At 62.1% G+C, this 57,523-nt stretch carries 48 protein-coding genes and 1 pseudogene; 28 read left to right on the forward strand and 21 right to left on the reverse strand.

Annotated elements, in window-relative coordinates; genetic code table 11:
• From M5G18_RS01670 to M5G18_RS01680, 3 genes and pseudogenes are all read left to right on the forward strand, one after another.
• Positions 1-209 (forward strand): annotated as a pseudogene (locus M5G18_RS01670) (hypothetical protein); the annotation flags it as partial.
• Positions 210-438: 229 nt separating this feature from the next.
• Entirely contained in the window at positions 439-1,326 is an 888-nt protein-coding gene (rhtA, locus tag M5G18_RS01675) for a threonine/homoserine exporter RhtA (RefSeq protein WP_273898398.1), read from the forward strand.
• A gap of 168 nt (positions 1,327-1,494) precedes the next feature.
• Positions 1,495-1,776: a hypothetical protein gene (locus M5G18_RS01680; RefSeq protein WP_007955851.1), complete on the forward strand. Its 282-nt coding sequence runs from the start codon at positions 1,495-1,497 to the stop codon at positions 1,774-1,776.
• Positions 1,777-1,786: 10 nt separating this feature from the next.
• Here M5G18_RS01680 and M5G18_RS01685 read toward each other — a convergent pair whose 3' ends face one another.
• A complete protein-coding gene (locus tag M5G18_RS01685) occupies positions 1,787-2,356 on the reverse strand; it encodes a TetR/AcrR family transcriptional regulator (protein ID WP_273898399.1) in 570 nt (189 codons plus the stop codon).
• Between the two features lie 91 nt (positions 2,357-2,447).
• On the opposite strand from M5G18_RS01685, the gene M5G18_RS01690 reads away from it, so the two are divergent.
• Positions 2,448-3,176 carry an SDR family oxidoreductase gene (locus tag M5G18_RS01690; RefSeq protein WP_273898400.1) on the forward strand — a complete coding sequence of 243 codons (729 nt, stop codon included), beginning with the start codon at positions 2,448-2,450 and terminating at the stop codon, positions 3,174-3,176.
• Positions 3,177-3,209: 33 nt separating this feature from the next.
• Entirely contained in the window at positions 3,210-3,800 is a 591-nt protein-coding gene (locus tag M5G18_RS01695) for a 2-hydroxychromene-2-carboxylate isomerase (RefSeq protein WP_273898401.1), read from the forward strand.
• Here M5G18_RS01695 and M5G18_RS01700 read toward each other — a convergent pair.
• Positions 3,797-4,795 carry a zinc-dependent alcohol dehydrogenase family protein gene (locus tag M5G18_RS01700; RefSeq protein ID WP_273898402.1) on the reverse strand — a complete coding sequence of 333 codons (999 nt, stop codon included), beginning with the start codon at positions 4,793-4,795 and terminating at the stop codon, positions 3,797-3,799. The genes M5G18_RS01695 and M5G18_RS01700 overlap by 4 nt on opposite strands.
• Before the next feature lie 112 nt (positions 4,796-4,907).
• Between M5G18_RS01700 and M5G18_RS01705 the strand changes: the two genes are divergently transcribed.
• Positions 4,908-5,816 (forward strand): LysR family transcriptional regulator, encoded by a 909-nt coding sequence (locus M5G18_RS01705; RefSeq protein WP_273898403.1) that lies wholly within the window; start codon positions 4,908-4,910, stop codon positions 5,814-5,816.
• Here the strand turns inward: M5G18_RS01705 and M5G18_RS01710 are convergent.
• The 4 genes from M5G18_RS01710 to M5G18_RS01725 form a co-directional block, all read right to left on the reverse strand.
• Positions 5,809-7,617 carry an aminopeptidase P family protein gene (locus M5G18_RS01710; protein ID WP_273898404.1) on the reverse strand — a complete coding sequence of 603 codons (1,809 nt, stop codon included), beginning with the start codon at positions 7,615-7,617 and terminating at the stop codon, positions 5,809-5,811. The genes M5G18_RS01705 and M5G18_RS01710 overlap by 8 nt on opposite strands.
• 57 nt (positions 7,618-7,674) lie before the next feature.
• Entirely contained in the window at positions 7,675-8,841 is a 1,167-nt protein-coding gene (locus tag M5G18_RS01715) for an aminotransferase class V-fold PLP-dependent enzyme (protein WP_273898405.1), read from the reverse strand.
• Between the two features lie 206 nt (positions 8,842-9,047).
• Positions 9,048-9,662 carry a LysE family translocator gene (locus tag M5G18_RS01720; protein ID WP_007955835.1) on the reverse strand — a complete coding sequence of 205 codons (615 nt, stop codon included), beginning with the start codon at positions 9,660-9,662 and terminating at the stop codon, positions 9,048-9,050.
• Between the two features lie 101 nt (positions 9,663-9,763).
• On the reverse strand, positions 9,764-10,033 hold the full coding sequence (locus M5G18_RS01725; RefSeq protein WP_273898406.1) for a hypothetical protein: 270 nt from the start codon (positions 10,031-10,033) through the stop codon (positions 9,764-9,766).
• Positions 10,034-10,422: 389 nt separating this feature from the next.
• Here M5G18_RS01725 and msuE point away from each other — a divergent pair, with 389 nt between their 5' ends.
• The 4 genes from msuE to M5G18_RS01745 are packed head-to-tail and all read left to right on the forward strand — an operon-like array spanning position 10,423 to position 14,467.
• Positions 10,423-10,986 (forward strand): FMN reductase, encoded by a 564-nt coding sequence (gene msuE, locus M5G18_RS01730; RefSeq protein ID WP_273898581.1) that lies wholly within the window; start codon positions 10,423-10,425, stop codon positions 10,984-10,986.
• 10 nt (positions 10,987-10,996) lie between these two features.
• Positions 10,997-12,142, forward strand: coding sequence for an FMNH2-dependent alkanesulfonate monooxygenase (gene ssuD, locus M5G18_RS01735; protein WP_007955828.1), 1,146 nt, complete (start codon positions 10,997-10,999; stop codon positions 12,140-12,142).
• 10 nt (positions 12,143-12,152) lie between these two features.
• Positions 12,153-13,340, forward strand: a complete 1,188-nt coding sequence (locus M5G18_RS01740) for an acyl-CoA dehydrogenase family protein (protein ID WP_007955826.1) — start codon at positions 12,153-12,155, stop codon at positions 13,338-13,340.
• 23 nt (positions 13,341-13,363) lie between these two features.
• Entirely contained in the window at positions 13,364-14,467 is a 1,104-nt protein-coding gene (locus M5G18_RS01745) for a sigma-54 interaction domain-containing protein (RefSeq protein WP_007955824.1), read from the forward strand.
• Here M5G18_RS01745 and M5G18_RS01750 read toward each other — a convergent pair.
• Positions 14,464-14,829, reverse strand: a complete 366-nt coding sequence (locus M5G18_RS01750) for an antibiotic biosynthesis monooxygenase (protein ID WP_007955823.1) — start codon at positions 14,827-14,829, stop codon at positions 14,464-14,466. The two genes, M5G18_RS01745 and M5G18_RS01750, sit on opposite strands and share 4 nt — an antisense overlap.
• Before the next feature lie 90 nt (positions 14,830-14,919).
• On the opposite strand from M5G18_RS01750, the gene soxR reads away from it, so the two are divergent.
• Positions 14,920-15,378, forward strand: coding sequence for a redox-sensitive transcriptional activator SoxR (soxR, locus tag M5G18_RS01755; RefSeq protein WP_273898407.1), 459 nt, complete (start codon positions 14,920-14,922; stop codon positions 15,376-15,378).
• A 36-nt stretch (positions 15,379-15,414) separates the two neighbouring features.
• Here soxR and M5G18_RS01760 read toward each other — a convergent pair whose 3' ends face one another.
• The 3 genes from M5G18_RS01760 to M5G18_RS01770 all read right to left on the reverse strand — a co-directional run bounded on the left by M5G18_RS01760 (position 15,415) and on the right by M5G18_RS01770 (position 18,141).
• Entirely contained in the window at positions 15,415-16,185 is a 771-nt protein-coding gene (locus M5G18_RS01760) for a MetQ/NlpA family ABC transporter substrate-binding protein (protein WP_039770347.1), read from the reverse strand.
• Between the two features lie 73 nt (positions 16,186-16,258).
• The gene (locus M5G18_RS01765; protein WP_007955819.1) at positions 16,259-16,924 is read right to left on the reverse strand and encodes a methionine ABC transporter permease; all 666 of its coding nucleotides are present in this window, start codon (positions 16,922-16,924) and stop codon (positions 16,259-16,261) included.
• A 2-nt stretch (positions 16,925-16,926) separates the two neighbouring features.
• Complete coding sequence (locus M5G18_RS01770) at positions 16,927-18,141, reverse strand: SfnB family sulfur acquisition oxidoreductase (protein WP_273898408.1); 1,215 nt, start codon at positions 18,139-18,141, stop codon at positions 16,927-16,929.
• A gap of 283 nt (positions 18,142-18,424) precedes the next feature.
• Between M5G18_RS01770 and M5G18_RS01775 the strand changes: the two genes are divergently transcribed.
• From M5G18_RS01775 to M5G18_RS01820, 10 genes are all read left to right on the forward strand, one after another.
• The gene (locus M5G18_RS01775) at positions 18,425-18,883 is read left to right on the forward strand and encodes a VOC family protein (RefSeq protein WP_273898409.1); all 459 of its coding nucleotides are present in this window, start codon (positions 18,425-18,427) and stop codon (positions 18,881-18,883) included.
• Between the two features lie 141 nt (positions 18,884-19,024).
• Positions 19,025-19,900: an alpha/beta fold hydrolase gene (locus M5G18_RS01780; RefSeq protein ID WP_273898410.1), complete on the forward strand. Its 876-nt coding sequence runs from the start codon at positions 19,025-19,027 to the stop codon at positions 19,898-19,900.
• A 252-nt stretch (positions 19,901-20,152) separates the two neighbouring features.
• A complete protein-coding gene (locus M5G18_RS01785) occupies positions 20,153-21,352 on the forward strand; it encodes a PepSY-associated TM helix domain-containing protein (RefSeq protein ID WP_273898411.1) in 1,200 nt (399 codons plus the stop codon).
• A complete protein-coding gene (locus M5G18_RS01790; protein ID WP_273898412.1) occupies positions 21,349-21,891 on the forward strand; it encodes a thiamine pyrophosphate-binding protein in 543 nt (180 codons plus the stop codon). Before M5G18_RS01785 ends, M5G18_RS01790 begins: the two co-directional genes overlap by 4 nt.
• A complete protein-coding gene (locus M5G18_RS01795) occupies positions 21,888-22,220 on the forward strand; it encodes a hypothetical protein (RefSeq protein ID WP_273898413.1) in 333 nt (110 codons plus the stop codon). Before M5G18_RS01790 ends, M5G18_RS01795 begins: the two co-directional genes overlap by 4 nt.
• Positions 22,217-22,792, forward strand: coding sequence for a DUF6162 family protein (locus tag M5G18_RS01800; protein WP_273898414.1), 576 nt, complete (start codon positions 22,217-22,219; stop codon positions 22,790-22,792). The genes M5G18_RS01795 and M5G18_RS01800 overlap by 4 nt, the downstream gene beginning before the upstream one ends.
• A 35-nt stretch (positions 22,793-22,827) precedes the next feature.
• A complete protein-coding gene (locus tag M5G18_RS01805) occupies positions 22,828-23,757 on the forward strand; it encodes a metal ABC transporter substrate-binding protein (RefSeq protein ID WP_064598220.1) in 930 nt (309 codons plus the stop codon).
• Entirely contained in the window at positions 23,754-24,497 is a 744-nt protein-coding gene (locus tag M5G18_RS01810) for a metal ABC transporter ATP-binding protein (RefSeq protein WP_221535628.1), read from the forward strand. Before M5G18_RS01805 ends, M5G18_RS01810 begins: the two co-directional genes overlap by 4 nt.
• Positions 24,497-25,396, forward strand: coding sequence for a metal ABC transporter permease (locus M5G18_RS01815; protein ID WP_007917717.1), 900 nt, complete (start codon positions 24,497-24,499; stop codon positions 25,394-25,396). Before M5G18_RS01810 ends, M5G18_RS01815 begins: the two co-directional genes overlap by 1 nt.
• Positions 25,397-26,296 (forward strand): metal ABC transporter substrate-binding protein, encoded by a 900-nt coding sequence (locus M5G18_RS01820; protein ID WP_273898415.1) that lies wholly within the window; start codon positions 25,397-25,399, stop codon positions 26,294-26,296.
• A gap of 71 nt (positions 26,297-26,367) precedes the next feature.
• Here the strand turns inward: M5G18_RS01820 and M5G18_RS01825 are convergent, their stop codons facing one another.
• From M5G18_RS01825 to M5G18_RS01845, 5 genes are all read right to left on the reverse strand, one after another.
• Positions 26,368-26,592, reverse strand: coding sequence for an MbtH family protein (locus M5G18_RS01825; RefSeq protein ID WP_007917715.1), 225 nt, complete (start codon positions 26,590-26,592; stop codon positions 26,368-26,370).
• An 83-nt stretch (positions 26,593-26,675) separates the two neighbouring features.
• Entirely contained in the window at positions 26,676-28,088 is a 1,413-nt protein-coding gene (locus M5G18_RS01830; protein ID WP_273898416.1) for an aspartate aminotransferase family protein, read from the reverse strand.
• A gap of 142 nt (positions 28,089-28,230) precedes the next feature.
• Positions 28,231-28,716 carry a GNAT family N-acetyltransferase gene (locus tag M5G18_RS01835; RefSeq protein WP_273898417.1) on the reverse strand — a complete coding sequence of 162 codons (486 nt, stop codon included), beginning with the start codon at positions 28,714-28,716 and terminating at the stop codon, positions 28,231-28,233.
• Positions 28,717-28,823: 107 nt separating this feature from the next.
• Positions 28,824-30,146 carry an ATP-binding protein gene (locus tag M5G18_RS01840; RefSeq protein WP_273898418.1) on the reverse strand — a complete coding sequence of 441 codons (1,323 nt, stop codon included), beginning with the start codon at positions 30,144-30,146 and terminating at the stop codon, positions 28,824-28,826.
• Entirely contained in the window at positions 30,146-30,826 is a 681-nt protein-coding gene (locus M5G18_RS01845; protein ID WP_085607085.1) for a response regulator, read from the reverse strand. The genes M5G18_RS01840 and M5G18_RS01845 overlap by 1 nt, the downstream gene beginning before the upstream one ends.
• Before the next feature lie 153 nt (positions 30,827-30,979).
• Here M5G18_RS01845 and dsbD point away from each other — a divergent pair, with 153 nt between their 5' ends.
• From dsbD to dsbG, 3 genes are read left to right on the forward strand one after another with little or no spacing between them, the layout of a single operon-like run.
• Positions 30,980-32,710, forward strand: a complete 1,731-nt coding sequence (dsbD, locus tag M5G18_RS01850) for a protein-disulfide reductase DsbD (RefSeq protein WP_273898419.1) — start codon at positions 30,980-30,982, stop codon at positions 32,708-32,710.
• Positions 32,710-33,582 (forward strand): TlpA disulfide reductase family protein, encoded by an 873-nt coding sequence (locus tag M5G18_RS01855; RefSeq protein WP_179694213.1) that lies wholly within the window; start codon positions 32,710-32,712, stop codon positions 33,580-33,582. The genes dsbD and M5G18_RS01855 overlap by 1 nt, the downstream gene beginning before the upstream one ends.
• On the forward strand, positions 33,558-34,328 hold the full coding sequence (dsbG, locus tag M5G18_RS01860) for a thiol:disulfide interchange protein DsbG (RefSeq protein ID WP_007955786.1): 771 nt from the start codon (positions 33,558-33,560) through the stop codon (positions 34,326-34,328). Before M5G18_RS01855 ends, dsbG begins: the two co-directional genes overlap by 25 nt.
• A 34-nt stretch (positions 34,329-34,362) precedes the next feature.
• Here dsbG and M5G18_RS01865 read toward each other — a convergent pair whose 3' ends face one another.
• The 3 genes from M5G18_RS01865 to M5G18_RS01875 all read right to left on the reverse strand — a co-directional run bounded on the left by M5G18_RS01865 (position 34,363) and on the right by M5G18_RS01875 (position 49,407).
• Complete coding sequence (locus M5G18_RS01865) at positions 34,363-35,400, reverse strand: hypothetical protein (RefSeq protein WP_273898420.1); 1,038 nt, start codon at positions 35,398-35,400, stop codon at positions 34,363-34,365.
• A gap of 31 nt (positions 35,401-35,431) precedes the next feature.
• Positions 35,432-36,256, reverse strand: coding sequence for an alpha/beta fold hydrolase (locus tag M5G18_RS01870; RefSeq protein ID WP_273898421.1), 825 nt, complete (start codon positions 36,254-36,256; stop codon positions 35,432-35,434).
• 149 nt (positions 36,257-36,405) lie between these two features.
• Positions 36,406-49,407: a non-ribosomal peptide synthetase gene (locus M5G18_RS01875; protein WP_273898422.1), complete on the reverse strand. Its 13,002-nt coding sequence runs from the start codon at positions 49,405-49,407 to the stop codon at positions 36,406-36,408.
• A gap of 380 nt (positions 49,408-49,787) precedes the next feature.
• Between M5G18_RS01875 and M5G18_RS01880 the strand changes: the two genes are divergently transcribed.
• Positions 49,788-50,342 carry an RNA polymerase factor sigma-70 gene (locus tag M5G18_RS01880; RefSeq protein WP_007955779.1) on the forward strand — a complete coding sequence of 185 codons (555 nt, stop codon included), beginning with the start codon at positions 49,788-49,790 and terminating at the stop codon, positions 50,340-50,342.
• A gap of 71 nt (positions 50,343-50,413) precedes the next feature.
• Here the strand turns inward: M5G18_RS01880 and M5G18_RS01885 are convergent, their stop codons facing one another.
• The 3 genes from M5G18_RS01885 to M5G18_RS01895 form a co-directional block, all read right to left on the reverse strand.
• Complete coding sequence (locus tag M5G18_RS01885) at positions 50,414-51,427, reverse strand: GNAT family N-acetyltransferase (RefSeq protein ID WP_273898423.1); 1,014 nt, start codon at positions 51,425-51,427, stop codon at positions 50,414-50,416.
• Positions 51,428-51,514: 87 nt separating this feature from the next.
• Entirely contained in the window at positions 51,515-52,312 is a 798-nt protein-coding gene (locus M5G18_RS01890) for a substrate-binding periplasmic protein (protein WP_273898424.1), read from the reverse strand.
• A gap of 91 nt (positions 52,313-52,403) precedes the next feature.
• Entirely contained in the window at positions 52,404-53,027 is a 624-nt protein-coding gene (locus M5G18_RS01895) for a TetR/AcrR family transcriptional regulator (protein ID WP_007955773.1), read from the reverse strand.
• 194 nt (positions 53,028-53,221) lie between these two features.
• Here M5G18_RS01895 and M5G18_RS01900 point away from each other — a divergent pair, with 194 nt between their 5' ends.
• Genes M5G18_RS01900 through atuC form a run of 3 tightly spaced genes read left to right on the forward strand, consistent with a single transcriptional unit; the run spans position 53,222 to position 57,514 of the window.
• Positions 53,222-55,012 carry an acyclic terpene utilization AtuA family protein gene (locus tag M5G18_RS01900; RefSeq protein WP_273898425.1) on the forward strand — a complete coding sequence of 597 codons (1,791 nt, stop codon included), beginning with the start codon at positions 53,222-53,224 and terminating at the stop codon, positions 55,010-55,012.
• Between the two features lie 12 nt (positions 55,013-55,024).
• A complete protein-coding gene (locus M5G18_RS01905; protein ID WP_273898426.1) occupies positions 55,025-55,894 on the forward strand; it encodes an SDR family oxidoreductase in 870 nt (289 codons plus the stop codon).
• Between the two features lie 3 nt (positions 55,895-55,897).
• Positions 55,898-57,514 carry a geranyl-CoA carboxylase subunit beta gene (gene atuC, locus M5G18_RS01910; protein WP_273898427.1) on the forward strand — a complete coding sequence of 539 codons (1,617 nt, stop codon included), beginning with the start codon at positions 55,898-55,900 and terminating at the stop codon, positions 57,512-57,514.
• Positions 57,515-57,523 lie beyond the last annotated feature (9 nt).

A 57,523-nucleotide genomic window follows, 5' to 3' on the forward strand; every position in this document is an offset into this window, starting at 1 on the left:
CAAGTGATTATTTTCAGAAGCTTTCGAAGATTTCTTCAACAACTTCAACCACTTGCGCTTCCGATCTCTCGTTAGCGGGAGGCGAATTCTACAGCGTTACACGCTGCTGTCAACACCTCTTTTTCTCCGCTTTCGACCGAGAAGATCGAACCGTTGAAAGCGCCGAACAAACCGGCATTTCCAACTCCTTCCAGGCTTCGATGAACTGAAGCGACCCGCCTTCGAAACCTACTTAACTCATTGAATCTCAAGGAGTTTTCCGTTTCGACTGCGCCGGAAGTGGGGCGAATTATAGAGACTCAAAATCTGCCGTCAACCCTTAATTTGCGTTTTCTATCAAGAGAGGGAAAAAGGTCCCTCCTATATAGACGCGAACGTAGCGAGTGCGCACTATATTGCCCAACACACCTCACCTCCTTCCCCGGATGATGCCACGCAATGAACGACCAGCCTCGCAGCCTTGCCTCAACCCTGTTCCCGGTTGGCCTTCTATTAATAGCCATGGCATCGATCCAGTCCGGCGCATCGCTGGCCAAAAGCATGTTCCCCATCGTTGGCGCTCAAGGCACGACAACGCTGCGCCTGATCTTCGCCAGCGTGATCATGCTGTTACTGCTCAAACCCTGGAGAGCGAAGCTGACAGCCAAGTCGCTACGCACAGTGATTGTCTACGGGATGGCGCTGGGCGGCATGAACTTCCTCTTCTATATGTCGTTACGCACTGTTCCGCTCGGCATCGCAGTCGCCCTCGAATTCACCGGACCGCTGGCAGTCGCCATCTATGCCTCACGTCGCGCGATCGACTTTGTCTGGATTGCCCTGGCAGCAATCGGCTTGTTGCTATTGATACCGACCGGCGCTACGTCCGCGGGCATCGATCTGGTCGGTGCGGGGTATGCGCTGGGAGCCGGTGTGTGCTGGGCGCTATACATTCTGTTCGGCCAGAAGGCCGGCGCAGATAACGGCGTGACCACCGCAGCGCTTGGCGTGATGATCGCTGCCCTGTTCGTCGCCCCCATCGGTATCGTCCATGCCGGCAGCGCATTGCTGACTCCCGCACTGATCCCGATCGCTATCGGCGTCGCGATTCTGTCTACCGCCCTCCCCTACACACTGGAAATGGTCGCACTCACCCGCATGCCCGCCCGCACGTTCGGCACGCTGATGAGCATCGAACCGGCCTTCGGCGCGCTGTCGGGCCTGCTATTCCTTCAGGAATACCTTTCTTTGTCACAATGGATGGCGATCCTGTGCATTATTCTGGCCTCCGTCGGTGCAACCATGACCATGGGCAGCGCTGCCAAACCCGCCATCGCGGCGGATTGAAAGGGGATTGAACGAAGGTCTGGCATTTGGCGCTCATTTAGGCCATGTTTAGCCTCGCAACCCAATGCCAGACATGGATTTTTTCGGATAGGGACATCGGAACGCGTCAAGCGAGAGCGCAAACAGGCAGACCCGAGCGCCAGACTCGAGGCCGCCATAAGGACGGTAATGAAACGAATTTTGATACTGATCGCCATACTCGCCGTTGCGGGCTGCGCGGCGACGTCGAAGACCCAGGTCAAGCATGGCAAGAAAGGGCTGCACATCAACTGTTCGGGGTTGTCCTCCTCTTGGGACAAGTGCTACGCCAGCGCTGCAAACTCTTGCGCACCGAAGGGCTACAAGGTCATCGCAAAATCAGGCGATACCGTGGAAGAACCGGGTGATTACCCCTTCGGTCTCAACCCCGCCGGCTATACCAGCCGCAGCATGATCGTCATCTGCAAATAAACCATCGCCGCTACTGCACTCGCGAAGCGGCGAGCTGTTGTCCGATCTCCTCATGACAGGAGTTCAGCACCCGCTGCTGAATCTTCGGTGACGCCAACATACGCGCCACCACTAGTGCCCCGACACATTGCGACAGAATCGCCCAGGCCAGACTGTCGCTTTCCAGAATCTGCGCCCAGCTTTCCTGAAGCTTACAAATCCACAGCTCGGCCTGCTCCCGCACAACAATATCCGACCGCGCTATCTCGGCGCCCAACGCAGGCAATGCGCAGCCCAGTTCAGGTTGCTCGACATGGGCCATGTTCAGATACAGCTTCAGGCACCGCTCCAGCCGTTCGCGATCCTGCTTACCCTGCCCGCCCAAGCGCTCCAGACTCTGGCACAGCTCACGCTCGACGATAGCCGCGAACAAGTCGTCCTTGGACGAGAAATGGCTGTAGAACGCCGCCCCGCTCAAGCCGATTGCCTTCATCAGGCCATCGACGCCCATTGATGAAAACCCGGTCTTTTTCGCAGACAGCGAGCTGCTTTGCAGGAGCTTTTCTTTGGTTTCCAGCTTGTGACCGGCGGAATACCGCATGTAATTGTCCTCACATTGAGTGTCTTGACGCTGAGCAAATCCTAGCATAACGTTCGTTCACTTAACGATCGTTTACTAAAGGGATCCACCCATGAATAACAAGAAGGTCGTATTGGTTGTCGGTGCAGGTGATGCCACGGGCGGCGCCATCGCCAAGCGGTTCGCCAGGGAAGGATTCATCGCGTGCGTCACGCGGCGCAGCGCCGACAAATTGCAGCCATTGGTGGAAGCCATTCAGGCGGACGGCGGTGAAGCCCACGGTTTTGCCTGCGATGCGCGCAAGGAAGAAGATGTAATTGCCCTGATCGAAGACATCGAAACCCGCCTCGGTCCGATTGAAGCATTCGTTTTCAACATCGGCGCCAACGTGCCCTGCAGCATTCTCGAAGAAACCGCCCGCAAGTATTTCAAGATCTGGGAAATGGCCTGTTTCTCCGGTTTTCTCAATGCCCGGGAAGTCGCCAAACGGATGGTGACCCGTAGCCGCGGCACTATCCTGTTCACCGGCGCGACTGCCGGATTGCGCGGTGCCTCAGGCTTTGCCGCATTCGCCGGAGCCAAGCATGGTATCCGGGCTCTGGCACAGAGCATGGCCAGAGAGCTTGGCCCGATGAACATCCACGTTGCTCACGTTGTGGTCGACGGCGCCATCGATACCGACTTTATCCGCGACAATTTCCCTGACAAATATGCCACCAAGGATCAGGACGGCATTCTCAATCCCGAACACATCGCCGAGAACTACTGGTATCTGCATAGCCAGCCACGGGACGCCTGGACGTTCGAACTGGATCTGCGTCCGTGGAACGAGCGCTGGTAATCCCCCCAATAACAAAAACAGAGTGCAGCGAACATGAGCAAAACCGTGGAGTTCTATTTTGATCTCGGCAGCCCCGCCACCTACCTGGCGTATACCCAACTGCCGAAAATCTGCGATGAAACCGGCAGCCAGTTGATCTACATTCCGATGTTGCTGGGCGGCGTCTTCAAAGCCACCGGCAACGCGTCTCCGGCAATGATCCCGGCCAAGGGTCGTTACATGTTTCAGGACCTGGACCGCTACGCCAAACGCTACGGCGTGCCCCTGAAATTCAACCCGCATTTCCCGATCAACACCCTGATGTTGATGCGTGCGGTCACCGGCATTCAACTGCGTCATCCGGATCGCTTTCAGGCGTTCATCGATTGCCTGTTCAAAGCGATGTGGGTTGAAGGCCGGGCCCTTGATGAACCGTCAACAGTTGCCGCCGTGCTCACCGAACATGGCTTCAATCCTGAAGAAGTACTGGCATTGACCAACGATGAAGCAGTCAAAGCTGCGCTCAAGGACAACACCGAAACCGCTGTGAAACGCGGCGTCTTCGGTGCGCCGAGCATGTTCATCGACAACCAGTTGTTCTTCGGTCAGGACCGGCTCGACTTCGTGGTGGAAGCCCTTCGTTAAATCTCCACGACCACACGCCCCTGAGCTGCTTTCGTTGCCAGCAGCTCATGGGCCTCCCCGGCGGTTTCCAGCGTGAACCGATGCGGATCAAGCAGAGGTCGCAGCTGGCCGGACTCAATCAGGGCGGCAGCCTGTCGCAAAATCTCGCCATGATGCTCGCAGCCCTTGCCGGTCAGTAACGGCAACAAGGTGAACACGCCCGAATACGTCGCCCCACGAAACGATAACGGCGCAAGACTGTGCTGCCCCCAGCCCAGACAACTCAGTACATGTCCGCTGTAGGTCCGTGCAGCTTTGAAGGAAGCGTCCAGCGTCTCACCGCCGACCGTGTCATAGACAATGTCGAACCCCTCCCCCGCCGTGAACTCCGCAACATAGTCCTCCACCGCGCCCTCTCGATAATCAATGAACGTCGCACCGTAACCCTCGATGATCGAGCGTTGCCCCGCAGAACCTGTTGCATACACTTCAGCGCCGAACGCACGGGCCAGTTGCACAGCCACATGCCCGACGCCGCCCGCTCCACCGTGAATCAACACTTTTTGCCCCACTCTCACCCGAGCGCGATCCACCAGGCCCTCCCACGCCGTGATCAATATCAATGGCAGGCTCGCGGCTTCGCGCGGGCTCAGGTTCAAAGGCTTACGCGCCAGCAGTCGCGCGTCCGCAACTGCAAACTCGGCCAACGAACCTTGTGCGCCACCAATGCCCGTGGCCAACGCATACACCTCATCGCCCGGCGCCCAATCCTGCACACCCTCACCCACCGTTTCGACCACACCCGCCAGGTCCAGCCCCAACACCGCCGGCAACGGTTGCCGAGCATGGGCAGCCTGCCCTGCACGGATTTTCAGATCCAGCGGATTCACACCGCTGGCCTTGATCCGCACCAATACCTGCCCGGCCCCAGCAACGGGGCGCTCGAGGGAAACCAAGCGTAACGGCCCGTTGGCGGTGTCCACTATCAGGGCATTCATGTGCAGTGAGTCAGTCATTTCGGTCATTCCTGTGGGAGAAAGTGAAGCCATGTTCCCGCAGCAGATCCATGCCGATAAGACGTCAAATGACTATAGTAAGCATGCCAAATCGGCATGAATGAGGCGCTTCATGGACAAGCTAAACGCAATGGCCATCTTCGTCCGGGTGGTCGAACGCGGCAGTTTTTCCGCCGTTGCCCGGGAACTGCACACTACCCAGCCGACCATCAGCAAAGTCCTGCGCGCCCTTGAGAATCAATTGGGCGGCAAGCTGATTGCCCGCAGCACACGCAAGCTCTCCCTGACCGATGAAGGTCAGCGGTACTACAACGAATGTCGAAATATCCTCGCCGCTGTGGACGCTGCCGAGCACAGTTTCCAGTCCGGCAGGGAAACCGTCGCCGGACCTTTGCGGATCGGCTCCTCCGTCAGTTTCGGCCGTTTGCAGATCGCTTCGCGACTGGCGGAATTTCTGCAGCGCTACCCGCAGGTGCAGATCGACCTGCAACTCAGCGATCAGAATCTGGATCTGGTCAGCGAAGGCCTGGACGTCAGCCTGCGCATCGGCGAGTTGAACGACAGCGGCATGATCGCCCGACGCATCGGCACCACCCACCGGCTCACGGTGGCGACGCCCGACTACCTGCAACGCCACGGTCACCCACAATCACCTCAGGATCTTGCGCAGCACAATTGCCTGCGATTCAACCTGCTCAGCACTCAGAATCTGTGGACTTACGAGAAGGATGGCCAACACCACGACGTACGCATCCAGGGCAACGCCCAGAGCAACAACTCCGAAGCGATCCGCGAAATGGTCTTGGGAGGACTGGGGATTTCGCTGTCACCGGTCTGGTTGTTCAGCGAGGAATTGAAGATGGGTCGAGTGATCGCCCTGTTGCAGGACTATCAGACCCGATCATTGCCGATTCACGCCGTGTCCCCGGCGAACCGTCGCCAGTCCGCCAGGGTTAACGCGTTTGTCGACTTCATGACCCAGGCGCTGGCGGCAGCGCCCGAGCTTCAACCGATCAGATAGCGGCAGTACGCGTGTTCAGCCATTCCAGTGCCGCGCCCTCAAGCAACGGGCTCAGACGCTCGCGCACTTCGGCGTGATAAGCGTTGAACCATTGTTTCTCTTCCAGCGTCAGCAACGACGGCTCTAGGCAACGGGTGTCGATCGGGCAGAGGGTCAGCGTTTCGAACTTGAGGAACTCGCCGAACTCGCTGCTTCCCGCTTCAACGTTCATCGCCAGGTTCTCGATCCGCACACCCCAGCGGCCCGGACGATACGTGCCCGGTTCAATGGAAGTGATCATCCCTGGTTGCATGGCAGTTTGCGGCGCCGGCGCCGCCTGATAGGCGATCACCTGCGGACCTTCGTGAACGTTGAGGAAGTAACCCACGCCGTGACCGGTGCCGTGACCGTAATCCACGTTTTCAGCCCAGATCGGCGCACGGGCAATCGCGTCCAGCAGCGGCGAAAGAATGCCTTTCGGGAAATGTGCGCGGGACAACGCAATCACACCCTTCAACACCCGGGTGCAGTCACGTTTCTGTTCTTCGCTCGGCGTACCAACAGCCACCATGCGCGTGATGTCGGTAGTGCCGCCCAGGTATTGACCACCAGAGTCGATCAGCAACAAGCCATCACCCTCGATCACGGCGTGCTCTTCCGGGGTGGCGTGGTAATGCGGCATCGCGCCGTTGGCGTTGTACGCAGCGATGGTGTTGAAACTCAGCGACACATAATCCGGACGACGCTCACGAGCAGCAGTGAGTTTCTCGTCAATGGTCAGCTCAGTAATGCGCTCACGACCCCAAGCCGACTCCAGCCAGGTGAAAAACTCGCACAGCGCCGCACCATCCTGCTCCATCGCCTGACGAATGTGCCCGGCATCCGCGAGGCTCTTCTGCGACTTGGCCAGTGTGGTCGGGTTCAGACCTTCGACCAGCTTCACGCCAGTGTCGAGGTTATCCAGCAGACCGCTGGTGACCCGTGCCGGATCCACCAGCAGGCTCGCGCCATTCGGAATCGCACGCAAGGCGTCGGCGACTTCGCTGTAATCACGCAGGGTCACGCCGTCTTTTTCCAGCACGGCGCGCAGCTCGGCATCGACCTTGCTCAAAGCCACAAACAGCGTGGCTTGCTGCTGGCTGATCAGGGCGAAGGAAACGAATACCGGGTTGAACGACACATCGCCGCCGCGCAGGTTGAACAGCCAGGCGATGTCGTCGAGGGTGGCAATGAAATGCCAATCGGCGCCACGCTCCTGCAAGGTCTCGCGCAATTTGCCGATTTTTTCGCCACGGCTGACAGTCGCCTGCGGCGGCAGGTGCTGGTAGATCGGCGCGTTCGGCAACGCCGGGCGATCGCTCCAGACTTCTTTCAACAAGTCGATGTCGGTACGCAGACTGGCGCCCCGCGCTTCAAGCTTGCTGCCCAGCGTACGCGCCGATGCGACGGCCATCACTGCGCCGTCGACTGCGACCACGCCACCTTCCGGCGTCTGCTCGGCCAGCCAGTCCAACGGGCTCGGCTGGCCCGGTTGCAACTTGACCAGCTCGATGCCGCTACCCTTGAGTTCCTTGGTCGCCTGTTCCCAGTAACGACTGTCGGCCCAGACCCCGGCGAAATCGGTGGTCACAATCAATGTGCCCACCGAGCCATGGAAACCCGACAACCATTGCCGCCCCTGCCAGTAACCCGGCAGATATTCCGACAAGTGCGGGTCTGCGGACGGCACCAGCAGTGCGTGGATGCCTTCGCGACGCATCAGTTCGCGGGTGTGCGCCAAGCGCTGGGGAACCGTTCCTTCGGTCAAAGTCTGGGTACTCATCATGTCTCCTGCCAATCACTTCATCGTTATTGTTCGGTGCCGTTCGAAGCCGGCTCGTTAAAGCCCTGTCGCCCAGAATGCCGGAGCACTGGCGCAGGCGGTCTTGATCAGATCTACAGCCTTGTCGATGTCTTCGGCGGTGGTGAAACGACCGAGGCTCAGGCGAATCGTACGACCGGCCAAATGCGCATCGTGCCCCAATGCCAGCAGCACGTGGGAAGGCGTATTGCTCGCGGAATTGCAGGCCGAGGTCGCGGAAAACGCGATCGAATGGCTCAGCGCCGCCGGGTTGAACTCGCCTTCGCTGAACGTCAGGCTCAAGGTGTGCGGGATCCGTTGGGTGGAGCTGCCGTTGAGGCGCACGCCGGGCAGGCTCAAGAGTTGTTCGAGCAGGCGCTCGCGCAGGGCGACAATGGTTTTCTTCTCGTCATCAAAAGACTCGGCAGCCAGGGCAAAAGCCGAACCCATGGCAGCGATCTGGTGAGTGGCCAGCGTACCGGAACGCAAGCCGCCCTCGTGGCCACCACCGTGAATCTGCGCCTGCAAACGCTGTTGCGCACGCGGGCCGACGTACAGCGCGCCGATGCCTTTGGGGCCGTAGAGCTTGTGCGCCGAGAACGACATCAGGTCCACCGGCCATTGCGCCAGATCGATCGCGACCTTACCGGCGCCCTGGGCCGCATCGACATGGAACAACGCCCCACGCCCACGCACCACTTCGCCGATGGCCGGGATGTCGTTGACGGTGCCGAGTTCGTTGTTGACCAGCATCAGAGACACCAGAAAGGTGTCATCGCGCATCGCTTCGCTGACCGCTTGCGGGGTAATCAGGCCTTCGGCATCCGGCACCAGATAAGTCACGGCGACACCGGCGTCCTGCAATTGCCGGGCGGTGTCGAGGATGGCCTTGTGTTCGATCTGACTGGTGATGATGTGGCCGCCGGACACACCACGAGCCTGGGCCACGCCTTTGAGGGCGAGGTTGTTGGATTCTGTAGCGCCGGAGGTCCAGACGATCTGCTGCGCCTGGGCGCCGACCAGTTCGGCGACTTGCCGGCGAGCGTTCTCGACCGTTTGCCGGGCCTGCTGGCCGAAGGCGTGGGAACTGGAGGCCGGGTTGCCGAAGTTACCGTTGAAACCCAGACACTCGATCATCACCTGGATGACCCGCTCGTCCACCGGGGTGGTGGCGGCGTAATCGAAATACAGCGGACGTGTGTTCATAAAAAGACTCGCAGAGCGTGTTCCGGGATCAGGAAGCTCGTGTCTACAAACGGCACGACGCAGCCTTGTGAGCTGCGTCCGGGTTCGAGAGCGTCATCAATACCTGATCGGATGCCGTTAAAGAAGAACAACTTCATTTAAAAGTGCGTAGGAACGCTCCTGAACGCGACTTTAACAGGCATCGGGCCGGCGGTTGTAGCACTGCGTCAGCTAAAGCTTTCAAGGAGTAACGGATACAGCGAAATCACCAGCAGCGCCGCCATGCCCCAGTTGAACACCCGCAGCCACCGACGATCCTTGAGCACGTTACGCAGCAAGGTCCCACACGCCGCCCAGACGCCGACGCTCGGCAGGTTGATGATGGCGAACACCGCCGCAATCACGATCACATTGGTGAAATAACCCTGCATCGGCGTGTACGTGCTGATGGCACCGATAGCCATAATCCACGCCTTTGGATTAACCCATTGGAAGGCCGCCGCGCCGAGATAGCTGATCGGTTTTGCCTCGCCCTGCTCGCTGTCGCCGACCGGGCCCGAATGCGCGATTTTCCACGCCAGGTACAGCAAGTACGCCGCGCCGACGTAACGCAGGACCGTATAAAGCAGCGGATAAGTCTGGAACACCGCGCCCAGGCCAAAACCCACCGCCACCACCAGCACGAAGAAACCGCAGGTAATGCCGAGCATATGGGGGATGGTGCGGTTAAAGCCGAAGTTCACGCCCGATGCCAGCAACATGGTGTTGTTCGGCCCCGGTGTGATCGAGGTGACAAGGGCAAACAGGGCAAAGCCCAGCAGCAGGTCGAGCGAGAGGGTCATGGCAGGCAGTCCGTCAGGGTCATTCAGGTGTTGACCCTATCCCACGGCGCCGCGCAAACCCACGGACAGTTGGGTAAAACTTCGAGCAGTACAGTTACGGATCAGCTAGGACGACCGTGCAGCTGTACGGCCCGCTCGGCGCTCATTTCACCCTTGCTGTCGAAACCGAAAGTCTTCTGTGGCTGACCAAGCAGTTGGGCTTTCTTCGCGTGGTATTCCTCGAACGACAGGCCGCTGCGGTTCAGGGTTTCCAACGCCAGTTCACGGGTTTCTTCCGCCGTGTAAGGGCGCAGTTCCGGGGAAACATGGCTCGCGCAACCAGCGAGAACGGAGACAGCGAGCATCAGCGAAACAGTCAGTAAACGATTCATGGGAGCGTCCTGGCGAGCAGTGTGGGTCGATGGAGAAAGGCTACGCCCGGGCACGCTCTGGCAGAAATCAACGCTCTCAATAGTGGCTATCAGAATTCGGGCAGAGTTCGCCCTTAATATTTCCAAAAGACCTATCAATATCAATTAACAGTCTTTTACGGAATAACAGTCAGCCTTTATAAATCTTTCATCGCGTTCGGCACTGTTGCTCCAGCAACTGTTTCCCAGGCAACAGCGGTTCAACAAACCGGCCTGAAAGTCACATGAGCACAGTCACCGCCAACGCTCAAAGCCCCGGAATACGGGCCTTACAGGAATTGGTACAGCGCTTGCTCTGCTCCAGTGACTACTCACTGCTCGCCGAGCAACTGTTGAAAAAGGAACTGACCATGTCGCGTCCACTGAAAGTCGTCGCCCTGTCCGGCGGAACCTGGCGTCCATCCCGCACCCTGGTGTTGACCCAGGCCCTGCTGGCCGAGTTGTCCGGGCACCTGCCGGTCGAGAGTCACCTGATCGAACTCGGCGACATCGCCCGCCCGCTCGGCGCCGCACTGTCCCGTCAGGAACTGCCGCCCGAGATCGAAGCCGAGCTGCAAGCCATCGAACAGGCTGACTTGCTGATCGTTGCCGCGCCGGTCTATCGCGGTTCGTATCCGGGTTTGCTCAAGCATCTGTTCGACCTGATCGACCTGAATGCGTTGATCGACACCCCGGTCCTGCTCGCGGCAACCGGTGGCAGCGAACGCCATGCACTGGTCCTCGATCACCAGTTGCGCCCGCTATTCAGCTTCTTCCAGGCCGTGACCCTGCCGATCGGCGTATACGCCACCGAAGCCGATTTCGCCGACTACCAGATCACCAGCGAACCGCTCAAAGCGCGTATCCGCCTGGCCGCCGAACGTGCCGCGCCGCTGTTCGGTACTCACATCAAACCGTTGCTGAAAATCGCTTAAGGAGCTGTTCATGGATGTTTTCTGGTTCCTGCCGACCCACGGCGACGGTCACTATCTGGGCACCACCCAAGGCGCGCGCCCGGTCACCCTCAATTACCTGAAACAAGTGGCGCAAGCCGCTGACAGCCTCGGTTACCACGGCGTGCTGATTCCCACCGGGCGTTCCTGCGAGGACTCGTGGGTGATCGCCTCGGCGCTGGTGCCGCTGACCGAACGCCTGCGTTATCTGGTGGCGATCCGTCCGGGGATCATTTCACCGACGGTCTCGGCGCGCATGGCCGCGACCCTGGATCGACTGTCCAACGGTCGCTTGCTGATCAACGTCGTGACCGGCGGTGACCCCGACGAAAACCGTGGCGACGGCAGCTTCCTCAGCCACAGCGAGCGCTACGAAGTCACCGACGAATTCCTCAAGATCTGGCGCCGGGTGTTGCAAGGCGAAGCGGTGGATTTCGAAGGCAAACACCTGAAGGTGCAGAACGCCAAGGCGCTGTATCCGCCGGTGCAGAAACCCTATCCGCCGCTGTACTTCGGTGGTTCCTCCGACGCGGCCCATGATCTGGCCGCCGAGCAGGTCGACGTGTACCTGACCTGGGGCGAACCACCGGCCGCCGTCGCCGAAAAACTCGCCGATGTACGCGAACGCGCTGCCCGTCACGGGCGCAAAGTGAAGTTCGGTATTCGCCTGCACGTGATCGTGCGCGAGACCGCCGAAGAAGCCTGGAAAGCCGCCGACAAACTGATCGAACACATCAGCGACGAAACCATCGAGGCCGCGCAGAAATCCTTTTCGCGTTTCGACTCCGAGGGCCAGCGGCGCATGGCTGCTTTGCACGACGGACGCCGCGACAACCTGGAAATCGCCCCCAACCTGTGGGCCGGCGTCGGCCTGGTGCGCGGCGGTGCCGGCACCGCACTGGTCGGCGATCCGCAGCAAGTGGCGGCGCGAATCAAGGAGTACGCGGATCTGGGTATCGAGAGTTTCATCTTCTCCGGCTACCCGCATCTCGAAGAGGCCTACCGCTTTGCCGAGCTGGTCTTCCCGCTGCTGCCCGAGCCGTACGCGAGCCTGGCCGGACGCGGCGTCACCAACCTCACCGGGCCGTTCGGCGAAATGATCGCCAACGATGTACTGCCCGCCAAAGCCAACGCCTGAGGAAGACCGAGTGACTGCCAAACCGCAAAGCACCCTGCTCTCCCCGTTGCAGACCGCCCGCCAACTGGCCGCCGAATTTGCCCTGACCGCCGTCGAGCGCGACGAACGCGGCGGCACGCCGAAAGCCGAACGCGACGCCCTGCGCGACAGCGGTCTGCTGGCCCTGAGCATTCCCACCCGTTACGGCGGCCTCGGCGCGCGCTGGAGCGAAACTCTGGAAGTCGTGCGCGAGTTCGCCAAGGTCGACAGCTCGATCGCCCACGTCTTCGGTTTCCATCATTTGATGCTCGCCACCGTCCGGTTGTTTTCCCGCCCGGAACAATGGCAACCGTGGTTCGAACAGACCGCGCGGCAGAACTGGTTCTGGGGCAACGCGCTCAATCCGCTGGACACCCGCACCGTGGTCAAGGATCTCGGCGGCTGGCGCGAGTTTTCCGGCAAGAAGAGCTTCTGCTCCGGCGCCAGCGATTCGCAGATGCTGATTGCCTCGGCCGTGGATGAAAGCAACGGCGGCAAACTGCTGATCGCGGCGATCCCCAGCGGTCGCAGCGGCATCACCCTGCACAACGACTGGAACAACATCGGCCAGCGCCAGACCGACAGCGGCAGCGCTACGTTCGAACGGGTTCGGGTCGAAGAATCGGAGCTGCTGCTGGATCCCGGTCCGCTGAGCACCCCGTTCGCCTGCTTGCGCCCGTTGATTGCACAACTGACGTTCACCCACATGTTCCTCGGCATTGCCGAAGGGGCCTTTGAAGAGGCGCGGCAATACACCCTCAGCGAAACCCGTGTCTGGCACAAGTCCTCGGTGCGCGAGGTGCGCGAAGACCCTTATGTGCTGGCGCATTACGGCGAGTTCTGGGTCGCCCTCGAAGGCATTCGTCTGCTGGTGGAACGCGCCGCCGCGCTGCTCGACGAGGCCTGGGCCAAAGGCCCGAACCTGAGCGCCGAAGAACGCGGCCATCTGGCCACGGCGATTGCCACCGCCAAGGTCGCCGCCAGTCGCCAGGGCCTGGAGATTTGTAGCCGATTGTTCGAAGTCACCGGCGCCCGGTCGACCCACGCGTCGCTACGCCTCGACCGACACTGGCGCAACCTGCGCACGCAAACCCTGCACGACCCGCTGGATTACAAACTCCACGAGCTGGGCGACTGGGCGCTGAACCAGTCCCTGCCGGTGCCGACGTTCTATTCCTGATTTCCTTTCGTGGAGCGAGACCCATGCAACTGCTGACCCTGCCGCCCTCACCCGCCCTGGCCACTTCGATTCGCGCCACTGCCCAGGTGTTCGAAGACCCGAAATCCCAGGCCCTGCTCGCGCATCTGCAACAAGTCGCGCCGAGCGAAGCCAGCGTGCTGATCATCGGCGAAACCGGCACCGGCAAAGAGTTGGTGGCGCGGCATATCCACAATCTGAGCAACCGGCGCAACCGGCCGTTCATTGCGGTGAACTGCGGCGCGTTTTCCGAATCGCTGGTGGAAGCCGAACTGTTCGGTCACGAAAAAGGCGCCTTCACCGGCGCACTCAGCGCCAAGGCCGGGTGGTTCGAAGAGGCGGATGGCGGCACTTTGTTCCTCGATGAAATCGGCGATCTGCCGATGGCGATCCAGGTCAAATTGCTGCGGGTGTTGCAGGAGCGCGAAGTGGTGCGCCTGGGTTCGCGCAAGAGCATTCCCATCGATGTGCGGGTGCTTGCTGCGACCAACGTGCAACTGGAGAAAGCCATCAACGCCGGGCATTTCCGCGAGGATCTGTACTACCGGCTGAACGTGGTCAATCTGGAACTGAGCCCGTTGCGCGATCGGCCCGGCGACATCCTGCCGCTGACCCGGCATTTCATCGAGGCCTACAGTCAGCGCCTGGGTTACGGGCGCATCACCATCAGCCCCGGCGCCGAGCACAAGCTGCGCGGCTACAGTTGGCCGGGCAACATCCGCGAACTGGAAAACGTCATCCATCACACGCTGTTGATCTGCCGTAACGGCGTGATCGAACGCGACGATCTGCGCCTGTCGAACCTGCGCATCGACCGTCCCGACGATCAGCACGCGACCGCCGATGACTCACCGGAAGCGCTGCTGGAACGCGCCTTCCAGAAACTTTTCGAGCAACAGGCCGGCGCCCTGCATGAGAAGGTCGAAGACGCGTTGCTGCGCGCGGCCTATCGCTTCTGCCATTACAACCAGGTGCACACCGCGTCCTTGCTCGGCCTGAGCCGCAACGTCACCCGCACGCGGCTGATCAAGATCGGTGAACTGGCGGTGAACAAGCGCCGGCCCACGGAAAACCTGCAAGGCGAGCGTTTGATCCAGCTGTCGATCTAACCCACCAGTTGGCAGTGCAAACCATCGTCATGACTGCGGGCGATGCTGCTCAGCACCTGGAATGAACCGAAGGTCACGGTTCGCGCCTGATGGGTGCGGATCAGTTGCCAGAAATCCTGCTCGCCGGTTTCGAAACTCTGGAACGCCGCCTCCCCCGCCTCGCGGGACTGCCATTGCAGAAAGCTCAACACTCGCCGGCCGTCGTCGCTGGCCTGGACGCTCGCGCTGACGAAGCCGGCGTAACGCTGGGCCAGACGTTCGGTCTGCACCGCCAGCGCCGAGACCAGCGCCGGTTGCTGGCCGGGTTCGATTTCAAATTCGATCAATTGGGTAAAGCTGCGGTTTTTCGCTGGTGCTTGCATGACATCCCCACTCTGTCAGACGAATCTTGCGATTCGAAGGCCTGCAGGGTAAAACCTCGACTTAACTAGAGGTCAAGGGGCAGTTTGCAAATGATCACTGCGGAAAATGTGCACAAGCAACTGACCGTCGGCGAAGTCGCGGCCCGCAGCGGCGTGGCGGTCACCGCCCTGCACTTTTATGAATCCAAAGGTTTGATCAAGAGCCAGCGCAATGCCGGCAACCAGCGGCGTTATCCACGGGAGGTGCTGCGGCGGGTTGCGTTGATCAAAGTGGCGCAACGGCTGGGCATTCCGCTGGCAGAAATCGGCGAGGCGTTGAAACAGCTACCGGACAACCGCGCACCAACGGCAGCGGACTGGAAAGTGTTGTCGGAGCAGTGGCGGCGTGAGCTGGACGAACGGATCAATCAGTTGATGCTGCTGCGGGACCGGCTGACCGGTTGCATCGGTTGCGGATGCCTGTCGATGGAGGCCTGCCCGCTGCGCAATCAGGGCGATGTGCTGGGCGAGCAAGGGCCAGGGGCGCACTTTCTCAATGTTCCCGACTGAGGGTTCCCGTGCCACGGAAACCCTCAGTTCGATCCATCAGAAGCCCGGCGCAATCTGCCCTTTGTAGCGGGTCAGAATGAACTGACGCACTTCATCGGAATTCAACGCCTTGGCCAGTTTCTGCAGGCCCGGGTCGTTGATGTTGTCGGGACGCGCGACCAGAAACTCGATGTACAGGCTCTTGCCCTTCTCGACGATCAGCGCGCTGTTGGTGTCGATCCCGGCTTCCAGCGCGTAGTTGGCAAATACGAACGCCAGATCCACCTGACTCACCGAACGAGCCAGCAACGCGCCCTCCAGTTCACGGATTTTCAGGTGCTTGGGGTTTTCGACGATGTCGCGCTGGGTGGCCAAGGTGTTGCTCGGATCCTTGAGCTTGATCAGCCCCGCCTCGTGCAACAGCACCAGCGCGCGACCGGTGTTCACCGGGTCGTTGGGGATCGACACGCTCGCGCCATCCTTCAGCTCCGAAATGTTCTTGATCTTGGTCGAGTAAGCCCCGAACGGTTCGATGTGCACGCCGACCACCGGCACCAGATCGGTGTGGCGAGTCTTGTTGAAATCATCGAGAAACGGCCGGTACTGGTAATAGTTGGCGTCGAGGTTTTTCAGCGCCAGTTGCTGGTTGGGCTGGATGAAGTCGGTGAAGACCTTGATGTCCAGATCAACGCCTTCCTTGGCCAGGGTCGGTTTGACGAATTCGAGGATTTCCGCGTGCGGCACCGGGGTGGCACCGACGATCAGTTTTTCATTGGCATGGGCGCCGAACGACAGAACGGCAGCCAGTACGGCCAGGGTCTTTTTCATGCTGTGCTCCAGGGCAGATTTGAGTGGCCGTCGTGGGGTGAACGTGGGGCCTTTATGGGTTGAACTTGTTTTTTCAGCGTCGGCTGTAGTGCGCCACCAGGCGGTCGCCGGTCATTTGCAGGGCCTGCACCAGAATCAGCAGCAACACCACGGTGACCACCATCACGTCGGTCTGAAAGCGCTGATAGCCGTAGCGGATCGCCAGATCACCGAGCCCGCCACCACCGATCACGCCGGCCATCGCCGTGTAATCCACCAGCACGATGGCGGTGACAGTCACCGCCGCCAGCAACCCGCCGCGGGCTTCCGGCAACAGGGTGTGGCGGATGATCTGCCAGGTGTTGGCGCCCATGGCCTGGGTCGCTTCGACCACGCCGCGATCGACTTCGCGCAACGCGGTTTCCACCAGCCGCGCAAAGAACGGTGTGCAGCCGACCACCAGCGGCGGAATCGTTCCGGGCACGCCCAGCGAGGTGCCCACCAGCAACGTGGTCAGCGGAATCAGCACGATCAGCAAAATGATGAACGGCAGCGAACGCAGCATGTTCACGATCACCGACAGCACCCGGTACAGGCCAACCGTTTCATGCAACTGGCGCTTGCCGGTGAGAAACAGCAGCAGCCCCAGCGGCAAGCCCAACAACACCGTGAACAGCAGCGCCGCGCCGAGCATGCTCAGGGTGTCGAGACAGGCCTGGGCGATGTCGGCCCAGTAAATGTGTTTGAACCACTCGGCCATGATCAGGACCAGTCGTGACGCGGCGGTTTGACGCCGTTGAGCAGCCAGTTGCCGACCACGTGATACTTCCAGCGCACCGGGTCATGCAGGGTATGGACCCGAGCGTTGCGCCAGTGACGGTCGAAATTGTGCTTCTTCAGGGTCGAGCGGGTACCGCCGAGTTCGAACAGTTTATTGCTGGCCTCGATGGCGATTTCGGTGGTCAGCACTTTGGCCTTGGCCACGGCCAGGGACGCCAGTGCGACGCTGTCTTCATCCGGTGCCGGACGTGCAGCGTCGAGCGCCCAACCCGCGCGTTCGAGCAAGGCTTCGGCGGCTTCAAGGCGGATTTCCAGCGCGCCGATCTGGATGATCGTCAGCGGATCTTCGCTAGCCTTTTCCACACCCGCATCGATCCACGGTCGGGCAAAGTGGCGGACGAACTCAACCGTGTCGCGCAAGGCTGCCCGGGCGATGCCGGCGTCGATGGCGGCGGTGGTCAACTGGGCGAACGGCCCGGCCAGGGTCGGGCTCTCGTAGGAACGGTACGTCGGAAACAGATTGAACGGTGCCACCTGTAAATCCTGCGCCAGCACCGTGCCGCTGGACGTGGTGCGCTGACCGATGCTGTCCCAATCATCAACGATCACCAGCCCTTTCGTACCGCGTTCGACAAAGGCCAACTGGCCCTTCTGTTCTTCATCCAGCGCCAGCACCGCCAGCCAGTGGGCGTAGAGCGAGCCGGTGCAGTAGCCCTTGCGACCGTTGATCACGAAACCGTCGCCATAACGGCGGATGGTCGCCTGAATGTCCTGCACGTTCTTGCCGCCGGTTTCCGACAGCGCGTTGGCGAAACGATGACCTTGCAGCGCCAGCTCAAAGAAATGCGCCTGTTGCGCCGGCGTGCCTTGCAGGCGGATGTCTTCGAGCAGGCAGTAATGGTTTTGCGGGATCTGCCCGAGGGAAGGATCGGCGGCGGAAATGATTGCGATCACCTGTGCCAGCACCGCGTAGGACACCTGCGCGCCGCCGTATTCCTTCGGCACGGTGATGCCCCACAGGCCACTGTTGGAAAACAGGTCGACGACCTCGGCGGGTACTTCGCGGCTGCGGTCACGTTCGGCGGCGTGTTCCTGCAAGACGGCGGCGACCTGTGCGGCCACGCGCAAGGCTTCGGCGTCGTCGGCGATCCGGTGGGCGGCCGGCGGGTTGATCGGATAAACGGCAGATTCAGACATGGATGACTCTCGGTATCGGTGTTGTACCGGGTCATTGCAGCTTCTGTGCCTGACTGACAGACCTTGTTTTTCGCGGGTTGCAGCGGATTTTCAGGGTTTCTGACGATGAAAACCCGCGCATTCTGTTGCTTCACTGTCGATGGCTGAACAGTGCGGTGGCTGCTCGTCGGCTACTCGGCCATGGCGGCGGCACGGATCTATAGTTGAGCGACCGGCAACCCCGGCGAAGGCACACCTTCAACCTCTAATAAAAACCAGGCAACAAAAAACAGGGAGTACCGCCATGAGCGTCAAACCCATTCCCGAGGGGTACCACAGCATTACCCCGTACCTCGGCATTCACAAAGCTGCCGAAGCCATCGACTTCTATAAAAAGGCGTTCGGTGCCACCGAAGTCATGCGCCTGAGCATGCCCGACGGCGGCATCGGCCACGCCGAACTGCGCATCGGCGACAGCGCGATCATGCTCGGCTCGCCATGCGATCAAGGGCCGTTGAGCAATCCGGACAAAGCGGTGTCCGTCGGTTTGCATCTGTACGTGACCGATGTCGACAAATCCTTCCAGCGCGCACTGGATGCCGGGGCGACAGCCGTGTCCGAGGTCAAGGATCAGTTCTACGGCGACCGCAGCGGGACATTGAAAGATCCGTACGGGCATCTGTGGTTCCTCGCCACGCGCAAGGAGGATCTGACGCAAGAGCAGATCGAGCAACGGGCGAAGGAGATGTTCCAGCAGGGTTAACAACGCCGGGTGTCCATTCCCGCGCAGCGCGCGGGGATGGGCGAACACGATTCATGAACCGTCGAACCACGCTTCACGTCTTGTCATGAACGCCCGGCGATTCCAGGATGCAGGCCACTCGCCTGAATAAAGGATCACCCGATGTTTGCCGGATTCGTCAAAGACCAGCGCCACGTCAACGGTGTGGACATCAGCTACCGCCTCAAAGGCAGCGGCCCGGGCCTGCTGCTGTTGCACGGGCACCCGCAGACCCACGTCATCTGGCACAAGATCGCCGAGCAACTGGCGGAGCATTTCACGGTGATCGCCGCCGACCTGCGCGGTTATGGCGACAGCAGTCGCCCGCCGGCCGATGAGGCTCATCTCAATTATTCCAAGCGCGAAATGGCCCGCGACGGCGTGCAGTTGATGAAGGCGTTGGGTTTCGAGCAGTTCTCGATCCTTGCCCACGACCGTGGCGCGCGAGTCGCCCATCGCCTGGCGCTCGATCATCCCGAGGTTGTGCAGCGCATGGTCCTGCTCGACATCGCGCCGACGCTGGCGATGTACAGCCAGACCAATGAAGCCTTTGCCCGCGCCTACTGGCACTGGTTCTTCCTGATCCGCCCGGCGCCGTTGCCGGAAACCCTGATCGAAGCCGATCCCGAAGGTTATCTGCGCAGCGTCATGGGCAGTCGCAGCGCCGGGCTTGCGCCCTTTACCGACGAGGCGTTCAGCGAATACCGACGTTGCCTGGAACGTCCCGGCAGTGCTCGGGGGATCTGCGAGGATTACCGCGCCAGTGCCGGCATCGATCTGGAACATGACCGCGCCGATCTCGCGGCCAGCCGTCACCTGACTCTGCCGTTGCTGGTGCTGTGGGGCGCCGAGGGCACCGTCGGTCGCTGCTTCGATCCGCTCAAGGAATGGCAACAGGTTGCCACCGACGTACGGGGCAAGGCTTTGCCTGCCGGGCATTACCTCGCCGAAGAAGTTCCTGAACTGTTGTTCGCTGAAGCACTCGACTTTCTCCGCTGATCCGCTCCCTCAATCCGGCGGCATGCGCCGTCGGACTACTTCGCTTCCCCCGCAGAAATCCGCCCGTGCGGCAGCCACCTGCAATCGCGAAACATTTACTTTCATATCGTTTATCGGGATTTGCTTCGGTCATCCGTCTTATAGAGATGCGGGCCGGTCGCGTAGGCAAAAGCCACGACCGGCCTTTCAGGGGACTCCCGTGCTGCGAAGCCCGTAGTACCGCTCCCTCTCACCGAATCAAGACCCGTCATCATGTCGAAGAAATCCCGCTCGAAACTGTGGTTCCTCGTACACAGCTGGCTGGCGTTGCCGATCTGGTTTTTCGTTCTGATCGTCTGCGTCACCGGCACCCTGGCGGTAGTCAGCCAGGAAATCGTCTGGCTGGCCAACCCGCAGATGCGCGCCAGCGCACCGTCGGATGATGCACCGCGCCTGAGTTACGACCAGATCCTCGCCGAAATCAAAAAAGCCGAACCCCAGACCCTGGTGCAAAGCATCAACCGCCCGGACGAGTCGCACTTTGCCCTCGACGTCGACGTCAGCTACCCCGACGGCCGTTCATTGACGGTCTACGTCAACCCGTACACCGGCGTGATCCAGGGCACGGCGCCGAGCTTCAACTTCAAGGCGTTCACCCGCGCGCTGCATGGCTGGTGGCTGGTGCCGTTCACCAACGGTTTCAGCTGGGGCTGGTATCTGGTGTCGTTCCTCGGCCTGCCGATGCTGGTTTCGCTGGTGACCGGGCTGGTGGTGTACAAGCGCTTCTGGAAAGGCTTTTTCCGCCCGACCCTGCGCTTCAATCACGGCGCACGGATCTTCTGGGGCGACTTCCACCGCTTGAGCGGCATCTGGTCGATCTGGTTCATCGCGGTGATTTCGATCACCGGCACCTGGTTCCTGATCCAGGCGCTGCTGTCGGACAACCAGATTTCCATTTCCAGCGAGCCGATCATTCCGGCCATGTCCCGCGAAGCCGTGCCATTGTCGAGCGACGGCTCGCCACCGCCGCGTATCAGCCTGGACCGTGCCATCGAAATCGCCCAGACAAAAATCCCCGGTCTGGAAGCCAGCTTCATCAGCCTGCCGGGCAATGCCTACGCGCACATGGATATCGGCGGACGCGGCTGGTATCCGCTGATGTACCAGACCGCCACGCTCAACCCGTACAGCGGTGACGTGGCGGCTTCGCGGCTGTTGTCCGATCGCACGTCGCTGGAGTTCGTCACCGAATCCATGCGTCCGCTGCACACCGGTGATTTCGGCGGTCTGTGGATCAAGCTGATCTGGTTCTTCTTCGGCCTGCTGCTGAGCATGATGGTCCTCAGCGGACTGTTGATCTGGACCAAGCGCACCGCGCTGGCCACCGCCAACGCCCTCAAGCGCGAGAGCAAAAAACAGCGCGTGCAGGCGCAACCGGCCCTGCACCGTGAAACGTCGGAGGCCAGCCTGTGAGCAAGTCCACCACCGTGGCTCGGCCTTCGCGGCTGAGCGTGTTCTGGCACAAATGGCGCTTCCACATCAACGTGCTGTTGCTGCTGATCCCCTTGGGCTTCATGCCCAAATACTTTGCCGACGCCGCGCTGTTCCGTGGCGACAGCGGCCTGGGCGAGCGCGAGATCGGCGAAATCCAGGTCGGGCCGTGGAGCCTGCGTCTGGCCGAATTGCGTGACGAGGCCCCGCGTTCCGATGGCCCGGCGGGCTATCTGAAAGGCTTCAATGCCGCGCTGTGCGAGGCCTGCATCGAGCCGGTCAAGGCCACGTATCTGCGCATCGGCAAGCCGCGCAGTCTGCGCGCCGCCGGTTCGATCTTCTTCGGCACGCCGTACCGCATGGGCACCCAGTTGCCGGTGCCGGAAAAAACCAAAGCCGACGCCGAACTGTGGATCACCATGGAAGGCTGGGACGGCAGCATGCATCAAGCCTCGATTCCGCTGAGCCAGGCCTCGCCCGCCACCGTTGCGTGGCTGAATAAACAAGGAGTCAAACCATGAGCCGTCCTTCCCGCCTGAGCATGAACGCTGCATTGCTGGCGCTGTGCGCCGGTTTCAGCGCCAGCGCCCTGGCCCACAACCCGATGTGCGAGTGCAAGGCCATCGACGCCGAGCAGATCAAATGCACCGGCGGATTCTCCGACGGCAGCGGCGCACCGGGGGTGACCCTCGATGTGATCGGCTACGACGAAACCATTCTGGTGCCGGGCAAGCTCGGCGCCGATTCGACCCTGACCTTCAAGAAACCCGGCGCCGAGTTCTACGTGCTGTTCGACGCCGGCCCCGGCCACGTGGTCGAAATCGACCAAGCGGATATCGAAGCCCCATGACCACGCCGACTACCCAGGTTGTACGCCCGGCCGGTGCCGGACATGAAACCCTCAACGTGCTGCTGATGTGCCTGTTGATCCTCGCGGTCTCCGGATCGGTAGTGGCATGGCGCGGCGTCTCCCACGAGCCGGAGCCGGTTTCCAGCCATCAGCTGGATGCTCGTCGCGATCTCGGCGCCAGCGAGCAAGGCATCTACGCAGATCTGCGCGTGACCCTCGACGAGATCCGTCTGCTGCGCGAAGAACAGCAAACGCTGCCGACCCCGCAGAACCTGGCAGATGAGGGTTTCGCCCCGTTTGCCCAGGACGCCAGTTCGGTCAGTCGTGGCGGTCATGTCTGGCAACTGCTGGCCGACCGCGCCTACTTCGGCCACAGCCAGGCACCGGCTGTGGCCGGTTCGTTTCTGATGCGCCTGAACGCAGCCGATGACGCCGCGCCGGACATCTGGCTCAACCGCGCCACCGACCTGCAAGCGCCGGCAGACCTGTCCGACGCAGCGCTGTCCGCCGCCGGCTGGAAACAGATCGTCGCGCAATTCGATGCCGGGGTGACCCGCGAACATCGTCATTGAACCCTCGCCTTCATTCGAGAGAAGACCGCTTGCCCATGCCTAGTTCATCTCAACGCCGTCCTTTCCTGCGCCTGCTGCTGATCGGCCTGTGCGCCTGCCTGCTGAGCCCGCTGGCCAGCGCCGATCAGGCCAAACGCCTGCGCATCGGCATCACCCTGCACCCGTATTACAGCTATGTGGCGAACATCGTCGGCGACAAGGCCGAGGTCGTGCCGCTGATTCCCGCCGGCTTCAACCCGCACGCCTACGAGCCGCGCGCCGAAGACATCAAGCGCATCAGCGGGCTGGATGTGATCGTGCTCAACGGCGTCGGCCATGACGACTTCGCCGACCGCATGATCGCCGCCAGCGAAACGCCGAACATCAAGACCATCGAAGCCAACGAAAACGTGCCGTTGCTGGCCGCCACCGGGGTGGCCGCGCGCGGTGCCGGCAAAGTGGTGAACCCGCACACGTTCCTGTCGATCAGCGCCTCGATTGCCCAGGTCAACAACATCGCCCGGGAACTGGGCAAGCTCGACCCGGACAACGCCAAGACCTACACCCAGAACGCCCGCGCCTACGGCAAACGCCTGCGCCAGATGCGCGCCGACGCCCTGGCCAAGCTGACCCAGGCGCCGAACGCCGAACTGCGGGTGGCCACGGTGCACGCCGCTTATGACTACCTGCTGCGCGAGTTCGGCCTGGAAGTGACGGCGGTGGTCGAGCCGGCCCACGGCATCGAGCCGAGCCCGAGCCAGTTGAAGAAAACCATCGACCAATTGCGCGAACTGGACGTGAAAGTGATCTTCTCCGAGATGGACTTCCCGTCCACCTACGTCGAAACCATCCAGCGCGAATCCGGTGTGAAGCTGTACCCGCTTTCGCACATTTCCTACGGCGAATACACCGCCGACAAGTACGAAAAGGAAATGACCGGCAACCTCAACACCGTGGTTCGGGCGATTCAGGAGTCCGGCGCATGACGGCTCAGGAAAACCTCTCAATCACCCATAACGGCCCGACCCTGGATTTCGCCGACGTCAGCCTGACCCTCGGCCGCACGACGATTCTGGACAAGGTGACCTTTCAGGTGCAGCCCGGCAGCGTGCATGCGCTGGTCGGCCCCAACGGTGGCGGCAAGAGCTCGCTGATCAAGACCCTGCTCGGGCAAATGCCCCATCAGGGCCGGCTCAGTCTGCAATGGCCCGGCGAGCCCGGCACCATCGGTTACGTGCCGCAGGCGCTGGAATTCGATCGGGGTCTGCCGATGACCGTCGATGATTTCATGGCCGCCATGTGTCAGCGTCGCCCGGCCTTCCTCGGCTTGAGCAAACGCTACGCCGGCGCTATCGGTGATGCGCTGGAGCGGGTCGGCATGCAGGACAAGCGCAAGCGCCGGATGGGTGCACTGTCCGGTGGCGAACGCCAGCGGGTTCTGCTTGCCCAGGGCCTGATTCCGGCGCCGCAATTGCTGGTGCTGGATGAACCGATGTCGGCCCTCGACGAAGCCGGGATTCAGGTGTTCGAGCGTTTGCTCGGTGACTGGCGTGCGGCGGGTATCACGGTGCTGTGGATCGAGCACGATCTGGAAGCGGTCGGGCGTCTGGCCAATCGCGTCACCGGCCTCAACCGCCGGGTGCTGTTCGACGCCACGCCACAACAGGCCCTGACCCCGGAACGCCTGCTGACCCTGTTCTCGACCCATCCACGGAGCGCTGCCTGATGAGTTACGAAGCCTTTCGTTTGATGGTGCAAGGCTGGGCCTCCTCCGGTTACCTGCCGGAAGCCCTGGCCTATGGGTTTGTGGTCAACGCCCTGCTCGCCGGTCTGCTGATCGGCCCGGTGCTCGGTGGCCTCGGCACGCTGGTGGTGGTCAAGCGCTTCGCGTTTTTCTCCGAAGCAGTCGGTCACGCGGCGTTGACCGGCGTGGCCATCGGCATTCTGCTCGGCGAACCCTACACCGGCCCGTACGGCAGCCTGTTCGGCTACTGCCTGCTGTTCGGCATTCTGCTCAATTACCTGCGCAACCGTACCGGCCTGGCACCCGACACATTGATTGGCGTGTTCCTGTCGGTGTCCCTCGCTTTGGGCGCCAGTCTGCTGCTGATTCTGGCGGGCAAGATCAACGTGCACATTCTGGAAAACGTGTTGTTCGGCTCGGTGCTGACCGTCAACGGTAATGACCTCGCAGTGCTGGCGATCGTCGGCTCGCTGGTGATGGCGCTGGCCCTGCCGCTGTACAACCGGATCATGCTCGCCAGCTTCAACCCACAGCTGGCGGCGGTGCGCGGCGTTGCGGTGAAGACCCTGGATTACCTGTTCGTGATTCTGGTGACGCTGATTACGGTTGCTGCAGTGAAAGTCATCGGTGCGATTCTGGTCGGTGCACTGCTGGTGATTCCGGCGGCGGCAGCGCGTCTGCTCAGCCAGTCACTAAAGGGCTTTTTCTGGTGTTCGGTGTTGATTGCCACGGTCAGTACGCTGTGCGGGATTCTCGCGCCGATCGTGTTCGACCTGCCGATTCCGTCCGGCGCCGCGATCATCCTGGTCGCCGGTATCGCCTTCGCCCTCGCCGCGATTGCCCGGGGCGTCGTCCCCAGTCTGAAAGGGAACCTTGGATAAATGGCTTTTTCATTGCGACAACTGACCCTGGCCATCGCCCTCAGCGGCGCGGTTTCGAGCCCTTTGCTGGCTGCCGAGAAACCGCTGCGGGTGCTGGCCTCGTTGCCCATCACTTATGGTCTGGGCGAAGTCCTGCTCAAAGGCACCGACATCAGCCTCGAACGCGCAGCGCCGGCGAACCTGCCGGGCAGTCGCCAGACTGCCTACTTCACCGGTCGCGGCGCACCGGCGCTGGACAAACTGGCCAACGGTGCCGATGCCGTGATCGGCGTGCGCTCGCTGTGGGCCGATGATCCGCTGTACCCGATCGCCCGCCGCAGCAACATCCGCATCGTCGAAGTCGACGCCGCCCGCCCGGTGGACGGCGCCTTGCCCGGCATTGCCGTGCAACCGGGGCTCAAGGTCGACGGCCTGAACAGCCAACCTTGGCTGGCGAGCAACAACATGGGGCGCATGGCCGACGTGATGGCAGCAGACCTGGTGCGCCTGGCACCGAAGGACAAACCGAAGATCGAGGCCAATCTGGCGGCATTGAAGCAGCGCCTGCTGAAACTCAGTGCCGACAGCGAAGCGCGCCTGGCCAGTGCCGACAACCTGAGCGTAATGAGCCTGAGCGATCACTTCGGTTACCTGATCGGCAGCCTCAATCTGGAGTTGATCGGACAGGATTCGCGTCCGGATGCCGAATGGACGCCGGAGGATCTGAAAAAACTCACCACCACCCTGAAAGACAATGACGTGGCAGTGGTGCTGCACCATCGCCAGCCGTCGGACGCTGTGAAAGCGGCAATTGCCGAATCGGGTAGTCATCTGCTGGTGCTGAGCACCGATGCGGCGGATCCGGTGGCCGAGCTGGAAGGCAATGTAGATGTGCTGCTCAAGGGCTTGAGCGGCGCGTAACCCCGATCTTTCGGACATGAAAAAACCCGCTGACTGTTTCCAGTCCAGCGGGTTTCTTTTTGCCTGAAGACTTACTGGGCAGCCGCTTGCGCTTCCATTTTCTGGCGCAGGCTCAGCGGGCGCATGTCGGTCCAGACTTCTTCGATGTAAGCCAGGCATTCCTTTTTCAGGCCACTCTTGCCAACGGTGCGCCAGCCTTCCGGCACGGCCTTGTAGTCCGGCCAGATCGAGTACTGCTCTTCGTGGTTGACCACGACTTGAAAGAGGATGTCCTCGCGGTCGAATACTGACGTCATGCTGTGTCTCCATCGCTGTAAGGGTGGGCTGCACGACGGGTGCAGCCGGGTATGTAGAAAGAACGTTCGACGCGGCGAAAAATTTACAGGCCGGCGGTCGCGGCGCTCAATGCACGGCCGAAGATCTCGGCGACGCGGTCGATTTCAGCGGCGGTGATCACCAGCGGTGGCAGGAATCGCACCACCGCACCATGCCGACCGCCCAGCTCCAGAATCAGCCCGCGCTTGAGGCATTCACGCTGAACCAGCGGCGCCAGACGTGCGAACGCCGGCGGATGGCCCAGTGCGTCCGGCGTGCCGTTCGGATCGACCAGTTCGACACCGAGCATCAGACCACGACCGCGAATGTCGCCCAGTTGCGGGAAGTCGCGCTGCAGGATGTGCAGGTGCTCGCTCAGGCGTTCGCCCATGGCGGCGGCGTGTTCGCAGACCTTGTTTTCGACCAGGTAACGCATCACGGCAGAGCCGGCGGCCATCGCCATCTGGTTGCCACGGAACGTACCGGCGTGGGCGCCCGGCTGCCAGGTGTCGAGCCAGTCGCGATAAACCACCACCGCCAGCGGCAGGCTGCCGCCGATGGCTTTGGACAGCACCACCACGTCCGGAGTGATGCCGGCGTGTTCGAAGGCAAACATCTTGCCGGTACGGGCGAAACCGCTCTGGATCTCATCGATGATCAGCGCCACGCCAGCCTTTTCGGTGATGCGGCGCAGACCGCGCAGCCACTCGATGTCCGCCGGGATCACACCGCCCTCGCCCTGCACCGCTTCAACGATGACTGCGGCCGGCAATTGCACGCCGGCCTCGGGATCATTGAGCAGGTTTTCCAGGTAACTCAGGTTGGCCTTAACACCCGCCGCGCCACCGAGGCCGAACGGGCAACGGTAGTCGTAAGGGAATGGCATGAATTGCACACCGTTGCTGAGCAATGCACCCAACGGCTTTTTCGGCCCGAGGCTGCCCATCAGGCTCAAGGCCCCCTGGCTCATGCCGTGGTAACCGCCGGAAAACGACAGCACGGTGCTGCGCCCGGTGGCGGTGCGCACCAGTTTCAGCGCGGCTTCCACTGCGTCGGTGCCGGTCGGGCCGCAGAACTGGATTTTCGCTTCCTTGGCCAATGCCGGAGGCAGCAGGCCGAACAGGTCCTGAACGAATTGATCCTTAACCGGCGTGGTCAGGTCCAGGGTGTGCAGCGGCAGCTCATCGGCCAGCACCTGCTGGATCGCTTCGATCACCACCGGGTGGTTATGCCCCAGCGCCAGAGTGCCGGCACCCGCCAGGCAATCGATGAAAGTACGGCCTTCGACGTCTTCGACGTACAGGCCCTTGGCGCGCTTCAGTGCCAGCGGAATGCGCCGCGGGTAGCTGCGGGCATTGGATTCCTGCTGGCTCTGCCGGGCCAGCAACGGTGATTCATTGAACTGATACAGCGTTTCAGCCGGCGCGGAGGCGATCCGGGCCGACGACTCTTCGATAAGGCTGGTGGCGACTGACATCTCTCGACCCCTCAATACGCTATGGATAGTGACCAAAACTGCACACCGGGCAGGTGCGCGTTCCGGTCGTGGGGCGCACATGCTGGTTTTCCTGTTCTGGAAACGCACCAGCGTGTCGAGGATTTACACCCTTGATCGAATGTCAGGCCGACAATGCCAGCGGCTTGTGCATCGGCAGGCTCAAAACGCCGTGATGCGTGAAGGCAGACGCCGCTTCGCGATACCCCAGACGCCGGTAGAACGCCTCGCCGGTGCGCGTGCTGGCGAGCGTGACGCAAGGCCGGCCACGAATCCTCAGCCAACCCTCGAGATCGCCCATCAGCGCGCGGCCTGCGCCCCGGCGAAACCACTCCGGCTGCACATGACAGAACGTGATCTCGCCATTGGCTGCGGCCATGCCGACCCCGACCGGTTTATCGTGAAGAAGCGCGATATTCAGATAGAGATGCGGATCAGCGAGCCAGCCGCTGATGTGTTCCGCCGATTGTCGGCGGACCCAGTGGTCGACCAGTTGTGGATCGTTGCGATGATCGAGCGCGCAACCGACGCGGATCGAACGCTCGAGAATCCGGCTGATGATGCCGGCGTCGGCGACTGTGGCGGGACAGATGTGGATGGGTGCTTCCATGGCGCTGTTTCCCTCAATCCATTGAGTCAAAGGCTGGGGCGACAATAACGTCACGGCCGGCGGATGACTAATGGAGAGAGGTTACATTTGATGTGCCTGGCAACATTTCAGACCGGTTGCAGCGGCATGGTCAGCTCGACCCGCAAACCATCCGGACGGCTGTCGAAATGCAGGGTGCAGGCGCAACGTTGAACGATGGCCTGAACAATCGCCAGCCCCAGTCCGCAGCCGGTGCTCTGGCCGTTGCGCCAGAAGCGCTGGGTCAAGTGTTGCAGATCGTCCGGGGCAATGCCCGGCCCATGATCGCGCACCACGAAACGCACGTGAGTGGCGGAGGTTTCGAGGCTCAGCTCCACCGCGCCGTCGGTCGGTGTATGACGCAGGCCGTTATCCAGCAGGTTGCGCAAGGCGGCGATCGACAGCACCGCCGGCATTTGCAGGGGCGCACCGGAGAGGCGTTCCGGCAGATGCAGCCTGATCCGCTGGCGCTGGTCGCTGGCCGAGTCCTGAATCGCCAGTTTCGCCACCTGCTCGGCACTGCATTGCACACCGTCGTCGAACGACAGACTGCCCTCGACCCGCGCCAGCAACAGCAATTGCTCAAGGGTCCGGTGCAAGCGGTCGGCGCCCTCCTCGGCCCGGGCCAGGGACTGATCGCGGGCGTTGCCATCGGTCATGCGCGCCACTTGCAGGTGGGTCTTGATCGCCGTCAGCGGGCTGCGCAATTCATGGGCGGCATCGCCGGTCAGGCGACGTTCGCGTTCGATGGTCTTGCCGATGCGCTGAAATAACTGATTCTGGGTTTCGAGCAGCGGTTTCAGTTCGCTGGGGAATGACTGCAACTGCAACGGTTCCAGCGAATCGGCGTTGCGGCGCATCAAGGCTTCACGCAAGCGGTTCAGCGGCGCCAGGCCCTGACCGATCCCCAGCCACAACAGGCACAGGCAGCCGAGCAGCGCCACGCCGACCGGCACCGAGGCCGCCAGCAGGATCGACATGTTCAGGGCTTCGCGCTCGATCACCCGGTCGGCGGTGGTAATGCGCACATCGCCCCGGGCCAGGGTGAAGCTGCGCCATGGCGCGCCATCGATCATCTGGTCGTGGAAGCCCATTTTCTGGGCTTCCAGCGCCTGTTCCGGGTTGTTGTGGCTGCGGGCGAGGATTTCCCCGCGCAACGAGCTGACCTGACAGGCCATGCCGCCGGGAATGTTCAGTTGCTCGGCGCTGAAGTGAGTGCCTTCGCCTTTGCTCGGGATGGCCGGCAATTGTTCCAGCAGCCCGGCGACCATCCGCGCCGACGCCACCAGGCGCTGGTCGAGGGAAAACATCATCTGGTTGCGCAAGTCGCTGAGCATCCAGGCAGCGGCCAGTGCCCAGATCAGCGCGAACGCGGCGCCGAGGGTCAGGCTCAGGCGCAGGCGCAGACTCATCACTTGTCAGGTTCTCCACCATCGGCCGGGCCCAGACGATAACCGAGGCCACGCACGGTTTCGACGATGCCCTTGCCGAGTTTGCTGCGCAGGTGATGGATGTGCACGTTGAGCGCGTTGCTCTCCAGTTCATCGTTGAAACCGTAGACGCTGTCCTTCAACTGCTCGGTGGACAGCACCCGGCCACGGTTGTGCAGCAAGGCTTGCAACAGGGATTGTTCGCGACGGGACAGGTCCACCGAACGGCCTGCGAGCGTGGTTTCTCGACTGCTCGGGTCGTAGGTCAGCGCGCCGTGTTCGATCAGATTGACGCTGCGCCCGGCCACCCGACGCAGCAGGGTTTGCAGACGGGCAAACAATTCGCGCAGATCAAAAGGCTTGAGCAGATAGTCGTCGGCACCGGACTGCAAACCGTCGACGCGGTCGGTGACCGAGTCCCGCGCAGTGAGGATCAGCACCGGAATCTCCAGGCCTTGCTGACGCAGTTGTTGCAGCAACTTGAGACCATCTTCGTCCGGCAGGCCAAGATCGAGCACCATCACGTCGAACTCCGCAACCTTGAGGATCGCCCGCGCCTTGGAGGCGGTGTTGACGTGCTCGACCGTCAGGCCTTGTGCCGTCAGCCCGGCGACGATCCCGCTGGCGATCAACTCATCGTCTTCGCAAACCAGTACGTGCATGGTGAGTCCCGTAGAAAAGTGCTGATTAGGCCGCTGGCCGATTAAGCCGACATTATGCCCCGAACGCCACAGCGACAAGGGCGTCGCGGTTAATCATCGGTTAATCGCTACCCGCCACTGTGCCCCTCAATTGCACAGGGACAAGGCTCCTCCATGCGTCATTTTTTTCTATTGTTTGCACTGTTGATTTCGAGTCTGGCCCAGGCGGGGAATGATCCCTTTGCGTCAAAACCGGAGTTCCTGCCGGTCGACAAGGCGTTCGTACTGACCTCGGAACGTCTGGATTCCGGTGAGACCCAGCTGTTCTGGCAAATCGCCGACGGCTACTACCTGTATCAGAAGCGCCTGAAGTTCGACGGGCTGGCGACGCAAAACGTCCCGGCCCTGCCTGAAGGCGAGTCCCACAGCGACGAGTATTTCGGCGAACAACCGGTTTATCGCCAGGGCCTCGAGCTGAAAATCCCGGCAGCCGCCCAAGGCCAGATCAAGGTCAGTTATCAGGGTTGTGCCGACGCCGGTCTTTGCTATCCCCCGCAGACCCGAGTGATCGACCTCGGCGGCAAAGCTGCAGCAGCGACAGATGAAGCACCGGATCAGGCACTGGCCAGCGGTCTGCAACAGCACTCGCTGGGCTGGAGCCTGCTGGTGTTCTTTGGCCTGGGTCTGCTGCTGGCCTTTGCTCCATGCTCATTGCCGATGCTGCCGATTCTGGCGGGCATGGTGGTGGGCAGCGGCGCCACGCCGCGTCGTGGTTTCGCGCTGGCCGGCAGTTATGTGGTTTGCATGGCGCTGGTGTATGCGGCGATGGGCGTCATCGCCGCATTGCTGGGGGCGAACCTGCAGGCGTGGTTGCAGAACCCGTGGCTGCTCGGGACGTTCGCGGCCGTGTTTGTGGTTCTGGCGCTGCCGATGTTCGGTTTCTTCGAGCTGCAATTGCCGGTGGCCCTGCGGGATCGACTGGAACACGCCTCGCGCAGTCAACGTGGTGGCAGTCTGGTTGGCGCGGGTGTATTGGGCGCGCTGTCCGGTCTGCTGGTCGGCCCGTGCATGACCGCACCGCTGGCCGGTGCCCTGCTCTACATCGCGCAAAGTGGCAACGCGCTGCACGGTGGTTTGATTCTGTTTGCCCTGGGCATCGGCATCGGCGTACCGCTGCTGTTGCTGGTAACCGTCGGCAATCGCTTCCTGCCCAAGCCCGGCGCGTGGATGAATCTGCTCAAGGGCGTGTTCGGTTTCCTGTTCCTTGCCACCGCGCTGCTGATGCTGCGTCCGGTGCTGGATCCGTCGCTGTGGCTGGGCCTGTGCGGCGCGCTGCTGTTGATCGCCGCTTACAGTGCCTGGAAACAGTCCGAGGGCTTTGGTCGCGTGGCACAACTGTTCGGTGCCGGCTCGCTGTTGCTGGGTCTGTGGGGCAGTCTGCTGGTGGTCGGTGCGGCGGGTGGCAGTGACGATCCGTATCAGCCGTTGCAGGTGTACAGCGCCGGCCGCGTCGGATCTGCGGCGCCCAGCGGCCACGAAGCCTTCACGACGATCAAGGATCCCGCTGCCCTGCAACGCGAACTCGACGCCGCCAAGTCGCAAGGCCAGTGGGTGCTGCTCGATTACTACGCCGACTGGTGCACGTCGTGCAAAGTCATGGAAAAACAGGTGTTCGGCCAGGCGCGGGTGATGCAAGCCCTGAGCGATGTGCGCTTGCTCCGACTCGACGTCACCGCCGACAATGCCGCCAGCCGCGAACTGCTCGGCCGTTATAAAGTGCCGGGGCCACCGAGTTTCGTGTGGATCGGCGCCGACGGCGAAGAGCGCCGCAGCCAGCGCATCACCGGCGAGGTCGATGCCGATACTTTCCTGCAACGCTGGACCACCACCCGAGACGCCCGTTAATGCTGACCTTCACCCTCGGCACCTTTGCCATCGCACTCAACCACCTGCTGCTGATCAGCGCGCTGGCGCTGGCGACCTTCGTCGGCTGGCGGGTGGCCAAGCGCGGCGGTGACAACCCCGAGTCGGCGCTGTTCAGCCTGTTTCTGCTCGGTATGCTGGCGGCGCGCATTGCGTTTGTCGCTGTGTACTGGGGGCACTATCGCAACGATCTGTGGCAGATCATCGACCTGCGTGACGGCGGTTTTCTCGCCTGGCCGGGAGTGATCGTGCTGCTGCTCGCGGCACTGTATCGCGGCTGGCGCCGGCCGGGTTTGCGTCGACCGCTGGGGTTCGGCGTGGTCAGCGGCGTGGCGTTCTGGGTGCTGGCGACCCTGTCGCTGAACATCTACGAGCAAGGCACGCGCCTGCCGGACATCACCCTGCGCAACGCTGCCGGGGAAACCGTGAAACTCACCGACTATCAGGGCGGGCCGCTGGTGATCAACCTGTGGGCCACCTGGTGCCCGCCGTGCCGCCGGGAAATGCCGGTGCTGGAAAACGCCCAGCAACAACGCCCGGACCTGACGTTCCTGTTCGTCAACCAGGCCGAAAGCATGCAAAGCGTCGCCACGTTTCTCGAAACCCAGGGCTTGAGTCTGAACAACGTGCTGTTCGACCGCAGCGGACGCCTCGGCCAGGCCGTGGGTTCCATGGCCCTGCCGACTACGCTGTTCTATAGCCCGGACGGTCGCCTGCTGGGCAGCCATCTGGGCGAGTTGTCGAACGCCAGCCTGGCCCGCGCCCTGGAAAACTTCGACACCCCGGCTTCCAGCCCGAATCCGGCCACCTCTTCTTCAAGGAAACTGCCATGCCCCGCCTCCGCCACCTGCTGACGCTGACCATGAGCGCAGCCCTGCTGCACTTGCCGTCGGTCCAGGCCGCTGAAGAACTGCCTGAAGCGATCAAGAAAATCGAAGCCAAGGGCGCCAAAATCGTCGGCCAGTTCGACGCACCGGACGGCTTGCGCGGTTACGCCGCGCAATACCAGAACCGCGGCATGGCGCTGTACCTGACGCCGGACGGCAAGCATGTGCTGCTGGGTAACCTGTACGACGCCGACGGCAACGACCTGAGCAGCGCGCCGCTGCAAAAACTGGTCTACGCGCCGATGGCCAAGGAAGTCTGGGCCAAGTTCGAAGCGAGCAACTGGATTCAGGACGGCAACAAGGATGCGCCGCGCACGGTGTATCTGTTCAGTGATCCGAACTGCCCGTACTGCAACATGTTCTGGGAACAGGCACGTCCATGGGTCAAGGCCGGCAAGGTGCAGCTGCGGCACATCATGGTCGGCATCATCCGCGAAGACAGCCCGGCCAAATCCGCCGCGCTGCTCGCCGCCAAGGATCCGAGCAAAGCCCTGGAAGATCACGAGAAGGCCGGCAAGGCCAGCACCCTCAAGGCCTTGAAGGATATTCCGGTGGCTGTGCAGACCAAACTTGCGGCGAACATGCAGTTGATGGAAGACCTGGACTTGCAGGCCACCCCGGCGATCTTCTACATGGACGACAAGGGCGAACTGCAACAACAGCAAGGCGCGCCGACGCCGGACAAGCTGGCGAAGATTCTCGGCCCGAAATAACGATTGGCGGCTCTGGCAAACACTGCTGGAGCCGTCACCACTCACTCGGCTCACATCGCTCAAGGATGTCATCCAGTTCGCCTGTCGTATCGCGCTCGAACAAAAACTGCGTCACCTCTTGCGACCACTCCGTGTCCGATACGATGCCGGCCCAGGCATGGGTTTTTGCCGAATGGCAGGGCCGATCATCGAAGTTGTTGATCAACGCCTGATTCAAGGTTCGTACATCAAAACCCTGATTTCTTTCGCTTTGCAGCATCAGGGAATTGAACACCCGCTGTTGAGTGTCAGGATTGGGTGTGAGGGGGTAGGTTTTAGTTGAACTCAAAACGATAAACGTCGGTTTGACGTTTTCAGCCAGCGCGGCCTGCAATCGATAGTGACCGTCGATAATCACGTAAGAACACAAGGCGCCGACATACCACAGCAAAACAGGGGGCAGGCTGTCCTCTCTCGCCTTCTTGCGCCACCACTTCATACGCCCGGCATACGGATCGACCGTGTGCAGACCGATCAGATTGCCCAGATCCCAGTCGAGCCACTCCACCGGTCGTGGCTGAAGATTGTCGAGAATGCCGCCACCACGAGCTGACCATCTCGGTAAATGACTGGTCATCTCTTGCTCTGTCGAGAAATACCAATTGCTCACACCGTCGCCACGGTGTCTTCGTACGTCCACAGGCATCATCGGCCGTGCCACCCAGTGCCCGGGATAAAGAAAGTCCGCCTGATGCTCCATCAGTTGGTTGATGAAGTATCGACTCCAGGCCTTCATCCGCTGCCCGACAGGCAAATGGCGGTGGTGTTCGACCTGCGCAGAGTCAATGGCAGGAACAGGGGGCGACTCCCATTGCATCGGCATCGGATTGCGTACCAGCCAGGCACCGTAATACGAAGTCGCTATCGTTCCCCAAAGCAAAGGGGTCTCGTTGAACATCAGTTTCAGACGAGCATTGTTACCTGTGCGCAGATACAGCTGTGGCTTGCCCTGAGGGGGGCCACTGATCTCGATGCTCAGCCCACCCCATTGTCCTTGCAGATTTTCAAGATCGCGCCAGAAAAATTGCTTCACGCCAGTCCCTTAAATGAAATTCCATGCGCAATTACAGCGTATTTCGATTGCGCTCACTCAAAAAACTGAACAACACCTCCGTCACAAAATCCGGATTCTCCAGATTGGAGATATGCCCCGCCTCCGGCACCAGCACACACGGACAGCCAATCAGCTCAGCCATTTCCCGTGCTTCCGACGGCGGGCGTGGTTTGTCCTGATCGCCGCAGACCACCAGCGTGGTGGCCGCATTCAGCTCGCCCAGACGCGGCAACAGGTCATCACGGCCAAAGGTGATCCGCCCCATCGGCACGATGCTCTCGCGCAGGCGTTCAGCTGAATAGCCGGCGAGTTTTGCGCGGAAATCCTGATACAGCGCCGACTCTCGATCGATGCCCGGACGGAAGAAGATCGGCACCACGATATCCAGCAGTGGCTCGGAGATCCCGCCACTTTCCTCGATCTGCTTGAACAGCGAGAAATAGTACTGGCGGGTCGGCTCCGGCTCGACGCCGACGTAAGTGTCCATCAGCACCAGACCGTTGAGCCGCTGCGGCGCCGACAACGCCAGGCGCACGCCCCACATGCCGCCGACCGACAGCCCGACCAGCGTCACCCGGTCGATGTCCAGATGATCGAGCAAGGCCAGCGCCTGACGGGCGATGTCGTCCAGCGAAGCAGTTCCTTCAGGCAAGCGACCGGATTCGCCGTGTCCCCACAGATCCAGCGCAATCACCCGATAGTGCGGCGACAGCGCTGCGATCTGCGGCGCCCACATGGCCTGGTCCCACAGGTAGCTGCCGGCCAGCAACACCGCCGGGCCCGTGCCTTGATCAATGTAGTGAAGCGCCTGCCCGTCAACCGTGAAAAAAGGCATCGATAACCCCCGTGGCAAAGAAACTGGAGCCCGAAGACTGAGCGGGCCGGCCTCGGCAGTCAATGATATGAAAGGATTACAAAGCCCGATCTGCGACAACGGCTACAGAGAAAAACATGTTTTCTGTAGCCATTGTCGCGGGCCGGGTTCTACAGCCCTTCCAGCTCCGCCATCAGGTCATTCAGGCGATCGACTTTTTCTTCGGTGATATCACTGGCCGCCAGTCCTTCGATATACCCGGCCAGTTCCTCCACCGTGCTGCACTCGAACATCGCTCTCAGCGGCACGTCCCGTTGCAGGGCTTTCTGCACCCGCGAGGCGATTTGCGTGGCGAGCAGCGAGTGGCCGCCGAGTTCGAAGAAGTTGTCGCGTACCCCGACCTTGTCGACCTTCAGCACCTCAGCCCAGATATCGGCCAGGGTCTGCTCCAGCTCACTGCGTGGCGCCAGATAATCCTGGCTTTGCAACTGGCCGATCTCCAGTGCCGGCAAGGCCTTGCGGTCGAGTTTGCCGTTGGCGTTGAGCGGCAACCGGTCGAGCCACAACCAGTGCAGCGGCACCATGTATTCCGGCAGTTCGGCGCGCAGGCGCTGCTTGATCCGCTCCAGGCGTTCGCTCTGGTTCAGTGCGGAATCTGCGGCCACCAGGTAACCAACCAGATGCTTGCCGTTGACGCCTTCCTGCACGCCGACCGCCCCGTCACGGACTTCCGGTTGCTCGTGCAGACGCGCCTCGATTTCACCCAGCTCGATCCGGTAACCGCGAATCTTCACCTGATGGTCGACCCGGCCGACGTACTCCAGCACGCCGTCACTGCGACGGCGCGCCAGGTCACCGGTGCGATACAGACGCTCGCCCGGCGCACCGAACGGGTTCGGCACAAACACCGGCGCGGTGCGCAACGGATCGCTGACATACCCGCGACCGACCCCGGTGCCCGCCACACACAACTCACCCACCGCACCCAACGGCACCAGATCCAGCGCGCCATCGAGCAGGTACAGCAAGTTATTGTCGGTCGGCGTACCGATCGGCAGGTAACTGCCGCGAGTCGAGGCCAGGTCGACGCGGAAGAACGCCACGTCGTCCGAGCACTCCGCCGGGCCATACGCGTTGACCAGACCGATCTCCGGATAACGCAGCAGCCATTGGTGCGCCAGTTCCGGCGGCATCGCTTCACCGGTCGGCAACATCCAGCGCAGCCCGTCGAGGCTCAGGCGATCCGAAGTAAGCATGCCTTGAATCAGCGACGGCACGCTTTCCAGCACGGTGATGCCCTGCTGCTGAACATGCACCAGCAAGCCTTGCGGATCGTGGGCGATGGTGTTCGGCACGATGTCCACCCGCGCCCCGAACAACGGCGCGGCGAGGAACTGCCAGACCGAAATGTCGAAGCTTTGCGAAGCGGTCTGGGCGATCACATCGGCGTCGCTCAGGTTCAGGTACGGCACCTTGCTCAACTGGTTGTTGAGCATGCCCCGCTGCTCGACCATCACGCCCTTCGGCAACCCGGTGGAGCCCGAGGTGTAGATCACGTAGGCCAGGTTATCCGGGCCGCTGAAGAGGCCCGGATTCGCCGACGACACCGCGCCCGCCTGAACCTCTTCCCACACCAGCAGGCGTGGACGGTTGGCGCAGCTGAATTCATCCAGCAAGGTCGTCGCCTGTTCACGGCAAGCCTCGGTGCACACCAGCACCGGCGTGCGACTGAGCTCGATGATCCGTTGCAGTCGCTGGCTCGGCAGGCCTGGATCCAGCGGCAGGTAACCGGCACCGGCCTTGAAGCTGCCGATGATCATGCCCAGCAGATCCAGATTACGTTCGCCCAGCAGCGCCACCGGTTGATCCATCTGCACCCCGGCCGCGACCAGTGCATGGCCGAGACGGTTGGCGTTCTGGTTCAGTTGCTCGTAGCTCAACTGCTGATCAAGGCAACTGGCGGCAATGCGTTGCGGATGTTGTGCGACCTGGGCTTCGAACAGCTCGACGTAGCTCTTCTCCAGCGGATAGTCGTGCTCACTCTGGTTGCAGCCGTGGAGCAGGAAGTCCTGTTCCTCATGGCCAAGCAGCGGCAGGTCGGCCATGTCGCCATGGAAGCCATCGACCAGCGCCAGCAACAGACGCTTGAACTCGCCGAGCATGCGCTCGATGGTCGACTCGTCGAAGTAACGTTGGTCGTAAGACAGGTGCAGACCGAGGTCGTCGCCCGGGTAGCACACGGCTGTCAACGGGAAGTTGGTGTGCGTACGGCCCGAATCCGAGGTCGCGTTGAGGCTCTGCGCACGGTCCAGTACCGAGACTTCCACCGGGGCGTTTTCGAACACGAACAGGCTGTCGAACAGCGGCTGGCCTTTCGGCAGTTCGCTCTGTTCCTGGATGTTCACCAGCGGCAGGTATTCGTACTCGCGCAGTTGCATGTTGCTGTCGAGCAGGCCGCTCAACCACTGACGCACGCTGGCGCGCTGATCGTCCGCCGGGATCTGCACCCGCAGCGCGATGCTGTTGATGAACAGGCCGACCGTGCGCTGCATCTCCGGCATTTCCACCGGGCGCCCGGCCACGGTCACGCCGAATAGCACGTCGCGATCACCGCTCATGCGGCGTAGCACCAGTGCCCACGCCGCTTGGGCGAAGGTGTTGATGGTCAGTTGATGGGCCTGGGCCAGTTCGCGCAGACGGGCGCCGTCCTCGACATTCAGTCGCGTGTAGCGATCACCGACGATCATGCCGCCGCTTTCACCGGCGTGTTCACGCAGGAACGGACGGTCGCTCGGGATCGGCGTGGTGCGCTCGAACCCTTGCAGGTTCTGCTGCCACCACTGACGCGCTTCGGCCAGGCTCTGGCGTTGCAGCCAGCCGATGTAGTCGCGGTAGCGCGGCGGCACTGCCAATTGCGCTTCGCGACCTTCGCCCAGAGCGGTGTAGATCTCGAAGAAATCGTTCATCAGCAGCGAGCGGCACCAGGCATCGATCAGGATGTGGTGGTTGCTCATCATGAACCAGTAACGCGCCGCGCCGACCTTGATCAGACGCAGGTGGAACGGTGCCTGATTGAGCAGATCGAACCCGGCCTCGCGCTCGGCCTTGAGCAGCGCTTGCAGTTTCGGCTCCTGCTCGGACTCGACGACAGCGCTCCAGTCCAGGTACTCGATCGGCGTACGACCCGGCGTATGAATCACTTGCAGCATGTCTTCGCCAACGTTCCAGCAGAACGACGCACGCAACGCTTCGTGACGGGCGACCACCGCTTGCCACGCCTGGGCGAAACGCTCGGGGTCGAGTTCGCTGTTGATGCGGTAGCGATCCTGCATGTAGTACAGACCGGTGCCCGGCTCCAGCAAAGTGTGCAGCAGCATGCCTTCCTGCATCGGCGTCAGCGGGTACACGTCTTCGATGTGCGCCGCCGGCACCGGCAGTGCATCAAGTTGCGCCTGGGTCAGTTTCGCCAGCGGGAAGTCCGACGGCGTCAGGCCACCGGCCTCGTCCTGCAGGCAATGTTCGATCAGACTCTGCAACTCGCCGACGTAGGCATCGGCCAGCTCGTTGATGGTCTGCGCGTCGTACCGTTCGGCGCTGAAGGTCCAGCGCAGCAGCAATTCCCCACCGTACACCTGACTGTCGACGCTCAACTCGTTCGGCAACGGTGCGTGCGGATCGTGGGCCGCGCCGACCGATTCATCCAGCGGACGGAACAGCGCATCGTTGCCGAAGCTCTGGTCGAACTGGCCGAGATAGTTGAAGGTGATCGGCGCATTCGGCAATGCCGCCATGCTCTGACGGCTGGCGTCATCGGCGAGATAACGCAGCACACCATAACCGAGGCCTTTGTGCGGAACGGCGCGCAGTTGTTCCTTGATCGCCTTGATCGAAGCGCCCTGCCCGGCAGCCTCTTCGATGTTGTGCGGGGTCAGGCGCAGCGGATAGGCGCTGGTGAACCAGCCGACAGTGCGGGTCAGATCGATCTCGTCGAACAGGGTTTCGCGGCCGTGGCCTTCCAGTTGAATCAGCGCCGACGGCTGACCACTCCAGCGGCACAGCACGCGCGCCAATGCGGTCAGCAACAGGTCGTTGACCTGCGTGCGATAGGCGCTCGGCGCCTGTTGCAGCAGTTGCCTGGTGCGTTCGGCATCCAGACGCACGCTGACGGTTTGCGCATGGCGATTCTCGCGACCGCCCTCAGGACGCTCGCACGGCAAATCAGCATTCGGGCCGGCCAATTGCGCTTGCCACCAGCTCAATTCTTCACGCAGGGATTCACTGCCCGCGTAGGCCTGCAAGCGTGCCGCCCAGTCCTTGAAGGCGCTGGTTTTTGCCGGCAGTTTCACCGACTGATCGGCGTCGAGTTGGCGATACACGGTTTGCAGATCATCGAGCAGAACCCGCCACGACACACCGTCGACCACCAGGTGATGGATCGCGACGAACAGCCGTTGCTGACCTTCCGGCCCATCGACCAGCACGGCACGCAGCAGCGGGCCCTGGGCAAGGTCGAGACTGCGCTGGGCATCAGCGAACAGCGCGGCGCACTTGTCCATCGACGGCACGCGAACCTGCCACAGCACGGCGGCATCGGTGACCGGTTGATGGGTTGCCTGCCATGCGCCGTTGACCTCGTTGAAGCGCAGACGCAGGGCATCATGTTGCTCGATCACCGCGAGTAACGCCTGTTCCAGACGGTGCGGTTCCAGCGCCACCGTCGGCTCCAGCAACAATGCCTGGTTCCAGTGCTGACGCTCGGGAATCTCGGTGTCGAAGAACCAGTGCTGGATCGGTGTCAGACGCGATTCGCCCGTCACCAGACCTTGCTCGGCGGTCACGGTTTCACTGCGACTGGCGACAGCGGCCAGGGTCTGCACGGTCTGGTGCTGGAACAAGTCTCGGGGGCTGAAATGAATGCCCTGCTGCCGCGCGCGGCTGACCACTTGAATCGACAGGATCGAGTCGCCGCCCAGTTCGAAGAAGTTGTCGTTCAGACCAACCTGCTCGACGTTGAGCACTTCGCACCAGATCTGCGCCAGGGTCTGCTCCAGCTCGTTGCTCGGTGCCACGTAATCCTGACGGTTCAGCTCCGGATCCGGTGCCGGCAAGGCACGGCGGTCGAGTTTGCCGTTGGCGGTCAGCGGCATACTCGCCAGCAGAATCAGATGGGTCGGCACCATGTAGTCCGGCAATTGCGTCTTCAGGTGCGCCTTGAGGGCTTCGCGCAGTTCGGCTTGCTCGGCTTCGCTTCGCGAAGCGAGCTCGGTCACGAGATAGCCGACCAGTTGCTTGCCGCTCGGTGCATCCAGAGCCAGCACCACCGCTTCGCGGATCGAGTCGTGATCGAGCAGGCGGGTTTCGATCTCGCCCAGTTCGATCCGGAAACCACGGATCTTCACCTGATGGTCGATCCGCCCGAGGTATTCCACCAGACCATCGGCGCGCTGGCGCACAAGGTCGCCGGTGCGGTACATACGCCCGCCATCGGCAGCAAACGGGTCGGCGACGAAACGTTCGGCAGTGATGCCTGCACGCTCGTGATAACCCACCGCCAGACCGGCGCCGCCGACGAACAATTCACCGGTCGCGCCTTGCGGCACCAGCGCCAGATCGGCGTCGAGAATGTAGGCCACGCGATCACCGATCACGCTGCCGATCGGCACACTGCCGGCGCCCTCTTCCAGCACTTCCGGCGCAAGGCTGGCCAGCGGCATGACCACGGTTTCGGTCGGGCCGTAGGCGTTGAAGAACAGGCTCGGTTTGAACGCCGCGCGAATTCGCTGCAGGTGTTCGCCAGTCAGCGCTTCCCCGCCGGTGATGATCATCCGCACCGGCAGGATGTCGTTTTGCGTCGCGAGGAACTGCGCCAGCTGGCTGCCGTAGCTCGGGGTAAAACCGAGAATATTGATCCGATGTTCGCGGATCAGGCCGCAGATTTCTTCCGCGTCCCACTGACCCTGAGCACGCAGCACCACCTGCGCACCGCTGAGCAGCGGCACCAGCAGACGCTCGGTGGCGGCGTCGAAGTTGATCGAATAGAAGTGCAGCTCGCAGTCGTCCGGACGCATGCCGAAGCGCTCGATCACCGCCTGGCAGTGCATGGCGATTTCACCGTGGGACACCACCACGCCTTTCGGTTTGCCGGTGGAACCCGAGGTGTAAATCAGATACGCCTGATGCTGCGGCAGGCTGATAAACGGCAGCTCGGTTGCCGGGTAATCGGCCAGCGCGGCACTGTCATCTTCCAGGCACCAGCGCGCCACGTTCGACGGCAGTTCGCCGAGGGCCTTGAACATCGCGCGGTCGCTGAGCAGCAGGCCGACGCCGCTGTCTTCGATCATGTAATGCAGGCGGTCGAGCGGGTATTCCGGGTCCAGCGGCACATAGGCGCCGCCGGCCTTGAGGATCGCCAGCAGGCCGACGACCATTTCCAGCGAACGCTCCAGCGCCAGGCCGACCCGCACTTGCGGGCCGACACCGCGCTCACGCAGGGCCCAGGCCAGACGGTTGGCGCGAGCATCAAGTTCGGTGTAGCTGAGGGTCTGCCCGGCGAAGGTCAGGGCTGGCGCATCTTTGCGCGCCAGCGCCTGCTCGGCGAACAGGTGATGAATGCACTGGTCCAGACGACGCTCACCCGGCTCGACGCCAAGGCTGTCGAGCAATTGCTGTTGTTCAGGCGCATCGAGCAACGGCAGTTCGCTGAGACGCTGTTGCGGGTCGGCGATCAGCGCTTCCAGCAGGTTGCGCCAATGTTTAGCCATGCGCGCGATGGTCGGTTCGTCGAACAAGTCAGTGCTGTACGTCAGGCAGCAACCGAGGCGATGGTCGAGGTCGGTGACTTCCAGGTTGAGGTCGAACTTGGTCGCCCGCGCATCGTTGGCCAGGTACTCGACGGTCATGCCGGCGAGCATGCGGCTTTGCTGAAATTCCCAGCGCTGCACGTTGCACATCACCTGGAACAACGGGTTGTACGCGGCACTGCGCGGTGGTTGCAGCGCCTCCACCAGATGATCGAACGGCAGGTCCTGATGGGACTGACCTTCGATCACGGTGTGGCGCACCTGCTCGAACAATTCGCCGACCGACATCTGGCCGTCGAGCTGGCAACGCAGCACCTGAGTGTTGAGGAACGCACCGATCAGGCCTTCACTTTCCGGGCGAATACGGTTGGCCACCGGCGCGCCGATGCGCAGATCGGTCTGGCCGCTGTAGCGGTAAAGCAGGGTCGCGAGCGCGGCGGTCATAGTCATGAACAGGGTGAGACCGTTCTGCGCGTTGAAGGCCCGAACCCGAGCGGCGAGATCATCGCTGAGGTCGAAACGGAACAGTTCACCCTGATGACTTTGCACCGGCGGACGCGGACGGTCGCCCGGCAGTTCCAGCAGTGGATGTTCGCGGCCCAGTTGTGCGGTCCAGTAGTCGAGCTGACGCTGACGCTCGCCGGACTCCAGCCAGTTGCGCTGCCACACGCTGTAGTCGAGGTACTGCACCGGCAACGGTTCCAGCGGCGATTCGCGGTCATCGACGAACGCTTCGTACAGTGCGCTGAGCTCACGGGCGAAGATGTCCATCGCCCAGCCTTCGGTGACGATGTGGTGCAGGGTCAGGACGAAGTAATGCTCCTGCTCGGCGGTCTTGACCAGACAGGCGCGCAGCAGTGGGCCGGCTTCCAGATCGAACGGCAGGTGCGCTTCGTCGTCGGCCAGTTGCTGGACTTTCTGCTCGCGCACATCGGCGGCGAGTTTCGAGAAATCCTTCCAGTCCATGCGCACGCCGGTCTCAGCATGCACCTGCTGACGGGCCACACCATCGATGCTCGGGAACGTGGTGCGCAGGGTTTCATGACGCAGGATCAACGCTTGCAGCGCCGCTTCGAAACGCCCGACATCCAGCACGCCACGCAGACGCGCCATGCCGCCGACGTTGTACGCCGGGCTGTCCGGCTCCATCTGCCAGAGGAACCACATGCGCTGCTGGGAATAGGACAGCGGCACCGGTTTGCTGCGATCAACCTTGTCGATCGGTGGCTGTTTGTTGGTGCGGCCGCTGGCCTGGATCTGGCGGATCTGCTCGGCGAAATCACCCAGTTCGCTGTGTTCGAACAAGGCGCGCAACGGCAGTTCGACGTCGCAGGTCTGACGGGTGCGGGAGATGATTTGGGTGGCCAGCAGCGAATGACCGCCGAGGGCGAAGAAGTCGTCACGCAGGCCGATCTGTTTCAGGCCCAGCACTTCACGCCAGATCGCAGCGATCTGTTGTTCCAGCTCGGTGACCGGTTCGACGTGTTCGCGCACTTGCCATTGCGGCTCGGGCAAGGCGCGGCGGTCGAGTTTGCCGCTCGGGCTCAGGGGCATTGCGTCCAGGCGCATCAATTGCGCTGGGACCATATATTCCGGCAGCTCGGCGGTGAGTGCGGCTTTCAGGCGAGCGATTTGCCCGTCCTGATCTTCACTGGCATCAGTGGCGGTGAAGTAGCCGATCAGTTGCGGACCAGCGACGGTTTCGCGCACCAGGACGGCGGCCTGAGCGACGCCGTCCTGAGCCAGCAGACGGGCTTCGATCTCTTCCGGCTCGACGCGGAAGCCGCGCAGTTTGACCTGCTGATCGAGACGACCGAGGTATTCGATCACGCCATCATTCGTCCAGCGTGCGCGGTCACCAGTGCGGTACAGCCGCGCCCCCTGCTCGCCCAGCGGATCGACCACGAAACGCTCGGCGGTCAGCGCCGGACGGCCCAGGTAACCACGGGCCAGACCAATGCCGCTGATGCACAGTTCACCCGGCACGCCGGCCGGCACAGGATTGAGATCGCTGTCGAGCACGCGGCAGACCACGTTGCCCAGCGGACGACCAATCGGCGAACGCTCGCCATCGGCCACGCTGCAATGCCAGTGGGTTACGTTGATCGCGGTTTCGGTCGGGCCGTAACGGTTGTGCAGCTGCACCGCCGGCAGTTGCGCCAAAACGCGGTTGCGCAGCTCTGCCGGCAGCGCTTCACCGCCGGAGAACACGCGGCGCAGGCTGGTGCATTCGGCGCTCAACGGTTCGTCGATGAACAGCGAAAGCAGCGGCGGCACAAAGTGCAGCGTGGTCACGCCGTATTGCTGAACCAGCTGCGCGATGCGATGCGGATCGCGGTGTTCACCCGGGCCGGCGATCAGCAGGCGCGCGCCGGTGATCAGTGGCCAGAAGCACTCCCACACCGACACGTCGAAACTGATCGGCGCCTTTTGCATCAGCACGTCGGTGTCGTTCAGGCGATAGGTGTTCTGCATCCATTGCAGACGTTCGGCCAGTGCCGCGTGCGTGTTGCCCACGCCTTTCGGCTGGCCGGTGGAGCCGGAGGTGTAAATCACGTAGGCGAGGTTGTCGCCGTGCAGGTGCAGACCCGGTGCCTGGCTCGGCCAGTTCTCCAGGTGCAGGGTGTCCATGGCGATCACGCTGACGCCTTCGCTGGCCGGCAAGCGGTCGAGCAATGCGGTCTGGGTCAGCAGCAGTTCGACGCCGCTATCGCTGAGCATGTAAGCCAGGCGATCGGCCGGGTAATCCGGGTCCAGCGGCACGTAGGCGCCACCGGCCTTGATGATCGCCAGCAGGCCGATCAGCAGTTGCGGCGAACGCTCGGCGGCGATGGCTACGCACACGTCCGGGCCGACGCCTTTGTCGCGCAGGTAATGGGCGAGACGGTTGGCCTGGGCGTGCAGTTCAGCGAAGTCGAGGCTGCCGCCGTCCCACACCAGCGCGGTGCGATCAGGGGTTTGCCGCGCTTGTTCGTTGAGCAGTTCCGGCAGCCATTGTTGCGCCGGGGTGCACGGGGCGATACTCCACGCATTTTGCTGAGTGTGTTCGGTGGCGGTCAGCAGCGGCAGGTCACCGATGGATTGTTCCGGACGTTCGCAGACAGCACGCAACAGATTGCTGAAATGCTCGGCGAGGCGCTCGATGGTCACGGCGTCGAACAGCTCATCGGCGTAGTCGAAAGACAGCGTCAGGCGACCGTTACGGTCTTCTTCACTGTGCAGTTGCAGATCGAACTTCGCCTCGCGGCTGTGCCACGGCAGTTCTTCGGCAAGCAATCCTGGCAGGCGTTTGAGCGCGCTCAAGTCGCGTTGCTGATGGTTGAACATGACCTGGAACAGACCTTGTTCGCGGGCCTGCGGGAAGGCTTCGAGCAGTTGTTCGAATGGCAGGTCCTGATTCGCCTGGGCACCGAGTGCCGCTTGACGGGTTTGCGCCAGCAAGCCGGTGAATGGCAGACGCGAATCGACGTCGGCGCGCAGCACCTGGGTGTTGATGAAGAAGCCGATCAGGCCTTGAGTTTCCAGACGCGGACGGTTGGCGTTCGGAACACCGATGCGGATATCGCGCTGGCCGCTGTAGCGATGCAGCAAACTCTGGAAGGCCGAGAGCAATAGCATGAACGGCGTGGATTGATGGGTCTGAGCGGTCTGGCGAATGGCGTCGCTGAGGCTGATTCCCAGGCGAACGCTGTGGCGTGCGGCGCTGTGCTTTTGCTTGGCAGAACGCGGATGGTCGGTCGCCAGTTCCAGCGTCGGATGCTCGTCACCCAATTGCGCTTTCCAGTACGCCAGTTGCCGTTCGCCCTCGCCTTGCGCCAGCCATTGGCGCTGCCAGCTGCCGTAGTCGGCGTATTGGGTTGGCAGCGGCGCGAGTTCGGCGCGCTGGCCTTGGGAAGCGGCGGCGTACAGGCGCGAGAACTCGTCGATCAAAACGTTCAGCGACCAGCCGTCGGCGATGATGTGGTGCAGGGTCACCAGCAACTGGTGATCTTCATCATCGAGACGAACCAGCGTCACCCACAGCAGCGGGCCTTTCTCCAGATCGAACTGGGTACGGGCTTCGTCTTCGCGGATCTGTTGCGCGCGGGCTTCACGTTCGGCGACTGGCAGGTCGCTGATGTCGATCAGTTGCAGGTTGAACTCGCCCGCTGCTTCGACCTGTTGCAACGCCACGCCGTCGCGCTCGAAGAAGCGCGTACGCAGGGATTCGTGGCGCTCGATCAGTTGCTGGAAACTGGCGCGCAGGGCGTCTTCGTCCAGTTCGCCGCGCAGGCGCAGAGCGCCGGGAATGTTGTAAGCGCTGCTCTGCGGGTCGAGCTGCCAGGTGATCCACAGACGGTTTTGCGCCAGGGATTGCGGCAGTGCTTCGTTGCGCGACAACGTGGTGATTTCACCCTGGGCGCTGCCGCCATCCTGTTGCTGTTGCGCGACGGCGGCGGCGAACGCAGACAGGGTTGGGGCTTCGAACAGCAGACGCAGGTTCAGCTCCAGGCTCAGCTCTTCGCGAACCTTGGCAATCACTTGTGCGGCGGCAATCGAGTTGCCGCCGAGCAGGAAGAAATGGTCGTCGGCGTTGACCTGTTTGACGTTGAGTTGCTCGGCCCAGATTTTGCCGATCAACGCTTCCAGTTTGGAGGCGGACGCGGTCGAGTCCTGAGCGGTTTCAGCAGTGGCTGAGGGGAATACGGCGTAGCTGTCGAGGCTGCCATCAGCCAGGCGATTGCGGCAGGCCGAACGTTGCAGCTTGCCACTGGAAGTTTTCGGCAACGCGCCCGGGTTGAGCAACACCACCACGCTCGGCGCTTCCTGATACGCCTCGGCCACGGCCTGGCGAATGGCTTTGATCAATGCTTCAGGCGGTAGGATTTTCTGCACGCTGCGGCTGATTTCCGCCGCGATGCCGATGCCTTCTTCGCCATTCTGATTGACCGCGAACGCCGCGACGCGGCCCTTGCGTACCACCTCCACTTCGTTCTCGACCGTCTTCTCGAGGTCCTGCGGATAGAGGTTGTGACCGCGCACGATCAGCATGTCTTTCAGGCGGCCGGTGATGAACAGCTCACCTTCGCGGATGAAACCCAGGTCACCGGTGCGCAGCCAGGTCTGGCCGGCGTGCTGGACGAAAGTCTTGGCGCTGGCCTCGGGGTTGCGCCAGTAGCCGAGGGCGATGCTCGGGCCGGTGGCCCAGACTTCACCGACGGCGTTGTCGGCCAGTTCTTCGAGGGTGTTCGGCTCGACGATCAGCACCGCATGATCGGGCTGGCTGATGCCGCAGCTCATGATCGGGCTGCCCTCGCCCGCTTCGGCGCGGTTCTGTGCCAGGGCCAGATCGTCCACGCGCAGTGCTGGAATCCCTGTGCCACGCGGTGTGCCGGCGACGAACAGGGTCGCTTCAGCCAGACCGTAGGACGCCATGAAACTGCTTTCGCTGAAACCGCATGCGGTGAACTTCTCGGCGAAGCGTTCGAGGGTGTCGAGACGGATTGGTTCGGAACCGGAATAGGCGACACGCCAGCGGCTCAGGTCGAGGCGTTCCAGCGCCGATTCGCTGACCCGCTCGCTGCACAGACGGTAGGCAAAGTCAGGGCCACCGCTGATGGTGCCGCCGTATTGGCTGATCGCCTCAAGCCAGCGCAATGGCCGGCCGAGGAAGTACGCCGGCGACATCAGGATGCACGGCACATCACTGAAGATCGGTTGCAGCAGACCGCCGATCAGGCCCATGTCGTGGTACAGCGGCAGCCAGCTGACGATCACGTCGTCGGGGTTTACGTCGATGCCGAAGCCGTGGCGGATCAGCAGTTCGTTGGCCACCAGGTTGCCGTGGCTGACCTGCACGCCCTTGGGCAGCGCGGTGGAGCCGGAGGTGTATTGCAGGAAGGCGATGTGGTCTTGCGGCAAGGTCGGTTCGACCCAGCGTTCGGCCAACGAAGCGTCGAGGGTGTCGACGCACAACAGCGGCGGCGCGCCTTCGATTTGCTGCAGGGCGTCGCGCAGGTCGGCGCTGGTCAGCAGCAGACGCGGTTCGGCGTCGGCGATGATCGACAGCAGGCGTTCCTGATGGTGACGCTTGGCCGATTCCGGCGGATAAGCGGGCACCGCGATCACGCCCGCGTACAGGCAACCAAAGAACGCCGCCACGTAATCCGGGCCGCTCGGAAACAGCAGCACCGCGCGATCACCGAATCCGGCCTCGGCCTGCAACGCCGCAGCGATGGTTCGCGCACGTTGATCCAGCTCGCGATAACTGAGCACCACAGCCTGTTCCTCGGTTTCGGCGAGAAAGCGCAAGGCCAGCCGATCCGGCGTCAGGGCCGCGCGGCGCTGGAGGGCTTGGACCAGGGTGCTGGGGAGTTCGAACGCGTCGGTCATGAGGTTTCCTGCCTGAATTCGGCTTGCTGGTGGAATCGGGTTGGCTGCGGCATGCCCGTGCAAGGCATGCGGGACACGGTCTTCGCCGACCGTGCAAGGCATTGGAATGCGGTAGGTCCGGGGCTGCGTACCCGGATCCATTCACCAATGAGAACGGATGACGTCTTGAAATAATTAGTCGGCAGGCTGGATCGCCAACGGGGCTGGGCGCTTGGGCGAATGCGGCGGCGTGTCGCAGTTCTCAGATCGCACTGTTATGGATCATTAGTTCTCTTTCTCAATTGACAATCATTATCATTCAACATAATTTGTCGCTCGATGTGTAGGACGGCCCCGTCCCCCAGGCGTCCCACTAACCTATTGGCAGCAAGGTGATTTCCATGACGGAACAAGTATCCACAAGCAGGTGCGATTCACCGCTACTTCAGGCATTCGTCGACAATCGACTGATTCTGGTCAAGATTGCAGCCCGCATTACCGGCTGCCGGTCACGCGCCGAAGATGTGGTGCAGGATGCGTTCTTCCGACTGCAATCGGCGCCGCCGATCACGTCGTCGATCAAGGCCCAGCTGAGTTATCTGTTCCAGATCGTGCGCAACCTGGCGATCGATCACTACCGCAAACAGGCGCTGGAGCAGAAGTACGCCGGCCCCGAGGAGGAAGGGTTGAACGTGGTCATTCAGGGTGCCTCGCCGGAAACCTCGCACATCAACTTCTCGACCCTGGAACACATCGCCGACGCGCTGACCGAGCTGCCGGTCCGCACCCGCTATGCGTTCGAGATGTACCGTCTGCATGGCGTGCCGCAGAAGGACATCGCCAAGGAACTCGGCGTTTCGCCGACCCTGGTCAACTTCATGATTCGCGATGCGCTGGTGCACTGCCGCAAGGTATCCGGCAGCCGCGCCGATGCAGTGTCCGCAAACCGTCGCTGATAAAAACCGACCGCAAAAAAAGATCGCAGCCTTCGTTGAAGGGCTGCGATCTTTTTTGTTTTAGCGAGAAATCACACCAGTCTGCAGCGATCAAAAAACCGCTCGCGACCGAGAATCATCAGCGCCGCACGCTTGTGCGGGAAATCAAATTCCTTTTCGCAGTGGAAGCACTGGTTGTGCATGTGGCCGATCATCTTCGCGTTGTCGGCACGCGGTTCGGCGACCACGCGCTGCGTGCGCGGATCATCCATGAACAGGTAGTGCACCAGCGCCGACAGCCAGCTCGCCACCTTGTGCGGGCCGCGATGGTCTTCTTCCCCGACCAGCATGTGAATGCCGCGATCGTAATTGTCGGCATCGTAGAACGGCGCGATGCGATCTTCCTTGGCCCAGTACGCTTCGAAATAGGCAAACGGCTGATCATCGAAACAACCGATCAGGGTCAGCGTGTGCGGATCGGTGTCGAGTTTGCTCAGGTACTCGCGATGCTGTTCGAGGCTGCCCTCTTCCTGCCAGAAACTGGCGACGCGCGGGCTGTTCTGCCAGCGATTGAAACGCGCCAGATCCTGCTCGATCTCCACCGTTCGCAGGGAAATCCAGGCACCGAGACGCGCATCGAAGCGCCGATAAACCTCACCGCGCGGTTTGACCGGTCGCAGCGGATGACGCTTACCGTTGCTGATGACCATCTGCTGCGGATAGCTTCCGGTCAGTGAGGTGCCGAGCCACGGTTGTGGCAGTTGCCAGAACAGCGTGCGCTCGCAGCGATACTCACCCGCCACTTCAGTGCCCACCAGCAAACCGCTGAGCAAGGCTTCGGTGGGCGCCTGATCCAGTTGCCAGATCAATTGCTGACGCGCCGGATCCCGGGCAAACAGCCAATAACAGGCTGCCCACAGCGCCTGGCCTGGCGGCAGTGCATAGCGTTCATCGATCTGGATCGGCCCCTGACCTTCACGATCAAGACGCAGGCGAATCAGAGGTTGCCCGTCCAGGCTAAGGCTCAGACGGCTTTCGGTGGCATCGGCTACCAGTTGGCTGCCCGAAGGCAGGGCCAGGGCAGTCAGGTCATTCAGATTGGACATGGGTCGGGCTCACGATAATCGTCGACAGTTCAACGATGGGACGTGAGCCGGGGCGGGAAATTTAGGCCGGACGCGAAAAACCGCCGGTCATTGATGCGGTACCGGCACCACCGCAATCTTGTACGGATCGAAGATCTTCAGCATCTGACCGTTGTCGCGCAGGCCTTGCAGCAGCTTGCCGAAGGCTTCGCCGGTGATCGGCGCCTTCGGGCTGAGAATCGCGTAGTGGTGGTAGATCTGGTCGATGCGCTGGGACACCAGCAACTCGTCGCGTACCTTTTCGTTGCGCAGCAGGTAATCGAACAGGTACGAGCGGGTCACCAACGCAATGTCCGCGCGCCCGCGCAAGACCATCAGCAGGTTGCTGTCGTGGGAATAGGTCAGCGTGGCGCTGTAGGTTTCAGCGAGGTACTTGGGATCGGCATTGAAGTTGGCGAATTCGTAGTGGTAGCCGCTGTACAGCGCCAGCCGTTTGCCCTTGAGATCGGCGAAGTAATTCTGCTGGCGACCGGGCTTGTTCTGCGCTACGAAAATCTCCGCGTCCTCCAGGCCCATGTCGACGGTGGTGTGGGGAATGTCTTTCCAGCCCCACTCCGGATTTTCGAAGATCGCCATGTCGGTGCGGCCATCCTTGAAATCGCCGAACCGGCGAGGAATCGAGGTGGGCACCAGCTCGAAACGATAGTCGCTCTGGGCGCTGTTCAAAGCCGCGACCAGTTCCGGCAGCAGGCCGGTGTCGGCGCCGTTTTCCGGGCGAATGGTGTAGGGCGGAAAATGCGCCGCGCCCACCCGAACCACTTGCGCCGCCGGAGCAGGCAATACCCATAATGCAGCCAGCGCTGCGAGCATCAGCCCGGCGGCCGTCCGAATTGGCGAAGACTTCAAAACACCCCACTCCCCGAAAAAGTACCGATCATTGCATTCAAGCTAGGCGGTTTCGCCCAGTTAGCCAGTTTCCCGGCCCGATAGAAAGCGCCTAGCGCTCTTCGAGTACCAGAATCAGCGCTTCTTCGGCCAGTTGATCGAGGCTCAGGCTGCCGCCGGCACGGAACCAGGTGGTGGTCCAGGACAGCGCGCCCGTGAGAAAACGTCGGGTAATGAACACGTCGCCACGGATGAACCCCGCCTCTTTGGCCTCGCCCAGCACTTGTAGCCAGAGGTCTTCGTAGATGTCGCGCAGCGCCAGCACCTTGGCCTGGCCGTCTTCGGACAGCGAGCGCCATTCGTACACCAGCACCGCCATCGCCTCGCCGCTGCCGCCCATGATCGACTGCAATTCGCAGCGGATCAGCGCCAGCACCCGCTCACGCACATCGGCAGCATCGGCAAGGGCTGCGCGCATCAACGCGGTGTTGTAGCGGATGGTTTCCTCCATCACCGCCCGCAGGATTTCATCCTTGCTCTTGAAGTGATGAAAGATGCTGCCCGACTGAATCCCCACGGCACCGGCCAGATCGCGCACCGTGGTGCGCTCGTAGCCTTTGTTGCGGAACAGGTGGGCCGCCACTTGCAGCAGTTTGCCGCGAGCGCTGTCCGGATCGGTCAGCTGGCCGGCATCGACCAGTTCACGCATGACCCTCAGGGCTTTTTGCTCGTCCACCCGTTCTCTCCTACAGTCGATCAGTCAATTGCGCCGTACGCCGCAGAAACGGCGGGGTTGCGCGGGCAATTTAAGCCGCCGGCGGTGACCAAGCAAGCGCTTGGGCAGAAGATAATTCCAGACGTTTACAAACCAAGCGCTTGCTTGGTAGTCTCGATGCACTTCTGTCACAGGTTGCTGAGTCGGAGATCAAAATGCCCACCACGGTTCGCATCGGATGCGCCAGCGCATTCTGGGGAGACACCTCGACCGCCGCCGCGCAGCTTGTGGCCGGAGGACAGCTGGATTATCTGGTCTTCGACTATCTGGCCGAAATCACCATGTCGATCATGGCCGGCGCCCGGATGAAGGACCCGCAGGCCGGGTTCGCTGGAGACTTCATCGAAGTCCTCGCGCCATTACTGCCGCAACTGGCCGAACAGAACATTCGCGTCATCAGCAATGCCGGCGGAGTCAATCCAAAAGCCTGTGCCGCGGCCCTGCAAGCGGCCTGCGACAAGGCCGGCGTGGCGCTGAAAATCGCCGTGCTGTCAGGCGATGACCTGCAACCCCACTTCAAACAACTCGCCTCCCAAGGCATCACGGAAATGTTCAGCGGCGCCCCGCTGCCGCCGATGTGCGTGTCGACCAACGCCTACCTCGGTGCGCCGGGCATTGTCGAAGCGCTGCGTCTGGGCGCCGACATCGTGATCACCGGCCGGGTGGTCGACAGCGCAGTGGTCAGTGCCGCACTGGTGCACGAATTCGGCTGGTCGTGGCACGACTACGACAAACTCGCGCAAGCCGCCCTGGCCGGGCACATCATCGAATGCGGCGCGCAGTGCACCGGTGGCAACTTCACCGACTGGCGCGACGTGCCGGATTACGAACACATCGGTTTCCCGATCGTCGAAGTCAGCGCCGACGGCCAGTTCATCGTCAGCAAGCCCGAAGGTTCCGGCGGGCTGGTCACGCCACTGACGGTCGGCGAGCAGATGCTCTACGAAATCGGTGACCCTCAGGCCTATCTGTTGCCCGATGTGGTCTGTGATTTCAGCCAGGTCAAACTCCAGCAACAAGGCAAAAACGCCGTCCGGGTCCACGGTGCCAAAGGCCTGCCGCCCAGTGACCAATACAAGGTCAGCGCAACGTATCCGGACGGCTTCCGTTGTACCGCCAGCTGCCTGATCGCCGGCATCGATGCCGTGGAAAAAGCCCGGCGCGTCAGTCAGGCGATCCTCGACAAAACCTCGGAAATGCTCGACCACAAAGGCCTCGGCCCCTACACCGAAACCCACGTCGAACTGCTCGGCAGCGAAGCCACCTACGGCCCTCACGGCCAGCGCCGGGACAGCCGTGAAGTGGTGATCAAACTCGCCGTGCGCCACCCGAACAAACAGGCGCTGATCCTGTTCTCCCGCGAGATCGCCCAGGCCGCGACCGGCATGGCGCCGGGACTGACCGGTATCGTCGGCGGGCGGCCGACGGTGTATCCGCTGATCCGGCTGTTCTCGTTCCTGATCGACAAAAGCGCCTGCAACTTGCAGATCGACATCGCCGGCGAATCTCATCCGTTCGCCCTGCCCGCTCCCGCCATACTCGACAGTCAGGACCTGCCCCTGCCCCACGAAACACCCAAACCCCAGGGCCGCGCCGACGCGAGTGTGCCGCTGGTGAAACTGGCCGTGGCGCGCTCCGGCGACAAGGGCAATCACAGCAACATTGGCGTCATGCCGCGTCGTCCGGAATACCTGCCGTGGATCGCCGAAGCACTGACCCCGGCGGTGGTCGTGGACTGGATGAGCCATGTCCTCGATCCGATTCACGGCCGGGTTGAACGCTGGTATTTGCCGGGCACCCACAGCATCAACTTCCTGCTGGAAAACGCCCTCGGTGGCGGCGGCGTGGCGAGCCTGCGCATCGACCCGCAAGGCAAAGCCTTCGCCCAACAACTACTGGAAATCCAGATCCCGGTGCCGCAGAGCATCGCCGAACAGTTCGACTAGAGGATTGGCACCATGGCGTTCGAATCGATTTTCAGGGCTGATCTGTTCAGCGGCCAGACCGTCATCGTCACCGGCGGCGGCAGTGGCATCGGGCGTTGCACCGCCCATGAACTGGCGGCGCTCGGGGCCACCGTGGTGCTGGTCGGGCGCAAGCCGGAAAAGCTGCAAACCGTCGCCGCCGAAATCGCTGAGGACGGCGGTCGGGCGCACTGGAAGGCCTGCGATATCCGTGACGAAGAAGCGGTGAAGGCGCTGGTCAGCGAACTGATCCGCGAACATGGACCGATCCACGGGCTGGTCAACAATGCCGGCGGCCAGTACCCGTCGCCCCTGGCCTCGATCAATCAGAAAGGTTTCGAAACCGTGCTGCGCACCAATCTGGTCGGCGGTTTCCTGATGGCCCGGGAAGTGTTCAATCAGTCGATGAGCAAACACGGCGGCAACATCGTCAACATGCTCGCCGACATGTGGGGCGGCATGCCCGGCATGGGCCACTCCGGCGCCGCGCGTTCGGGCATGGACAACTTCACCAAAACGGCGGCGTTCGAATGGGGTTATGCCGGCGTTCGAGTGAATGCGGTGGCGCCGGGCTGGATCGCTTCCAGCGGCATGGACACTTACGAAGGCGCGTTCAAGGCCGTGATCCCGACCTTGCGCGAACACGTGCCGCTCAAGCGCATCGGCACCGAATCGGAAGTCAGCGCAGCGATCGTGTTTCTGCTCAGCCCGGCAGCCGCGTTCGTCAGCGGCAGCACCTTGCGCATCGACGGCGCAGCCAGTCTGGGCAGTCGCGCCTGGCCATTGCACAAGGCGACCCACAGCGAATCCTTCAACGGGTTTCACCGGGCTTACATGCCCGATGTCTTGAAGGACAAGGAGTAAGCCATGCCGGTCATACAATCCCAGCTCGACCCGCACAGCGAAGCTTTCACCCGCAATCGCGCAGCGATGCTCGCCGCCATCGAGCAAGTCCAGCAACTCGAACAGAACCTGCTGAACAAGGCTGCGGAAGCCAAACCGAAATTCGACAAACGCGGGCAATTGCTGCCCCGTGAGCGCCTGAATCTGCTGCTCGACCCCGGCGCGCCATTCCTCGAACTGGCGAGCCTGGCCGGCTACAAACTGCACGACGACAAGGACGGCAGCTCGGCCGGTGGCGGCTTGATCGCCGGCATTGGTTATGTGTCCGGCGTGCGCGCCTTGATCGTGGCGAACAACAGCGCGATCAAGGGCGGGACGATTTCCCCGTCGGGTCTGAAAAAATCCCTGCGCCTGCAACAGATCGCCCAGGAAAACAAACTGCCGGTGATCACCCTCGCCGAAAGCGGCGGCGCCAACCTCAATTACGCGGCGGAAATTTTCGTCGAAGGCGCACGCAGCTTTGCCAATCAGGCGCGGATGTCGGCCATGGGTCTGCCGCAGATCACCGTGGTGCACGGCTCAGCCACCGCTGGCGGCGCGTATCAGCCGGGGCTGTCGGATTACGTGGTGGTGGTGCGCGGCAAGGCCAAGCTGTTTCTCGCCGGCCCGCCGTTGCTTAAAGCAGCGACCGGTGAAGTCGCCACCGACGAAGAACTGGGTGGCGCCGAGATGCACGCGCAAGTCGCCGGCACCGCCGAATACCTGGCCGAAAACGATGCCGACGGCGTGCGTCAGGTGCGGGAAATCGTCAGCCTGCTGAACTGGAACGAGCAAATACCGTGGCTGCCCGAGCCGCAATTCAAGGAACCGCTGTACCCCATCGACGAACTGCTCGGCCTGATCCCGGACGACCCGAAAAAACCTTACGACGTGCGCGAAATCATTGCGCGGATCGCCGACGAATCGCGCTTCCTGGAGTTCAAGGGCGAGTTCGATCAGCAGACCGTTTGTGGCCACCTGAAAATTCAGGGGCGCGCCTGTGGCTTCATCGGCAACAACGGCCCGATCACGCCCAACGGCGCGAGCAAAGCGGCGCAGTTCATTCAACTGTGCGACCAGAGCCAGACACCGCTGCTGTTTTTCCACAACACCACCGGGTTCATGGTCGGCACCGAATCGGAACAGCACGGCGTGATCAAGCACGGTTCGAAACTGATCCAGGCCGTGGCCAATGCGCGGGTGCCGAAACTGACGATCGTAGTCGGCGGCTCCTACGGCGCGGGCAACTACGCGATGTGCGGACGCGGGCTTGATCCGCGCTTCATCTTCGCCTGGCCCAACAGCCGAACCGCCGTGATGGGCGGCGCCCAGGCCGGCAAGGTGTTGCGCATCGTCACCGAAGCCAAACAGCTCAAGGACGGCCTGGTGCCCGACCCGAAAATGCTCGACATGCTGGAGCAGGTCACCGCGCAGAAACTCGACAGTCAGTCCACCGCCCTCTACGGCAGCGCCAACCTGTGGGACGACGGGCTGATCGACCCGCGCGATACCCGCACCCTGCTCGGTTACCTGCTGGACATCTGCCACGAAGCCGACATCCGCGCGTTGCAACCCAACAGCTTCGGCGTCAGCCGGTTCTGATCGCCACGG

It is taken from the genome of Pseudomonas aphyarum (assembly GCF_028657055.1).
Taxonomy (GTDB): Bacteria; Pseudomonadota; Gammaproteobacteria; order Pseudomonadales; family Pseudomonadaceae; genus Aquipseudomonas; species Aquipseudomonas aphyarum.

Bases quoted from the DNA above. Each gene is read 5' to 3' on its own strand.
- M5G18_RS01830 (WP_273898416.1), bottom strand. From the start codon at position 28,088: ATGTCAGTCGCCACCAGCCTTATCGAAGAGTCGTCGGCCCGGATCGCC.
- msuE (WP_273898581.1), top strand. From the start codon at position 10,423: ATGTCGCGTCCACTGAAAGTCGTCGCCCTGTCCGGCGGAACCTGGCGT.
- M5G18_RS01745 (WP_007955824.1), top strand. From the start codon at position 13,364: ATGCAACTGCTGACCCTGCCGCCCTCACCCGCCCTGGCCACTTCGATT.
- M5G18_RS01810 (WP_221535628.1), top strand. From the start codon at position 23,754: ATGACGGCTCAGGAAAACCTCTCAATCACCCATAACGGCCCGACCCTG.
- M5G18_RS01845 (WP_085607085.1), bottom strand. From the start codon at position 30,826: ATGCACGTACTGGTTTGCGAAGACGATGAGTTGATCGCCAGCGGGATC.
- M5G18_RS01820 (WP_273898415.1), top strand. From the start codon at position 25,397: ATGGCTTTTTCATTGCGACAACTGACCCTGGCCATCGCCCTCAGCGGC.
- M5G18_RS01840 (WP_273898418.1), bottom strand. From the start codon at position 30,146: ATGAGTCTGCGCCTGCGCCTGAGCCTGACCCTCGGCGCCGCGTTCGCG.
- M5G18_RS01690 (WP_273898400.1), top strand. From the start codon at position 2,448: ATGAATAACAAGAAGGTCGTATTGGTTGTCGGTGCAGGTGATGCCACG.
- M5G18_RS01720 (WP_007955835.1), bottom strand. From the start codon at position 9,662: ATGACCCTCTCGCTCGACCTGCTGCTGGGCTTTGCCCTGTTTGCCCTT.
- M5G18_RS01885 (WP_273898423.1), bottom strand. From the start codon at position 51,427: ATGTCCAATCTGAATGACCTGACTGCCCTGGCCCTGCCTTCGGGCAGC.
- M5G18_RS01700 (WP_273898402.1), bottom strand. From the start codon at position 4,795: ATGACTGACTCACTGCACATGAATGCCCTGATAGTGGACACCGCCAAC.
- M5G18_RS01680 (WP_007955851.1), top strand. From the start codon at position 1,495: ATGAAACGAATTTTGATACTGATCGCCATACTCGCCGTTGCGGGCTGC.
- M5G18_RS01715 (WP_273898405.1), bottom strand. From the start codon at position 8,841: ATGAACACACGTCCGCTGTATTTCGATTACGCCGCCACCACCCCGGTG.
- M5G18_RS01880 (WP_007955779.1), top strand. From the start codon at position 49,788: ATGACGGAACAAGTATCCACAAGCAGGTGCGATTCACCGCTACTTCAG.
- M5G18_RS01800 (WP_273898414.1), top strand. From the start codon at position 22,217: ATGACCACGCCGACTACCCAGGTTGTACGCCCGGCCGGTGCCGGACAT.
- M5G18_RS01855 (WP_179694213.1), top strand. From the start codon at position 32,710: ATGCTGACCTTCACCCTCGGCACCTTTGCCATCGCACTCAACCACCTG.
- M5G18_RS01775 (WP_273898409.1), top strand. From the start codon at position 18,425: ATGAGCGTCAAACCCATTCCCGAGGGGTACCACAGCATTACCCCGTAC.
- M5G18_RS01905 (WP_273898426.1), top strand. From the start codon at position 55,025: ATGGCGTTCGAATCGATTTTCAGGGCTGATCTGTTCAGCGGCCAGACC.
- M5G18_RS01785 (WP_273898411.1), top strand. From the start codon at position 20,153: ATGTCGAAGAAATCCCGCTCGAAACTGTGGTTCCTCGTACACAGCTGG.
- soxR (WP_273898407.1), top strand. From the start codon at position 14,920: ATGATCACTGCGGAAAATGTGCACAAGCAACTGACCGTCGGCGAAGTC.
- M5G18_RS01825 (WP_007917715.1), bottom strand. From the start codon at position 26,592: ATGACGTCAGTATTCGACCGCGAGGACATCCTCTTTCAAGTCGTGGTC.
- M5G18_RS01900 (WP_273898425.1), top strand. From the start codon at position 53,222: ATGCCCACCACGGTTCGCATCGGATGCGCCAGCGCATTCTGGGGAGAC.
- M5G18_RS01765 (WP_007955819.1), bottom strand. From the start codon at position 16,924: ATGGCCGAGTGGTTCAAACACATTTACTGGGCCGACATCGCCCAGGCC.
- M5G18_RS01835 (WP_273898417.1), bottom strand. From the start codon at position 28,716: ATGGAAGCACCCATCCACATCTGTCCCGCCACAGTCGCCGACGCCGGC.
- atuC (WP_273898427.1), top strand. From the start codon at position 55,898: ATGCCGGTCATACAATCCCAGCTCGACCCGCACAGCGAAGCTTTCACC.
- M5G18_RS01750 (WP_007955823.1), bottom strand. From the start codon at position 14,829: ATGCAAGCACCAGCGAAAAACCGCAGCTTTACCCAATTGATCGAATTT.
- M5G18_RS01875 (WP_273898422.1), bottom strand. From the start codon at position 49,407: ATGACCGACGCGTTCGAACTCCCCAGCACCCTGGTCCAAGCCCTCCAG.
- M5G18_RS01770 (WP_273898408.1), bottom strand. From the start codon at position 18,141: ATGTCTGAATCTGCCGTTTATCCGATCAACCCGCCGGCCGCCCACCGG.
- dsbG (WP_007955786.1), top strand. From the start codon at position 33,558: ATGCCCCGCCTCCGCCACCTGCTGACGCTGACCATGAGCGCAGCCCTG.
- dsbD (WP_273898419.1), top strand. From the start codon at position 30,980: ATGCGTCATTTTTTTCTATTGTTTGCACTGTTGATTTCGAGTCTGGCC.
- M5G18_RS01695 (WP_273898401.1), top strand. From the start codon at position 3,210: ATGAGCAAAACCGTGGAGTTCTATTTTGATCTCGGCAGCCCCGCCACC.
- M5G18_RS01870 (WP_273898421.1), bottom strand. From the start codon at position 36,256: ATGCCTTTTTTCACGGTTGACGGGCAGGCGCTTCACTACATTGATCAA.
- M5G18_RS01795 (WP_273898413.1), top strand. From the start codon at position 21,888: ATGAGCCGTCCTTCCCGCCTGAGCATGAACGCTGCATTGCTGGCGCTG.
- M5G18_RS01685 (WP_273898399.1), bottom strand. From the start codon at position 2,356: ATGCGGTATTCCGCCGGTCACAAGCTGGAAACCAAAGAAAAGCTCCTG.
- rhtA (WP_273898398.1), top strand. From the start codon at position 439: ATGAACGACCAGCCTCGCAGCCTTGCCTCAACCCTGTTCCCGGTTGGC.
- ssuD (WP_007955828.1), top strand. From the start codon at position 10,997: ATGGATGTTTTCTGGTTCCTGCCGACCCACGGCGACGGTCACTATCTG.
- M5G18_RS01710 (WP_273898404.1), bottom strand. From the start codon at position 7,617: ATGAGTACCCAGACTTTGACCGAAGGAACGGTTCCCCAGCGCTTGGCG.
- M5G18_RS01705 (WP_273898403.1), top strand. From the start codon at position 4,908: ATGGACAAGCTAAACGCAATGGCCATCTTCGTCCGGGTGGTCGAACGC.
- M5G18_RS01780 (WP_273898410.1), top strand. From the start codon at position 19,025: ATGTTTGCCGGATTCGTCAAAGACCAGCGCCACGTCAACGGTGTGGAC.
- M5G18_RS01725 (WP_273898406.1), bottom strand. From the start codon at position 10,033: ATGAATCGTTTACTGACTGTTTCGCTGATGCTCGCTGTCTCCGTTCTC.
- M5G18_RS01805 (WP_064598220.1), top strand. From the start codon at position 22,828: ATGCCTAGTTCATCTCAACGCCGTCCTTTCCTGCGCCTGCTGCTGATC.
- M5G18_RS01760 (WP_039770347.1), bottom strand. From the start codon at position 16,185: ATGAAAAAGACCCTGGCCGTACTGGCTGCCGTTCTGTCGTTCGGCGCC.
- M5G18_RS01815 (WP_007917717.1), top strand. From the start codon at position 24,497: ATGAGTTACGAAGCCTTTCGTTTGATGGTGCAAGGCTGGGCCTCCTCC.